The following is a 57,671-nucleotide window of genomic DNA, read 5'->3' on the forward strand; positions in this document are numbered from 1 at the left end:
GACCACCTTTAGCGCGGCGCGGTTAAGCAGGGCGCGATCGTAGAGATGAAGGATAAAAACCGGGGTGTCCGGTGCAGCCTCGTTGATTTCATCCAGCGTCGGCATGCGTCGCTCGGCAAACTGAAACTCTGTCCAGCCGCCCACCACGCGCACCCACTGCGGCGAGGGGGTACGCAGCGCCTGTTCTTTCAGCATACGCAGCGCATCCGCCAGTGAAGGCACGCCTTCCCAGCGCAGTTCCAGGTTGTAGTTCAGCCCGCCGCGAATCAGGTGCAAGTGGGAGTCATTAAGACCCGGGATCGCGGTCTGACCCTGCAAATCGATAACCTTGGTGCGCTCGCCCTGCCAGGCCATCACCTCTGCGGCAGTGCCGACGTTGACAAACTTTCCGTCACGGATGGCAACCGCGTCGGCAAACGGGTTTTCGCGATCGACCGTGTGAAACTGGCCATTAAGCAATATCAGTTCTGCGTGTGTGAGCGAATCCATCATTCCTCCAGTCTGAGTCGGCGCATAGCGGCCGGTAAGCATTGGGAGGGATTATGGCGACGGGAATAAAGCGCAGGATAGTTGTACCAAAGTATAGGTATACCAAAGGATAGTTATACGATCAGATAATGGTTTTGCCGGGGCGGGGTACCTACCATGCAGCCAACGATAGCGATGACCCGTCGTTTGCTGTCTGAACATAGCGTTCTTCACTTTAACCTCTATGGGTACTGATATGACAACCTCGAAGCTTGAAGTCCTGACCCCGGCTAACTGTCAGTTAATCTTTATCGATCACCAGCCGCAGATGGCGTTCGGCGTGCAGTCCATTGACCGCCAGGTGCTGAAAAACAATACCGTCGCGCTGGCGAAAGCCGCGAAGGTCTTCAATATCCCGACAATCATTACCACCGTGGAAACCGAAAGCTTCTCCGGCAACACCTATCCTGAACTGCTGGATGTGTTCCCGGAGCAGGATATTCTGGAACGCACCTCAATGAACTCCTGGGACGACCAGAAGGTGCGCGAAGCGCTGGCTGCTAACGGCAAACGCAAAGTGGTGGTTTCCGGTCTGTGGACAGAAGTGTGCAACAACACCTTCTCGCTGTGCGCCATGCTGGAAGGCGACTACGAAATCTATATGGTGGCCGACGCTTCTGGCGGCACCTCAAAAGAGGCACATGACTACGCCATGCAGCGCATGATTCAGGCGGGCGTGATCCCGGTGACCTGGCAGCAGGTGATGCTGGAGTGGCAGCGCGACTGGGCGCACCGCGAAACCTACGACGCGGTCATGGCGATTGTAAAAGAGCACTCTGGCGCGTATGGCATGGGCGTTGATTACGCCTACACCATGGTGCACAAAGCGCCATCCAGAGCCAAAGCCGGTCACCGCACGCTGGCACCGGTTCCGGCGCGTTAAGCGCCTCGCTGACCGGTACCGACCGGTCAGCACACTTCCTTCATTTATCCCCGGCAGGAGAAAGCCATGAATATCGGCCTGATATCGTTCGCCACCGGCGTGCTGATCGGCGTGATCTACGCGCTGCTGAAAGTACGCTCTCCCGCGCCGCCCGCCATTGCACTGGTCGGTTTGCTTGGCATGTTGCTGGGCGAACAGCTGATGACCACCCTGATAACACACTCAAGCGCAGGGTAAGCCTATGAAATCCTGGATTGTCTCACTCCTTGTCGGTGTTCTGGCAGGGGGGATTTATGCTTTACTAAAGGTTCACTCGCCCGCACCGCCGGTGGTCGCGCTGTTCGGCTTGTTTGGCATGCTGGTGGGGGAACAACTGGTTCCGGCCATTCGCAGGCTGATCGCCCGCGAACCGTTAACCCTGGCGTGGTTTCGCCATGAGTGCGTGCCCAAAATCAGCGGCGCGCCGCAGCCTGAACGTTCAGACTCGCCGCCGCATTAGCGATGCCCGATGCCCGAGGATAACGAATGACGCTTACACAGCGTGTTGCCATTGTTGATGATGAACCCTCCGTGCGCAGCGGTTTGAGCAATTTGCTGCAATCCGATGGCTACGCCACGCTGACATTCGCTTCCGCCGAGGCATTTCTTAACGACATCCCGGCGCGCAACGACACTGCGCTGGTGATTGTCGACATAAAACTCAAAGGTATGAGCGGGGCGGCGCTGTTCGAGGCATTGCAGCAAAGCCCGACACCGCCACCGGTGATTTTTATCTCCGGTCATGATGATGAGACCTGGCCGCGATATGCGGGACGCGCGGGTGCCGTTGCTTTTTTGCGCAAACCCATCGATATCGATATCCTGCTGGAACATATTCAGCGCGTGCTGACGCCGGGCGAGGATAAACCATGAGCGGGAATGATCGGCTGCACCAGCAACCCACGGAGGACGAATCAGAAGAGAGTCAGCCGTTTACGCTTCAGGATGACGCCATCTACACGCCGCTGGCGCAGGAGGGATGCATTGTCTGGATGAACGTGCGCCAGCCCCGGGCAGATGAGACATTTATTCTTGCCACTGCCGTGAGCGACGAGACGGAACCCCGCGCCAGCCAGCTACTGAAAAATGAATTTGCCCTACGCCCGTACCTCGACAGCCGCTGGGCGGTCAAACCCATCGCCAGTGCGCAATACCATGGCCGTTATGCACTGGTGTATCCCGCTTTCCCGTTTAAGCCGTTAAGTCGCCTGGCAACCCAGCCAGTAGCCTCTGTTGCCGACTGGCTGGCGCTGGCGCTACAGCTTTGCGGACCGCTGCGCCAGATGCACCAACGCCACCTGATCCACGGCGATATTAAACCCGGTAACTTTTTTCTTGACGACGACGGCTGCCGGTTAGGCGGCTTCGGTCTGACCACGAGTACTGCGGGTGAACTGGCCCAGAGCTGGTTGCCGCTTTCCGGCGGAACGCTGGCTTATATGTCGCCGGAGCACACCACCCGCACGCACCGCGCGGTGGACAGCCGCAGCGATCTCTACAGTCTCGGCATTGTCTTTTATGCGCTGCTAACCGGCGCGCTGCCCTTTGATCTCAGTGAAGGCGGGCAGGCGGAGTGGACATTGCACCATATCGCCTCTGAGCCCTCGCCGCCGCATACCGTACGCGATGGCGTTCCAGAGATGTTGTCGCTGATTGTATTGAAGTTACTCGCCAAATCGCCGGAAAAACGCTACCAAAGTGTCGACGGGCTGATTGCCGACCTGCGCCGTTGCCAGGCAACGCTCACGGCTGATCACGACATCGCGTTGTTTACGCCCGGTTTACAGGATCGCTCCCCGGCGTTGCATTTCGCCGACACGCTGTACCGTGAACATCCGCAGGCGGGGGAGCTGGTCGCCGCACTGGAAGAGGTGAATCAGCGCGGCGCACAAATGCTGGCGATCATTAGCGGCCCATCGGGCATGGGAAAATCCTCACTGATGGCGTCGGCGCTAAAGGCATTTCAGTGTCGTCCCACGTTGATTGCGCTCGGTAAAGCTGAACAGTCATCACAAGTTGTGCCGCTGGGCGTACTGACAGCGGCGTTTCGCTCACTGGCGCTGCATTTGCTGGGGTTACCGGCGGAAGAGGTGGCACAATGGCGATCGCGGCTCTCCCGGGCGCTCCACGGTTACGAAGCCCTCGCGGCCAGCCTGGCACCGGAACTCGGTTTACTGATAGGCAGCCCGCCGGGATCGTATGTGGACACCTTCTCACTGGATTCCCGCGCACGTTTCAACCATATGGTACTGAGTCTGGTGAATGTGTTTGCCACGCCAGGCCGTCCGCTGGTGCTGCTGATCGACAATCTGCACTGGCTTGATGAGACCAGTTTGCAGTTACTGGAATACCTGTTGCAAAACAGCAGCGGGTTACCGCTGTTGCTGGTGGTCTCACACCGGGATTTGCCATCGTTACAGGACAAAAGTTTTGAGTCTGCGTTAACCCGACTGCGCCATGCCGCCCGACAAACGGTGGAAAGCGTGCCGCAGCCGCTCTCCGGCAAAGCGGTCTCGCGCTGGCTGGCGACCATCTTTCAGACACGTCCGGCGGCCACGACGGAACTTGCGAAATTGATTCATGAAAAAACAGGGGGTAATCCGCTGTTTGTCCATGAGTTTTTTAAGCGCATTGTCGAAGACGGGTTGGTCAGCCATAGCCCTTATCAGGGGAAATGGCAGTACGATCTCGAGGCTATCCGTGCCCGGCATTACAGTGAAAACGTGATAGGGCTGGTGCTACAACAACTGGCGTATATACCGGAAGAAACCCGCCTGTTGCTGGGCAGCATGGCCTGTCTGGGCGCGACCGGGGAATTATCGCTGATTGGCCAGATCATCGGGATTTCACCCACCGAAGTACGCTACCGACTGCACCCGGCCGTGTCGGTTCAGTTGATTACCCTCGGCGCGGAAGAGTATGCGTTCCCCCATGAACGCATTCAGGAGGCTGCCGTCGCGTTGCTGGATCCGACAGCACGCAGTCAGTTGCATCTGACTGCTGCCACACTGTTGGCAGAGAGATCACTGTTGGCGTCCGGGAATGATGTGTTATTCCGCGCCATTCACCATATAACAGCGGCCATTGACAGTATTCAGCCACCGCCGCAACGGCGGATGTTCAGTGAGCTGAGTGAACTCGCCGCACGCCGGGCAAAACGCACCGGCGATTACAGCTCAGCACTGGGGTATTTACACACCGCGCGTCTTCTCAGCACCGACAGCACGGCGCGGTTTGCCCTCGATCTGCAACAGGCGGAGTGCGAGTTTCTGCTGGGGCATCTCGCCACCGCCCGCAGTCTGTGTGAGAAGCTACTGGCGGCGCCTGGTGAACTGGCGGAAAAAGCGCTGGCGGCAAATCTGCTGGCGGAAGTGCATATCCGCCAGTCCAGTTATCCACTGGCGCTGGAGACCACGCTGTGCTGGCTGTCGGTATTCGGTATTCACCTGAACCGCTGGCCTGATGCAGAAGAGTGCGACGATGCCTGGCAGAGTATGCATGCGCGGGTCGGGGAACAGCCTGCCAGTCTGTTTATGGCGTTGCCGCGCATGAACCACCGCGAAACCGATGCGTTAATGAACCTGCTGGCGAGTGCCAGCCTGTACGCCAGTTTTATCTGCCCGCGACTGCATTTTTTGCTGCTCTGCCAGATGCTGCAATTGACGCTGGAGCGCGGTCTGACGGGGGCTTCCACTTCCGCACTGGCGTGGTTTGGTGTCCTGATTGGCGAGCGTTATGGTGAGTATTCACTGGGACTGAAATACGGCACCCTGGCGCACGATCTGGTGACGCGACACGCTTTACACGACTACGCCGCCAAAACATTGCTGCCGCTGGGTCGGATCAGCGTCTGGACACAGCCCTTATCACGCAGCGTGGAGTATGCAAAAGCCTGTTTCCGCGCAGCCGTGGCGAATGGCGATCTCACCATTGCCTGTTTTGCCACCTTCCGCCAGGTGAGCAATAGCCTGAGTCGCGGTGATCACCTCGACAGCGTCTTGAGCACCATTGAGCGTGGGCTGTCGTTCGTGCGGGAAACCCGTTATCAGGATATGGATACGGTTCTTGAGTTACAACGTCACTTCGTTGAATTTATGCGACAACCAGAAGGTGTGTTTAGCGGTAAAGCGATGCTTCCCCCCTCGTTACTGCCGCCGTCACCGCCCGCAACCATGCAGTTCTGGTTCTGGCTCTATCGCGGGATGGCACACTTCGCTGCCGGCGAGTATGCCCAGGCCGAGCAGGCGCTGCTCGAAGCGGCGAAACATGCCTGGTCCGCACCAGGGCATATCAATCTCCTGGATCTCCATCTGTACAGCGCATTGTCGCTGTCAATGCAACTGACGCCGGATACCTTTTCAGCCGAACACCGTCTGCGCCTGAACACGCACTACAACAAAATAGCCCTCTGGGCACGGGTGAATCCCGGCACGTTCAGCGATAAAGAAGCGCTGTTATATGCCGAGATTGTGCGTCTCGATGGCATGAACAGCATCGCACTGGCACAGTACGAAAAAGCCATCAAGCTCTCGCGCGAAGCGGGGTTTGACCCCAGCAATGCGCTCGCTCATGAGCTGGCCGGGCGTTTCGCGCTGGCCAGCGGTTACCACACCGCGGCAGACGCGCACTTCCGTGGCGCGATAACCGCCTGGGCCCGGGTCGGGGCGCGGGCGAAAGTCCGCCAGCTTGAGCAGGAACATCCGCATCTGGTGGCACCAGCAGAAAGCACGCCTTATGACACCATTGCCTTTGCGCAGAATGAAGAGATTCGCGATCTGCAAAGCATTATTAATGCCTCCCGTGCGCTGTCGGAAGAGATTAACCTGGAGCGGTTAATGCACATTCTGCTGACCATGCTGCTGGAACGCGCGGGCGCGCAGCGGGGATTGCTGATCCGCGTACTCAACGACAATATCCCGGAAATCGAAGCCAGCGCACACACCAGCAACGACGGCGTGCGCGTCCGGGTGATGAAAGAGGTGCCGATGGCGACCGATATGCCGTTGTCGGTGCTGGCCGCAGTGATCCGCACCGGGCAGGAGATCCGTACCGGCAGGCCGGAAGAGTACAGCCCGTTCAGTCAGGATCCTTATCTGCTGACTTCCGGCGCGGCAGTGATGTGCGTGCCGATGTTCAAGCAGGCGCGGCTGGTGGGGGTGTTATATCTGGAAAATCGCCTGATGCCGGAGGTGTTTACCGCGGAACACTCCCGCGTGGTCAATCTGCTGGGCGCGCATGCCGCCGTTTCGCTGGAAACTGCGCGTTTGTATGCCGAACTGCTGGAAGAGAACGTTCAGCGCCGTCGGGTAGAGAAAGAGTTGCGTGCCAGCCAGACGTCGCTGATGCTCGGCGAGCAAATCAGTCATACCGGGACGTGGCGCTGGGAGCTGGAACAGGATCTGATGCATATGTCTGAAGAGTATGCTCGCATCCTCGGTCTGCCGGAGAAACAAAAACTGATTTCGATGGCGGAGTTTCTCACTTTTGTGCACCCGGACGATCATCCGCATATCAGCGAACTGGTCACCCGCAGTGTGGCGGATGGCCTGACGATGCAGGCGGAGTTCCGTATTATCCGCGCGGACGGTGAGTGTCGGTACATTCTGGGTATCGGCGATCCGGTGGGTGCGGGTGACGCGGTGTATGAGTATTTCGGCACCATCACCGACATTACCGCGCAGCGGCAAAACGAGGACGCCGTGCGCGTTGCACAGGCGGAACTGGCGCGGGTTTCACGCGCTACCACGGTCGGGCAACTGACGTCCTCCATTGCCCATGAAATCAACCAGCCGCTGATGTCAATTGTCGCCAATGCGGGCGCCAGCCTGCGCTGGCTGAATCGCGACCCGATTCCGGTAGAGAATGTGCGCGCCGGGCTGACGGAGATCATCAGTGAAGGTCAACGCGCAGGCGAGGTGATCCGCAGTCTGCAATCCCTGACGCGGCGGCAGGCCCCTGTCCTGGAACGCGTCGATTTACACGTGTTGATCCGCCATATTATGACCCTGTCGCGCAGCGAACTGGAGCGCAGGCGTATTACCGTTGAATACATTCTACAGGCGGGTGGCAGCGTCGTTTATGGCGACAGCGTGCAGATCCAGCAGGTGTTGCTGAACCTGGTGATGAACGCTGTTGAAGCGATGAGCGATGTGGATTCACGCCCCCGGATCTTGACGCTGGATACGCAAAACCCACAGCCGAGGACCATCCGTTGCCAGATTGCCGACACCGGGAGCGGAATGGATGCGGATGTGCAGGCGCGGCTGTTTGAATCGTTCTATACGACCAAACCGCAGGGAATGGGGATGGGGTTAACCATCAGCCATGCGATCATTGAACGTCATCAGGGCAAACTTTACGCTCAGGCAAGGCAACCTTTCGGCAGCCTGTTTACCTTCGAATTGCCCGTGGCGGGGGATTAGCGGCTACGGGATTTGGCAATCTGCAATGTGCCCGCAGCGTGAACCAAATCGGCGAGAGAGCGGGCCTGCATTTTCTCCATTACCCGGCGGCGATGCACTTTGACGGTGATTTCACTCACACCAAGCTCAGCGGCGATCTGCTTATTCAGCAGGCCGCTAATGGCCAGCTCAAACACTTCCTGCTCACGCGGTGTCAGCGAGAGGTGGCGCTGCCGGAGAGCAAAGAGCTCCTGTTGTTGTGCAAATTCTTTCTCCGCCACGTTCAGCGCCTCGGCTACCGCAGACAATAGCCGTTCCGGCTCCACCGGCTTGGTCAAAAATTCCCGCGCGCCGGCTTTCATCGCCCGTACCGTCAGCGGAATTGTGCCATACCCGGTGAGAAAGATTATGGGCAGATCGCGCCCGCGATCTTTCAGTACGCCCGCCACGTCAAAACCGTCGACAACCGGCATATTCAGATCGAGGATCAGGCATGAAGGCACAGAGGGGGCGGAAACCAGAGGATCGGCAAAAAAGGACTCGGCGGAAGGAAAATCGACAGCGGGGTAACCCTCCGACGCCAGCAACCGGACAAGCGATTGCCTGACAGCATGATCATCATCGACAACATAAACGATAGATTCCATTATCGACCTCTGTATAGGTTGGAATGCGAATAAAGCCCCCTGTCCAGGATGAGGGGATACTGTTAACACAAAAACTAACCTGATGAAATATCTTCCTTTTCTCTCAATAGCCGTGCGCTTTTTGCCTTAGTTCAGGTACACCGGGCACCGAGCGGGAGTGACCCACCAGTCACGTCTGGCTTTCGAATGAAATTTACCTTAAAAGGGTGAATGTTGCATGAAATTTAATTAATCATTTCTTATTTGTTATTTTGCTAACCCTTTTCTGGCCGACAAGGTTGACCGTTTTTAGTGGAAAAAATCAGAAGAGTTGCAGGTTGGAAGCAGAACGGTTGATGATAAAACAGGGATAGCAGGGTGAAAGGTAAAAAATGGCGACGCCAGGAGAATAATGATGACCGGAATCAAAACGCTGACCACCACGGAAATTTACCGCAATAAATGGATGCGTCTGCGTGAAGACCGGATCCTGCGGGCTGATGGCAACGAAGGGATCTACTCGGTGGTTGAGAAAGCCGATTTTGTGGTGATTATCGCCAGAGAGGGCGACTCACTTTATGTTGTGGAGCAGTTCCGCTATCCGCTGAAGCGGCAGACGATCGAGCTGCCGCAAGGTGCCTGGGAGTGCAATCCTGATGCCGATCCCGGCGAGGTTGCCGCCGGGGAGTTACGGGAAGAAACCGGGCTGGTGGCAGGGACAATGCGCCGGGTTGGTTACCAGAAACTGGCTCAGGGATACTCAAGCCAGGGCTACCATATTTTCCTCGCAGACGATCTGCGCTATGACCAGCCGTCGCTGGATCCGGAAGAGGTTGGGCTGACCGCCCGCAAAATGCCCATCCGTGAGTTTGAAGCGCTGATCCGCGATGGCCTTATTAGCGATGCCACATCAGTAGCGGCTTTTCTGCTGGCTAAACTCAAAGGGATGATTGACTGATCATCCCTCAAAATATCAGTGAGTTACCCGGATTTAACCTGGACAAAACGAATGCGACTCAGGCTGAAAAAAAGAGCGAGCAGCGTCGCTGCGGTGGCGAGCCATAGCCCCAGGCGAATGGCGTAAGCATCCTGAACTGGCGCGCCTGGTCGTGAGCAGACGGCAAAAATCACGCCGACAAGGGCTGCGCCAAGACACTGGCCGAAGGTGCGCATGATCGCCAGGATACCGGAAGCGTAACCACTCTGTTCCCGTGGGGCATTGGCCATGATTTCACGGTTATTTGGGCTTTGAAAACAGCCAAAACCGATACCACAGACCAGCCCACGCCAGCTGATATCCCACATCTGCGCCTGATTGGGCAGCAGGGCCAGCAGCATCAGCCCGATGGCGAATACGCATAAACCCACCGTCGAGATGACCGCTGGCGCATAATGATCTGCCAGCCGCCCGGCATGCGGTGCAATGAGGATGATCCCGAGCGGCCAGGTCGTGAACAGCAATGCGGCGGTAAACGCACTGTAGCCATACACGTTCTGGAACAAAAAAGGCAGTGCGACAAAGGTGATCCCCTGGCTGATAAACGATGCCAGGGAGGTCAGCGCCGCCAGGGAAAAGCGTGGTGCAGCAAACAAGGTCAGTGGCAGAAGTGGGTGTGACGCGCGCTGTTGACGGCGGATAAACGCCAGCCCGGCAAACACGGCGATAGCGGCATACGCCACAGCATCGTGTAGCGCATCCGGCCGCGAAAAGGCGTCTGCCGCCATGATCACCGCCCCCAGCATGACAGCGGACATTACCGCGCCCGCCACATCAAAAGGTCCAGCCGTGAGGCGCGGTTTACCGGGGAGCACACGCAGCGTCAACATGATGGCGATGAACCCCAGCGGGATATTTATCGCGAATAGCCATTGCCAGCCCACCGTCGCCAGTAACGCACCACCTGCCACCGGCGAAAGCGCTGTCGCTGTGGCAATCAACAATGCGTTCATGCCGAGAATGCGCCCCAGCAGCCGGGTGGGGAAGACAGAACGCAAGATTGCAGGGGCAATGCTCAGTGTCGCCGCACCGCCCATTCCCTGCAAAACGCGCAGAGTCACCAGCATCTCCAGCGACGTGGACATTGCACACCCCAGCGAGGCCAGCGTAAACAGCCCCAGACCGGCAGCAAACAGCGCGCGAAAGCCTGTTCTCACCGCCAGGGCCGCAAAGATTGCCAGCGTCATGGCGGTGGAGAGCAAATATGCGTTAACCACCCACACCGCATTGCCCGCCGTCACATTAAGCAGCCGGGCTATCTGTGGCAGGGCAATATTGACCATCGCGCCATCAAAGACCGCCATGGTGGTGCTCGTCATCACTGCGATCATCGCCAGCGCGCGTTGACGCCCCGGTAAGCCTTCATCGCCAGGTTTATCGGTAAATAACTCCATCTTGACCTCTCTGAATTTGTGCTTGCGATAACCTTAAATGCGCGCAAGATAAGGCGGAAGACGCAGCAGTTGCATTAATACCATGCAGCAAACGCCACATATGATAATGACCCATGAGAAACAAACCGTTATGAGCGAACCCGACCTCAATTTGCTGTTTGCACTGGATGTTCTGCTCGCTGAGCGAAGCGTTGCATCCGCCGCGCATCGCCTGGGGCTGAGCGCTTCGGCCATGAGCCGTACCTTAAGCCGTTTGCGTGAGACGACCGGCGACCCGTTACTGGTGCGGGCAGGGCGCAACATGGTGCTCACGCCTTACGCGGAAGGGATCCGTGAGCGGACACAAAATGCGGTGTTTGAAGCGCGATCGGTATTGCGTCCGGCGTTACCCGGCATGAATGTGGCGCATCTGGAACAGATATTTACGCTGCGCGCCAACGACGGCTTTGTGGAAGCCTTCGGCCCGGCGCTGATTGCGGAAGCGGCCGCCATCGCACCGGGTGTGCTACTGCGCTTTCTGCCAAAAGCGGAAAAGAGTGACAGACCGCTGCGCGAAGGGCTGGTCGATCTGGAAATTGGCGTACTGGGAGAGATGGGGCCGGAAATCCGCGTCCAGGCGTTATTTCGGGATCGGTTTGTGGGAGTTGTGCGTAAATCGCACCCGCTGGCACAGCTTAAGTCCGTCACCCCCCAAGCGTATGTGGACTGGGGTCATGTTGTCGCGTCACGGCGTGGTTTGCTGAGTGGCCCGGTGGATGACGGACTGGCAGAACACGGATTAACGCGCAACATTGCTGCCGTCGTACCGGGCTTTCCTGCTGCGCTGGCCGTCGCGCGCTCAAGCGATCTGGTGGCGTTGATCCCGGCTTCATTCCTGATTAGCCCGGCGACAGAAGATATCTTTCATGTGTTCGAGCTGCCGGTAAAAACCCACCGGATCACGGTATCACAGTTGTGGCATCCGCGTTCGGAAGTGGATCCGGCGCAGCGCTGGTTGCGCCAGTTTGTGCGCGAGGTATGCCAGCGATTAATGCCGGAATAAGCGTTATCCCTGTTTTCGCGTAACGCTCTGCCGCTCTTTTTGTTGCGCACGTTTGAGCTGCCCGCGCCATAAATGGTTATGCAGGCAGTACGCCGTAGTGCGGTAAAACATCATGCTGTTGAGGCATATAAAAGCGCAACCACTGAATATCACTGCCAGCACCGCGGTAACGAGATGGGTAGTATGGATCGCTATTCCTGTCAGCCCGGGAAAAATGGCCGCGATGAAATTTATCAGCGTGCCCAATGCGGTCAGTGAAATAAAGATGAGAAAAAATCGAAACGCGCGCAGATAACCCTTGGCGGTAAACAGCGCCGCAGCATAGAGGAGCAGGATATATACTATTGCCGCAGGCAAGATCCCGGCAAATAGTTTAAATTCCGGCCAGCCAAACCAGCGAAATAGCGCCATCCATAACGGAACCTGCCACATCATATAACTGAACAGCGTCAGGAGGGTGCAGCCGGACAGTGGCAGCGCCATCGTCTGCAAACCTACCGGCCCGCCGGCTCTGTCCAGCAGACGATCCCGCAAAGAATCGAGTTTATCCTCATTGTGAGCCTGCTTTTTCTTGTCGACTATCATGCTGAGCACGAGGCTTCTTTTGATATGTTTCATCATTGCGGTAGGGGTTACGTCCTGTGATAGTGAATAAATCAGTGCAAATAAACCTGCGCCATTTTACCGTGTTCGGGACACGCTTTTTACGCTTTTCAATAGTAACTTCCCCACCGTTTTTAGGGATCGGAGAAATACAACGGTGGCCTTCATTGCAGCAGAAACAACGTTAAGAATAATCTGAATAGAGCCTGTTTTTATATTTCCCCAACAGATACTTTTATCACTGAATTAACAGATACGCGTATTATCAGCGCAACGGCTAAATGAGTGTGTTCGTTACTTTTTTCAAGAATAAATGGAGTGAAAAATGGGACTACCCGTATCCGGGCTGGCATCAACCTATTCAGATTTCTTTATTAATAAAATGACGGCGAGCGGAGATATTTACACACACGCAGGCTTTACCGCTGCGTTATTGCCGCGTGAAAGGTGGCGTGAGGTTCCGCTTGGGACCAAACTCAAGCTGACGTATCAAGGACGTTCCGTTATCGTCAAGGTAAACGATCGGGGCGCTGGTGATGGCTCAATGGCGCGCGTTCTCGACCTGAGCCGCGCTGCCTACGCCAGTCTGACCGGAATACCGCTTAGCGCAATCACGGATAAAACAGCGGGTATCATCAACCTGCAATCGATTGTTATTGTGCCGCCAAATTCAGCACTGGGACCTGTATCAAAATGAATAAAAAGAATACGTTACGTCTTGCAGGTGCACTCGCCAGCCAGCTGATATTTTCTTGCCCGGCGGCGGAAAACATCCCGGATGCGGTAAATCAGTTGATGGCGTCACCTGTGCGTAATCTCAGCCAGGCAGACAACGATGCAGAGGGCACGGCGCGTTGGGTTGCCTGGGAAGAGGGCACGCCGGATGCCCGCACTTCACATTTGGCGCTGTTTGAAAAACAGAATAACGGCAACATTCAGCCTGTATGGTCAACGGCATGGCCGGACGCCTGGGCTCCGTCACTGTTAGTGCTCCAGGAGTGGCGCTGGCACAATCAGCCGCTGCTTGCTGTCACGGTGCAATTCGGTGCTGCGGCTGAACAAATCGATATTTACGGGCTGAATGAAAATAACCGCCCGCAGCGCCTGACAGGAAAAACCGCCGCCAGCATCAGTTGGAAGGTTAATACAGCCGGGCAACGGTTACTGGTTGTGTATGAGGCGAAACCGACAGTGCTGAAAGCAACCTGTTACGGCTGGCAGGATAACAAACTGGCGGTGAAATCCTGCGACGACTAATGCAATAAAGGGGAGGGTGCATAATGCGGCTGGCTTCTTATAACGTTGAGAACTTGTTTGATCGTGCGAAAGCCATGAATCAGAGTGATTGGGCCGAGGGCAAACCGATTCTGGAGAAGTTTGCCGCGTTAAATGCACTGCTTGGAGAGTTAACGTATACCGCCGAAATAAAGAAAAAAATGGTGGTCTTGATGAACGATCTGGGATTGAGGAAGTCCGATACCGGCCCGTTCGTTATTCTGCGTCGTAACCGTGGAAAACTGTTAACCCGCCCCCAGGATGGCGGTGAAATCAGCATTACCGCTGAAGGCCGTGCAGACTGGGTTGGTTCGCTGGAACTGCGATCCGCCCCCGTAGATGAAACCGCCATGCTCCTTACCGCGCAGGTCATGATCGATCTGCGCGCCGATATTTTGGCCGTTGTGGAGGCAGAAAGCCGACCCGCGTTACAGGCATTCAACAGCGAAATTCTGCCAGCGCGCAAAGGCACGCCTTTCGAACATGTGATGGTTATCGACGGTAACGATGAGCGTGGCATTGACGTCGGTTTGATGACCGCCAACGCCTTTCCGATCGATACCATTCGCAGCCATGTTGATGATAAAGACCGCGCAGGCGCCCCCATTTTCTCCCGCGACTGCCCGGAATTTGCCATTCCCTTAAGCAACGGCGAAACGCTGCTTGTATTAGTTAATCATCTGAAAAGTAAAGGTTATGGCAGTAAAGGGAGTTCTGATGCCCGCCGTAAAGCACAGGCAGAACGGGTGAAGGCGATTTATCAGCAGCGGGTAAAAGAAGGTGAAACGTTTATCGCCATTATGGGGGATTTTAACGACACGCCAGACAGCCAGACGCTGGCACCGTTGCTTAAAGAAACGGATTTGCGTGACATCTTTACCCATGAAAAATTTGATAAGGGCGGTTACCCCGGCACCTGGGGAAGTTGTACCGCCAGCAACAAGATCGACTATATTTTGTTGTCGCCCGCCTTGTGGGAAAAAGTGAAACAGGGCGGCGTATACCGCAAAGGAATGTGGCCTGGTGTGCGTCCAGCAAAGTGGGAAACCTATGCTGAACTGAAAAAACCGGTCAACGCCGGCTCCGATCATGCCGCTGTTTGGGTTGAGCTGGATATCTGACAGATTAACAGAAGCCAGGCTAATCCCTGGCTTCTGTGTTCGCGGGCGTTTCCGTTACAACCTGGTATGGTTGCCCGGTGCATTGCGTCAGCCGCGTATTGCGCATGCCCGACAGGTCTTATTGCAACGGTTGGGCATTGAGAGAAACACCGGGCCTGGCTCTAAGGCAATATCACGACCAGCACAATCATGACCGTAAACAGCCGGATTCCATCTGAATGCATGTGAGTACGCATAATGTATATTATGTTAAATAGCATGAAGTAATGAACGGCACCGTTATTGGGCATTGATTCTCGCTCAATCAGCACGTTATCGGGTTTGCCTCTCCTGCCGTTCTTGCCTTTCCGTGTTCGGTACACGTTCTGCAAGGCAATCTCTATGGACAATGGATTCTGGTCTTACTGTGACCGGCGGCGTCCCTTCCGCCTGGATCGCAATCAACATATCAATGCCCGCGTTAGGATGCAGAACGCAATACCCATTCAATCGTATCTTTAAGCGGCCCGGTAATTTGCCCCTGATCAAACCGTTGATAAGCATCATTCAGGAGATTGATATTGATATCCCAATTAATTCCAATCGTCTGATTAACACCAGGGCCAACACTCAGGTTTGTTTTCCCATTTGAAAATATATGAATATGGGGATATTTTGTCGCATCAGGAGGATTTCCGATAAAAGTCCCCTTATCGTTATCCGCTTTAACACAGCCATTTTGTTTTGCCGCCTTTGCAAAATCAGCAGTGCTTATATCCTCATCGGGTTTGCACATAATTCACCTTTACGATTTAAAAATGAAGATGCCCGAAGACAGAATATTACTGTTATCACTTCTGCCTTTCGGACATGGATTAACAGCAAGACGCATAAAAAATACTGCCTCTATTTAACAACTCGGATTAACAGTCCATGTTCCATCGATGTTATACGAGACATCAAAGGTGGTTTCACCCCCTGTGGCATCACATAACGCCGCGGTCAATGATGAACTGGTGAAATTCATCACGGTCCCGGCCTGATATGACCCGGTTTGAATGTAATATTTAAGGATCGGCTGACAGTCCAGATTCTGGTTGGGAAGCACAGTGGTAAAGTTAGATAACACCACCGAACCATCCGCCAGCTGTACCGCCGATCCCGCGTTGATATTTGTTAGATTCGGGTTAAATACCGGCGAAACAATGCGGAATGACCCTGCCTGCGCAGTGGTGTCAGCCACCGGAGCGCTGAGTCCAAATGGGCTCAACGAAAGCGTTGTTGAGTTATTTTGCGCATTGCTGGTTGTCGCTGGTGTCAGATCGACTGCACGAATAGCAGATAAAAATCCAGATTGTTGCCCTACCACCGGCGGGGTATTACTTTGCTGAGCGCCAGCATAAAACTGCATATTAATCAGAAAAGTATAAGTACTACTGCTGGAAGAATAAGGTGCCAGAGAAATATTCTGGATACTATTTGAATACACATGACTTCCGCCGATATATACAGCGGGCTCCTGGAAAAAGAAAAAATCCAGCAGGGTGTTACTCTGATTTGTCAGATTAAATCTAATTAAAGTACTCATGATGTAATTCCTTATTGCTTAGGTAGTGTAATTTACAAATATCTTGAATATTATATATAAAATATATTTTATTTTTTTTATTCCATAGGCTTACCCCCTTATTATGAAAAGGATATATCTTTGCTAAGTTAAAAATAAAATACGAGCGGCTATTTTGCAGTCAATTTAAATTAATAGTCACATTAGAATACAACACAAACTAATTTCCAGATCGTTACGATCAATTGTGCTAATGGGTAATGTATACCCACACCGAGACAGGCCTCCCCTGCCCCGCATGTAAGACCGGAACTTCACAGATTTTATGAAGATAAGAGATTTTGCTCTGGCAGAATAAAATCCAGAACCGATGTGGAGGCTACCACTTGTTATGGATCCCAAGGATCCATTAAATATTTATGACATGCGTAGTGTCACCGTCAAAAAAGCGCACTACGTTATCGAACGCAGCCCTGAAATAGAGTGCGTAACTCTCCTTTTCCACATAGCCTAAATGCGGTGTGCACAACACGTTGGGCAGCTTTAAAAAAGGGTTATTGGGATCGTAAATGGGTTCATGCTCATAGACATCGAGGGCCGCGAAGCCGGGTCGCCCTTGAATCAACGCATCATAAAGCGCACCTTCGCGGACAAGTTCAGCACGGCTGGTATTCACAAATAAGGCATCAGTTTTCATCAATGACAAATCCGCCGGGGTAATGTTGCCCTCGGTCTCCGCCACCAACCGCTGATGAACAGTTAGCACATCGCAGGAAGCAAAAAATTGCTCCCGGCTAACGGGTACGTGTAATCCGGCAGATCGGGCCTCTTCCTGCGCGCGTTTGCTCCCCCACACCTGGACGTTCATACCAAATGCCGTTGCATAGGTAGCAACACGTTTGCCAATTTTTCCGTAGCCCAGAATACCCAGCGTCTGGTTATTCACCGCACTGCCAATATCTGTTTGCCAGCGACCGGCTGCCATGGCGTTTACGGATGGGATTAATTTTCTTCGCGATGCCATGATCAACAACCAGGTCAATTCTGCCGGTGCAATCGGTGACCCCGAGCCCTCAACAATCGCAACCCCCGCTTGTGTGCAGGCGGTAATATCAACATTCCGCGCCAGCTTACCAGTCTGGCTGATCACTTTGAGGTTAGGTGCACGACGCAGAAATGCCGCATCAACCACGGTTCTTTCACGGATCAGGATTAATGCTTCGGCATCCGCTAATTGCTTCTCCGTTTGCGGATCTTTACTCATGTCACCCAACGCAACGCAGTGAAACCGCGCATTCTGGTGTAAAAAATCGAGATGCGCGGTTGCAAATTGATAGTCATCGGGTATTAAAATAGTAATAGCCATCGGGTAAAGATTCTCCTTAAATGTAGGGATAATCAATGTCATCAATTATCGTGCGACAAATAAGGATTTAATTCAATACAAATTAACCAAATACCTCACCTTACCTGCAGTAATAACGCAGAAAGGTGAGGTTAAAAATATGACTTATCGTGCATGAGCTTATTTATTTAACCCCAGAATGGCTATGGTGTTGGTGCATATACTGTTTTCACGTCATGACCATAATCATACTGCTGAAGTGGCGTCCAACCATCAGGCTGAAGATGATAGTCTCCTACGATGACCACGAAATATGTTTGAGATTTCGTCTCCGAAAAACTATTCACAAAGAAGTTAATATTCTCTGCTTGCCCGTCCTGTCTTTTCTTCGAGGTTGGCCCGCCCGCAGCATCAAAACCGTATGCCTTGTAACTGTCATGCCATACGGCATTGAGCGTTGTTGCATCTTTACCGTCGGGTTTATCTTCGAGGATAGTATCCAAATCCTCCGCAGTTATCCCATTTTTAGCGTCAAATGGCACCTCCAGCAGCAGGACAAATGGCGCTTTACCTATGCTTTTCGAAACCGATTCCCAGCCGGTGGTTATCCATCCATCGGTATCATGATCATCGCCTATAAAAAATATTGTCTTTCCCATTATCTTTTCCTTATTTACCTATTACCGACGAGACCTTTAATTTCTCAATAAAGGTCATTTATTTCAGATTGCTTTCTGAAATTCTCAAGTAAAAATTGCTGTCACGACCTGGGAAAATTGCAGAAAAATAATATTCTCCTGAATTAACACACAGGATACGGATAAAGACTTTTGGCAGGTCGGGTATAACACTCATGATAAAAATTAGACTGCCAACTTAAAAATCTCAATTTCATTGCTGATCTTTTTTGTAAAGATCAATTAATCCACGGGCATAGGAAATAATGGAATTATTATTCTTGCTACAGAATATATCAGGAATAAACGGCATAAAAAAAGCCGACAACATCGCTATTGTCGGCTTTGATCATTTACTGGAGCGATCAGGCGTGCAATTGCATCCCGCACGCGGTCACACTTGCCAGCAGAACTTTTACGTCTTCCAGGCAAACCGTCGGGTTCAGCAAGGTCAGTTTCAGGCAAGTGACGCCATCCGCTTCCGTGACACCCACGTTTGCACTGCCTGACGCCAGCAGCGCATCACCGATACGTTGATTCAGTAACGCAACAGCAGAAATATCGAGGTTTTCCGGGCGGAAACGGAACAGAACACTGGCCAGTTGCGGCTGCATAACCAGTTCCAGCAGCGGCTGTTCAGCCACGAACTGCGCAACCTGCTGCGCCAGCGTCACACCGTTATCAATGATTTCGGCATACTGCTTTTTACCCAGTGCTTCGAGACCCATCCACAATTTCAGGGCATCAAAACGACGCGTTGTTTGCAGTGACTTAGACACCAGGTTCGGTACGCCGTGCTCTTCGTCAAAGTCAGAGTTCAGGTACGCGGCCTGGTAGCGCATCAGTTGGTAATGACGGGCATCTTTCAGCAAGAAAGCGCCACAGCTGATGGTCTGGAAGAACTGTTTGTGGAAGTCCAGGGTGACGGAATCCGCTAACTCAAGACCATTCAGGAAGTGACGATACTTCTCAGAGAGCAGTAACGCCCCACCCCATGCTGCATCAACATGCAACCAGATCTGGTGTTCGGCCGCCAGTGCAGCGATCTGCGCTAATGGGTCAATCGCACCTGCGTCTGTGGTCCCGGCGGTAGCAACAATTGCCATCACCTGCTCACCGTTGGCTTTCGCCTCCGCCAGCTTCGCCGCCAGATCGTTAACATCCATGCGCGAGAATGCATCGGTTTTCACCAGCGTAACGGACTGATAACCCAGCCCCATCAGCGCCATGTTCTTCTGCACCGAGAAGTGCGCATGTTCAGAACAGAGTACTTTGATTTTGCTGAGATTACCGGTCAGACCGTTCTGCTGAACCGAGTGCCCCTGGCGCGCAAAAAACGCATCGCGCGCCAGCATCAGCCCCATCAGGTTGCTCTGCGTACCACCGCTGGTGAAGACCCCGGCATCGCCCGCCTGATATCCGACCTGCTCACGCAGCCATTCAATCAGTTTGATCTCAATGATCGTAGCTGAAGGACTTTGATCCCATGAATCCATGCTCTGGTTGGTGGCGTTGATCAACACTTCCGCCGCCTGGCTGATCACCAGGCTCGGACAGTGCAGGTGCGCCACGCATTGCGGATGGTGAACAGACAGGCTGTCTTTGAGGAAATACTCAACGGCGCGCTCAATGGCGGCCTGGTTACCCAGGCCCTCAGAGGTAAACGCTAAATTGATACGCTCACGCAGTTGCTCAACGCTCTTGCCCTGATACATCTCAGGTTGTTGCAACCACTGAACCACCGCTTTGGTGCTTTGCTCAATGGCGTCCTGATAGGCGGCAATACTCTGCGCAGAACCGGACAGAATCGGATTTAAATCAGACATGCACTCTCCGATTAAACAGGCTTAACGCCAGCGCCCAGCAGTGCGCTTTCAAATTTATCGAGGAACACTTCCAGCTCTGCATTGGTGATCAGCAGGGATGGCAGCAGACGCAGTACGCAACCGTTACGGCCACCGCGTTCCAGAATCAGGCCCGCTTCGAAGCATTTTTTCTGCAACAGTGCAGAAAGTTCGCCATCAGCCGGGTAGCAACCCAAGTGATCCTTCGCTTCGTTCGGTTTAACGATCTCAATACCAATCATTAAACCCAGACCGCGCACGTGACCAATCACCGGGAAACGTTTTTGCAGTTCCGCCAGTTTGCCTTTCAGCCACTCGCCCTGAATGGCGACTTTATCGGCAATGCACTCTTCTTTCAGGATTTTCAGCGTGGTCAGACCGGTAGCCATCGCCAGCTGGTTGCCACGGAACGTACCGGTGTGGTGACCCGGGGCCCAGGCATCGAACTGTTTTTTGATACCGAGGACAGCCAGCGGTAAACCACCACCAACGGCTTTGGACATCACGATGATGTCCGGCTCAATGCCTGCGTGCTCAAAGGCAAACAGTTTACCAGTACGCGCGAAACCAGCCTGCACTTCGTCGAGGATCAGCATAATGCCGTGCTCTTGCGTCACCTTACGGATACGCTGCAGCCACTCAGCCGGTGCCGGGTTCACACCGCCTTCGCCCTGCACTGCTTCAAGGATCACTGCCGCCGGTTTACGTACACCGCTTTCAACGTCGTTGATCAGGTTTTCGAAGTAGTAAGTTAATGCTTTAACGCCAGCTTCGCCGCCAATGCCCAGCGGGCAACGGTACTGATGCGGATAAGGCATAAACTGCACTTCCGGCATCATGCCGTTTACTGCTTCTTTCGGCGACAGGTTGCCGGTAACGGAAAGCGCGCCGTGCGTCATCCCGTGATAGCCACCAGAGAAGCTGATCACGCCAGAACGGCCTGTCACTTTCTTCGCCAGCTTCAGCGCTGCTTCAACAGCGTCCGCACCGGACGGACCGGTAAACTGCAGGCAGTACTCTTTGCCCTGACCCGGCAACAAGGACAGCAGATAAGAGGAGAACTCATCTTTCAGTGGGGTAGTCAGATCGAGCGTATGTAACGGTAAGCCACTGGTAATGACACTTTGAATGCTTTGAAGCACCTCAGGATGATTATGACCAAGCGCCAGAGTCCCTGCGCCCGCCAGGCAGTCAAGATACTGCTTATTCTCAACATCGGTGATCCAGACGCCCTGCGCTTTGGCTATAGCCAGCGGCAGCTTGCGTGGATAGCTCCTGACGTTAGATTCAAACTCAGCTTGTCTTGCTAAAAAGGTTTCATTGCTCTGCGGTAATGAATTAGCACTCAAAGTATCAATACGGACTTTATCCGTCATCATATCACTCCTACAACCGGGAGTATGTTTAACACCGGGTTGAATAAAAGGTTTAAGGGGGGCCTACAAAAAACGCGGCTAATATATGTTGTTTTAGCAGCGGACTCAATATTTTATTTTTATAAAATCCTTCACAAAATTTGCGTTTAAAATCAACAAATAACAACAATAACGATCACCTGAAATATTTTTTTTCATTGGTTACAGGCAAATCGTAAGGAAAATATCGATTCAGCGGGTTAAATCACTTACTATGCCCCGCGGTAAATTCTCCGCACGGTGAAACAAAAGGAAACAAACAATTTAAGTTAAGCCACTCATACGCATCATCCCGGTAACTTGTCACAGGCCAGACAGGTTATTGACAACAGGAGCCAGGCTCCTGGGTTGTAATCAGAAATGTTCGCGGGCGGACATTTCATAAGGCGTAAGTTGCTGTATCAATGGGGTTTCCCATCCAAACAGTCAACTACCCTTATGCCGAAATGAAAATTTTCATGCCATTAATTGATGGCGCCCTGATATGAGATTGTTATGACACGCATTTATCCACACATCGTCGTTGCCAAATTTGGCGGCACCAGCGTAGCCGACTTTGACGCGATGAACCGCAGTGCCGCCATTATTCTTGCCGATCACCATGTCCGTCTGGTTGTGTTATCTGCTTCTGCAGGTGTGACCAACCTGTTAGTCGAGCTTGCCGCAGGCCTCGAAAGCCGCGACCGCCAGGATAAAATTGACACCCTGCGCGCTATCCAGCACAACATTATTTCTCGCCTGAAACAGCCTGAGGCTATCGGCCAGGAAATCGATCACCTCCTTGAGAACATTAGCCGCCTTGCGGAAACGGCCGCGAGCGCGCCGTCCGCTGCACTCAGTGATGCGCTGGTGAGCCATGGGGAGCTGATGTCTTCTCTGCTGTTTGTTGAGGTCCTGCGTGAACGCGGTGTTGAAACAGAGTGGTTCGACGCACGCAAAGTCATCCGCACCAATGATCATTTCGGCTGCGCCGAACCGGTGATTAGTGCTATTGCGGAACTGGCAGAGAAGCAGTTGCGCCCGCGCCTTGAACAGGCATTAATCATCACTCAAGGGTTTATTGGCAGTGATGCGGCAGGACACACGACGACACTGGGCCGTGGCGGCAGCGATTACACCGCATCGTTACTTGGTGAAGCCTTGCAGGCGAACCGTGTGGATATCTGGACCGACGTTGCAGGGATCTATACCACTGACCCGAGAATTGTTCCTCAGGCGCAGCGTATCGATGAAATTTCATTTTCCGAAGCCAGCGAAATGGCGACATTTGGCGCCAAAGTTCTGCACCCGGCAACCTTACTGCCGGCAATGCGTAAGAACATCCCGGTGTTTGTCGGTTCCAGCAAAGACCCATCCGCAGGAGGAACCCGCGTCTGCTGCAATGCTGAGAATCCGCCGCATTATCGTGCCCTTGCCGTTCGCCGCAAGCAGACACTGTTGAAATTACACAGCGTAAATGCACAACCTGCCCACGCTTTTTTGGCCGACATGTTTGCGATTTTATCGCGCCATCATGTGGCGATGGATTTAGTGACCACCTCCGAGACGAGTATCGCACTGATCCTGAACGCAACCGGCGCCACATCCGGCGAAGCAGACACGCTAACCACCTCGTTGCTGACTGAACTGTCATCCCATTGCCGCGTCGAAGTGGAAGCCGACCTGGCATTAGTCACCCTGATTGGCAACGCGCTCTCGCGCGCCGCAGGGATCTGTCAGCAGGTCTTCGCCGGCATGGAAAACCACCCGGTGCGGATGATTTGTCATGGCGCGTCCAGCCACAATCTCTGTTTCCTGCTTCCGGCAGACTCCGCAGACAGTGCGATAAAGACGCTGCACCGCAGTCTGTTTGAATAACACCCCACGGCAACGGGCGGGTTGATTAACCGCCCGTTGCCGGGCCTTCTGCTTTCTTGTAACCTTCCGGCGATAAGCCTGTTATCACAATCTGACATGACCGGACTCCACATGGCAGCTCACGCTTCAAAAGATCCTTTGCATGGCATTACGCTTGAAATGCAAGTCAATGCGCTGGTGGCCCGTTTCGGCTGGCTCGCCTTGAGTAAACGGATCAATATCAATTGCTTTAAGAACGAACCCAGCGTTAAATCCAGTTTGAAGTTTTTGCGTCGGACTCCCTGGGCACGCGCCGAAGTTGAAGCGCTGTATCTTGAATCCCTGGAAGATATCGTCCCTGAAAAAGCGGATGAGCCCACCTTTAACCCGTGGGCCAACAGTCGCATAAAGAAGAGTTAATACTCAGATGTTGCTACAAAAATCAGGCGTACTGATTGCCACCGCGCTGTTACTGGCCAGTTGCGCTTCCCGTCCTCCCAAGTCGCTCATTACCCCGCTTCCTCCGGTGGCAAAACAACCGCTACCGACCCAAACGAAAAAAAGCCACGAAACGGTACGCGGCGTCTGGTTGACGACCGTGTCGCGTCTCGACTGGCCACCATTAACCTCGGTTAATGGCAGCAGCGCTTCCGTGCGCATCCGCCAGCAGCAGGACGCCCTGCGACAGAAGCTGGACAAACTGAAAGCGCTTGGCATCAACACGGTGTTCTTCCAGGTCAAACCGGATGGTACTGCCTTGTGGCCCTCAAAAATCTTGCCCTGGTCAGATATGCTGACCGGCAGTATTGGCGCAGACCCCGGTTACGATCCACTGCAATTCATGCTGGACGAAGCCCACAAACGCGGCATGAAAGTGCATGCGTGGTTTAACCCTTATCGTGTGTCGGTGAACACCAAACCAAGCACCATCGCCGAACTCAACCGCACATTGCCGCTGCACCCCGCCAGCGTTTTTGTTTTGCACCGTGACTGGATCCGCACGGCGGGCGATCGCTTAGTACTCGATCCTGGCATACCGGAGGCGCGAGATTGGATCACCAGTATCGTGGCCGAAGTGGTGTCGCATTATCCGGTAGACGGTGTGCAGTTCGATGACTATTTCTATACAGAAACCCCGGGATCTCCCCTGAATGACAATGACACCTTCAGGAAATATGGTCAGGGATTTGCCTCAAAAGCGGACTGGCGACGGAACAATACGCAGCAGTTAATTGAGCAGGTTTCGCGCACCATCAAACAACTAAACCCCAATGTCGAATTTGGTGTGAGTCCTGCTGGCGTATGGCGCAACCGCTCGTTCGACCCGGCCGGTTCAGATACACGAGGCGCCGCCGCGTACGACGAATCGTTTGCCGATACGCGCCGCTGGGTGCAACTGGGCCTGCTGGATTATATTGCTCCACAGTTGTACTGGCCTTTCTCGCGTGATGCCGCCCGTTATGACGTGCTGGCAAAATGGTGGGCAGAGGTGGTGAAACCGACCAACACGCGTCTTTATATCGGCGTGGCGCTGTATAAAGTCGGCGAACCATCGGCAAAAGAGCCTGACTGGACGGTACAAGGTGGCGTGCCGGAGCTGAAAAAACAGCTCGATTTGAACGAAACCGTGCCGCAAATTAACGGCACGATCCTGTTCCGGGAAGATTTTCTTAATCAGCCGCAAACCCAGCAAGCCGTCAATTACATCAAAAGCCGCTGGGGGGGTTAAGGTGTTAATTAGATTAGCTTTCCATTAGTTCATCATAGAGATTACGTAGCCGTGTTCGCAAATAGAGCACGGCTTTATGTTTGCGGGATAACAGTGTCTGGACGCTAACACCGGTCTCTTCTGCCAGCGCTTTATAGCTGTAGCCCTGCAATTCCGTTTGTTCAAAGACATCCCGCTGTTCCGGTGTTAACTCTCCCAACGCTGTGTTCAACTCTGCCCATAACACGGTTTTGAGGTACTCCTCTTCCGGCGTTTGCGCCACGCCAAACAGGGTTTCCGCAATTTCATCTTCCGGAAAATCGTTCTCCTCGTCGTCACTCAAAAAACCGGATAACGGAAGCTCACGTTTTTTCCGCGCGCGATCGGTCATCTCGTTGCGCGCTGCACGGAACAGCCAGGCGGCAACGTTCTCCACCGGCTGTTCAACGTTGATTAATTGCAGGGTAATTTCCTGCAAAATATCTTCAGCATCATCACGCCCGGAGGTCCGTCCGCGGATGAACGCGCTCAGCCGCGCACGGCAGGCACTGAGCGCCGACATCAGCAACGACTCCCTCGCTATGCCGCTTTTCATCAGGTTCACTCAGCATCCGGCGTGTTGGGATTGGCGGTTTGGTTTTTTTCAGCCTCCTCTTCACGCCCGCGCCAGCCACAATGACCACGATGACCATGACGGCCAAATCCTTCATGACGGGCACGAATAAATTCTTCACGTTGTTCCGGCGTCATTTGCATCCAGCGTTCATGCATGCGACGGTGCCGGCCAAACATTCCCGGACGGAAACCCAGACCACCAAACAGAATGCGGCACAGCACCAGTAACCCGAGCGCCTGCCAGAAGCCTATCGTTTTCACGCCGACAATCGCCGGAAGAACGGCATTCCAGAGCGACATCACCACCAGGCCGAGAACGACCAGCAACACGACGCCAATCACCAGTGGTTTCGCAAATCGGTGACCGCCAAACCGGCGACCGCAATGATGCCCATGCATACCAAACTCTCTCATTGTGTGTTTACCTCATAACAGTAGCGAAAAATGACTTGTGATGAAGTAGACGAATGAGCCACGAAAATATTGCCGAAAAAAATAAAAAACATTCATGAAACGCTTCCCGTCCCTCCCAAATATTTATCCAACAGGTCTGCGGAAAAAGCGCTCAGGGTGAGGATATCCATGCAGCGTTCGGCAAACGCTTCCGCACTGTTGATCTCATCACTACATAACGCTCTGAACTGTTCCAGGGTGACATAGAGTCCGCTCTGATACTCAGGATATTCATCCAGAAATACCCGCTCATCAAAAACGCCATTAACGAAATCCGCGACGTTGTTAATCAGATCCGTAAACAGATCGGCTTCGCGCCGGGTTCTCGTCGTTTTCACACTTTTGTACAGCCCCAATAATCGATTCCAGAAATCATGGTTGCGACTGCTCTGGTTGATGATTTTGGTCCGTTCCGCAGGGGATAAATCGGCAGGAACATATGTTCTGAAGCGGTTAAAAACAGACGGGTTATTGTGTATTCTGGCACTGAAACGAAGCGGATATGCCACCACTTTTTTATCCAACAAATAGGCCAGTGCTTTGCCTGTGGGGACAAGACCAAATGCGCCATAGCAGGATTCCAGCTTAATTTCTCGTATGCTGCCCAGATTCAGCGGCGGGGTTTCCCGCAGCGCCAATCCTTTGATCACCTCCGACAGTTCGTACGCATCCATATAGTTAACGTTAGACGCTGCGCCATGAAGCCTCACCGTTAATATCGGACCGTCAGCAAAGAAGCGGGCATCCCGCCCCAGCAATGATGTCAGGCGCAGGTTAGTTAATGAGATGTCGCCCGCCTGCACGCCATATTTGCTGAAAAGCTCTTCCGGAAACTGACTCGCTTTCACCACCGCATTGTTACTGGTCAGCCGCGGATCCAAACGGGCGGGATTCACCATCATGAACTCCCCCTCTCCCAGGCTGTACATCAGGTGATGTGCGGAGAAAGAGTCAGCGCCAGAATCACCGAATATCACCAGCTTACCTTTTGGCAGGGCCCCCAGTGCCGTACTGTTGGGCACCTTTTGAGGCGTAACGAAAAATTGTTTTACCGAACGGTTGATCTCAGTACCCGCCTGCTGAGTCCCGGACTTAAACAGAGGCGTTAATATGGCTTGCAACGCCAGCGCCTGCTCTGGTGCCAGTTCACCTGACTGTCGTAAAAGGTCAGTAGATTTGGTGAGCACCGCCTGGGCATCAGCAACCGTCTCTGTTGCCTGCTCTGCCAGCGTTTTCAGCGTTAGGCTTTCTTCTCTGATAATCTCTTTCGGTTCCGCCGCAATAAGGTGTATATCACGAGTGTCACCGCCCCGGCGTCGAAAGGTGGTCCCAGTAAATTCACCCAACTGTTCGGCGGTGATGATCTGCTTACCCTCTCCTAACGCAGGATCAAGCACATTATTCTTCACCCCGGCAAACCGGCCATTACCCAGACTGACCATTATATGGACTGGCCTGGCCTCCATAGCCGATAAAGCAGGATCGGTCGCCGTAAAGAGCAGCACATCACCCTGCCGCACCCGCAACAGGCTTTCCATACTGTCAACAGTCTGCGTACGCGCAAACAGTGATTTCACATTCACAAACTCCGGTTCACCTGTCGCCTGTTTCAGCCCTTTACGTAAAGCATCCCCGGGCCCACGACTAAGAAGTTCTGCATTTTCCAGTAAATCAACGGCATAGTCCCAACTAACATCAGAGACAACGTCTGTCAGCCTGCTGCGCCTCGCGGCTTCTCGTACCGGATTGGAAAAACCGAGCCCTATCACCGGCATTTTTTTTTGTGTACCCGCGACTGTGTCGGCAACCTGGGTAGCAGGGTAATACCAGCTCGGCCGCAACAGTACTTTGGCATTCGGAATAAGCGAATTCGGGCCATAGAAAAAATACTTGCTGAACGGCCCGAAATCGGTAGTTGCCGCCGCACGGGTCGGGTAGTCGCCGTATTTAATCAAACTCCGACTGGTGAGATTGGCATATTTTTGCGCCCATAATGCTTCTGGTAAAATGATCGGTCCATTTAATTCAGCATATATGCCACCAAATTGAGCGGCAGTAATGTCGAAAACATAGTCACCGCCCTTTTCACCTCTACGCGCAACAATAACGTAATGATTTACCGGTTTTCTATCGGTTCCATGAATGAAAAATGCCATGGCACGGTAACGAATTTCTTCAAAACCATTCCTGGCAAGATAAGCGGCGACATAAGAAGAGACATATTCACATTTCTCTTTTGGGTAATTGATCGACTGTGATATTTCACCAACCTCTCTCATTTTTGTCAGATATTCTTGTGCATCAAATTCATTCCCACCATTCAAATTTTCCAGAACCTTTTCTTTTTTTAAATCTTCGCGCATCTGTTGGATTCCCATCACCACGTCATCACGGCTTGATGCTCGTTTTCCTCCACCACGCAAGCCTCCGTACGCAATGTTTATTTTCCATTTTCCATTTTCAAAAACAATAGGTTCACCGTAGGCGAAACGCCCCGGATTTTTCGGGTCGACTGTGCGCCATGTATAGGATGCATCATCCCAGCGTATCTGGTAGGTGTTGTCGTCTACACTAATGTAATATTCTTTATTCTGATTATTGATAGTGGAAGGAACATAAACCTCAGCATCTTTCACTTTACTTTTATACATTTTCCATATATCCACATCCGTGCGTGCGTATTTTTTATTAATCCCACGAGTCTGGGCAATCGGAACGTCCTCGGGCACCAGGACACGAAGATTTTTTGTTTTACTGATACGATGGATGGTGAAGCGGGTGATCTCTTTAATTGCTAATGGATCAATCATATCAATCAATGCCATCATGCTAATTTTTGTTATTTTTAAGGCACTAAATGCAGCGTCCTTCACCATTTCCTTAAGGACATACAGTTGCAGTGATTTACCAGCAAGACCGTTTTTTAATCCCTGCTGCAAAAAAGTGGAAATCCCTTTCATCCGGCTAATGACAGATGCTATCTGTACACCTGCACTGACGGCAATAAATACTACACCGATGGTATCAAGCAGTACGGATTCCATATCAACTTCGTATTCTTCATTTGTCGCGTAGTGGTAAATCTCACGATAAAAAGGAATCATAACAAAAGCGATTTTTTGCAATATGGATGGTGTATATAGCTCTCTTCTTTTAACCTCAGCAGAATTATTCAGCACCGCACGAATACTGGTATTTAGCAAAGAAATGACATTATTACCAGGCTGTGTGGCATTAATATTTCGATGATAAATAATGCCATAGTCACTATTTTCTGAAAACGGTGAAGGATACTCTATGCCGTTATCAGAATTGTACAGAAACGCTTTTATCAAATTTTTCTTAATGATCTCCCAGCGCTCTCTGAAAAGACCTATTCCCATTCCGCCATGTTGTTTAAGAAAAGTATTAGAGTACAGCTCAAGATATTCATCAAAGCTAAATTTTGCGTCAGGGTTTATTTTTGTTATTTCATTCAAAAAAACATTAGCATTCATCTGATTAGCGCTAAAAACCCGGCTAAACATGGCACCTGGAAATAGCGAAAAGAAGATCCAGCGATTGTCATGCAATTGGATAAAAAGCATTTCACCGGGCATGCGGTTAGCATCTGTATCGGTAACCTTCACTTCAAAACGTAATCTTTTTTTGGTTTTTTTGAGGAGATCGGCTAACGATACCCCAGAAAATAACAAAAGAGTTTTAGCCAGCTCACTGGCATCGTAAGTGCTGTATTTTTCTTTATAAACCCTGAATTGTTCATTATAATCTGATTGATTTTCAAAATACTCACTACTGAGTACACCTGAAAGTGAAGTATAACCTTCCGGTATTTTAGTAATCTCGGTTAAAGGATTAAGATGATAAACATCAGTATAGTAATCATCGACTATTTGGGTAATATCCTGACCTTGTAGATTACTGATTTTTTTGTTATTTTTTAAAAGCCAATAAAGAATTGGCGCAAGAAAAAAGGAGTCCTCTGTATTTTCATTAAACTGAAAGTTATTTTTATTTATTTTTTCTGCTTGCTCATTGACCCAAACGATATCTGTATAATCATTTGCCAGAGAATGTTTTTCAATACCAATGGCAGTTAAGCGATTCACCAGGGAATTGAAAATGCTTTGTTGTTCTGACATTCTGATCACTAAATCTCTGGCAATCCGTATCGTTTTCAACTCATGAAGTTCTTTCTCGCTGTATGCTTCTCTCTCTTTTACCAACATTTTGACTTCCTGGAGGGCAAGCGTAATAATTGCTTCTTCTGTAGCCAGCGACGTGCTGTTTTGATCTGTGGAGTGTCTCAGATTGGTACCGAGTGTATTTTTTGCCAGGATAACACCCTGATCATAACCCGAATATTTTTCACTATGCAATTGTATCTGCTTATCATATTGAGTGGTTTTCTCCCGGATGTTATCAGCAATTTTCTGGAGTTGTTTTTTTTCAGATTCTAATATTTTTATTTTTTCTTGTTCTTCCTTGGCGCGAGTGATTTCCTTATTACCGTCCGGTGCATTAAACTGTTCCTTAATGTTGCGCATATGAATCTGTCTTCGATTATCCGCTTCGGCTATTTTTCTGCTTACCTCTGCAATCTTAAGATCAACATTATAGCTCTCCAACAATTTTTTCTTTTTTTTAATATCCTGTACGACCAGGCGAGAATGCCAGGCAGCATAGATTTCTGTCGTATCGACAAGTCCGGTCGAGAAAGCATGATAGTAGGTATTCAGTAACGGCTCATTCCATTCATTTTTTTTCGCAGCAGGAAGCAACTGTTCTGTATAATGCATTTGTTGTTGCCTGCGTACCAGTTTATTTTTCAATATTAAAAGCTTACGCAGTTTTTCATTATCTGGTTCTGTATAAAGACGATAGAACTCCTGGTCAATAATCTGTAACAGTAATTGCAAAAGTGTATTCCAGCTAACATAATCATGCCCTGATAAGGCATGAAACAGAGCATGACGTATTTCTCTGGCAAGATCAGTATTAATCAATAAACTGCTAATCGCATCACTAATAACCTGTGGTGCTTCCACTGCAGTTTCCCCGGCGTATTCCCACATGCCTTTGTAATTATGAACAATCACATTAACCGTTTCGTCTTTTTTCTTAACAGAAATAACACCCACATTGCCGCCAAGGAAAACAAACGGCCACCAGGCTTTATTCAGAAAAATATAGAGATCGCCATTAGGCTGACGGTAAATACCCCCATCGCCCTCCAAAGAGGCCGGAAAACCCGCCGTGCGGGTATCATAATCCCAGAGCCTGGCCTCTTCTGTTAACCACGCCGACGCGGTGGTATTTTTAGGCCTTTTTCTGGTTCCGGTGGACGGCGTTTGATCCTTATCTCCCCACTGTTGGCTCTGACGGTCTTTAAAGATATTGACGGTTTTTGCCGTACTATCATTACGTTTTTCATAAATCGTTGCGTTGTCATATACCGTAGACGAAGCGGTTGTTTTGGTGAGTGTAACTGGCCAGAAATTAGTGGCCGCGTAAATAAACGTTTCACCGGATGCCGACTCGTAAATTCCCCGTTCTTTCTGGGTCTTAAAATCGCCCGATGAGGGTTGCATGGCATTACGTGGGTCAAACTCTTTTTCAATCCTCTCATCAATATCCCGCGAGACAACAGACACGCCGGGCATAACCATCGGCCTGATCGTGGTTGCCGTATCCCATGTATTTTCTTTGCGCAGGACATAAACGCATTTCGCACCTGTGATAATCACCCCTACGCTGTCGCTGACAAAGATAAACGGCCAGTATTTCCCCTGCAGACAGATATAAAATTTATCATCCTGATAAATTGCTCCCTCCTGACCCGTCGCCATTTCAATATACTGAAAAGTGTTACCCGTGCCCCAACTTCCGGCAAGCTGAATCAGTGATGAAGAGGCTGTCGTTAGTCCTGCTTTGTTCTTCACTTTAGGCGGTAACGTTGTTACTCCCTCTTGCGGTGATTCCTCCTGAGAGGAATCAAGAAACCATTTATGGGTGTCATGTTTATAAATAACTGGCAGCGAAACATTATCTGTATCAAGTAATGACGGTTTGGCATAAACCCGCGCGGTGATACCCGCCGGAGTATTCGAATAGATATCAATATAGCGGTAGCTGTCAGCAACGAACAGGAAGTCCAGTCCACGCAGGGTATAGATTGTTTCGTCCAGAAGATCCATTTTGTAATCAGCGACAGTACCGTCGGACTTACCCGCTGGCGGAAATGCCTCACGCACGGCCTTTTCCAGCGCAGCATCAACACGTGTGCTACGTGGTAACGGCGGCCATATTTTTTCCTCCGCTTCCGGCGCGGGTGTCGTACTCTCTTCCGCCAACAGTCTTCGCCCCACGGCCCGGCGGACCCGGTCATGTCTTTCCGGCTGCGGAAGGTCAATGACTATCTGGTAATCCCTCTGCGCCAGCACGGCCTGCAACGCTGTCAAATCCTCTTCGCTCAGAACGTCCTGCTCCGGGTTTCGCAACAGCCACTGTAAATACGCCGCACTGGAGATGGCCCCCAGCGCGGTCATACCCAGCGGTACGCGATAGCGCCTGCCCAGCGCGGCAGCACGCTGCCAGCGGCCCGGCGTTGTATCGGTGTTTTGGGGCTCGCCCATCTCCACCACGGTCTCTGTTACCGGCGGGTTCAGCAGACGTGCGGCGGCCTCATGCGACGGAGGTTGCGCTGGCGCAGCTTCCTGTGGCGCTGCGCGGTAAGAGGCTGGTGCCGGCTGATGGTAGCTGCGCCAGAACGCATACAATGTGCCCAGCCACCAGATCCCCAGTCCCACGCCTGTCGCGACTTTTGCCACCCGCTGTGTCTCTTCTGAAGCCAGCCAGTCCATGTCATCCTGGCCCAGGCGAATAATACCTCCGCTAATGTCCATACCGGCTACCGGGCTGCCGCCTGGCAGACCAGCGGCTGGACGGAGGTCAAGCCGCCAGCGTCCGTCTTCACGCAGCACGCGCGGCGATGCCCCACTGGCGTGTGTCTCTCCGGGTTTTATCAGTCGCAGCACGCCGTGTTCTGCATCCGGCTCCACGCGATACATGCGTCCCTGCTCGCGAATGAACATCTCGCCGCCGCTGAGCCAGATATCCCCCTCTTCCCGCATGCCTTCAGACGAGATACCCGCCATGCTCCAGCGCTCCGGCAGCCGCCGTGAGGTGAGCAGCCTTCTCCTGGCGTCGCCGGTCATTCCCTGCAGCAGGGTATCGCTTATCCATGCCTCAATGTTCTGCTCCAGTTGCCGGCGTACCTGCTGCAGCGCCGGGTGCTCGCTGGCAGCAAGGATATCGGCAACCGCGGCGCTCCATTCCAGCCACGAATTCCCCGTGGGCAGGGTCCGTTCACCCAGCTCTTCGCGGATCGCCGGCAGCAGTGGCAGTAACGGCAGCAAAGCGGAAAGCTGCGCCACGCCAGGCCAGAGCTGCCATTCCGGCTCCGATAACCGCGCCTGCAGATGTGCCACCTCTTGTTGTTGCGTGCGCACATCTCTGCTTTCGAGGATCTTTTTCACCGACCAGGCAAGCATCAGGTTAAGGTAGTTCTGGTACCAGGGTTTCAGTTCGGGATAGTGCACCGCACCAGCCAGTACCCAGCGCAGCGTATCATCCGGCGTGGTGAGATCGCGTTGTAGCTGGAACGCGTGAATGGTCTGCAGTGTGCGCATGGCCTCCGCCGCCGACGGCGGCATGACGCCGGTCAGACGGGCCACCAGGTCCATCACCAGCACATTGCCGGAGAGGTCTTCCTGCACAACCCGTAAAAAATTACCGAGCGTCGCGGCCCATGTCGGCGCCAGAAGGGTGCGCTGATACCAGTGCATACCGAGCCGGAACAGCGGCTCCAGCACCTGGCCACCGGGCATCCAGCGTAACCCCGCACTCACCGCCCCCGTCAGTACGCTACCGCGAAAAATACCGGCGATAAGATTTCCCAGCCGTTGGGCCACGGTCTGGTTCGGGTTAATTAGTTGCAGAAACAGACTGAACAACTCTGACGCCGCATCGCCACTCAGTTGCTCCCTCAGGGCGGTGAGATATGTTTCCAGTCCGGCCTGTGCCATCAGTTGTCGCAAATCCGGATTATGGATCTGTGTAAGCAGCCACTGTAATTGTTCATGGGTTGTGCCCTGCACCGGAAACGTACCCGCCTGCTGACTCAAGTGCAGTGCGCTGGTCAGTGCCTGACGGTATTCCTCCGGCAACCTGGGTAGCACGGTTTCGCGAAACAGCGGGTGCATTAACACACTCTGCAACCACCCCAGCATGGCCGCAGGCGTCGCCGGTTCTGGCCACGTCGGGAATGTGGCATCCTGCCACGGCGCAACGATGTGGCGGATTTGTGTCGCCAGTGTCCGCAATGGGGTTAAGAGTTCCGGCGCAATGGCATCACCCAGCGCCAGCACCTGCGCCAGATAATCCTCGAACGACAAGGAATGACCGCCAGAGAGCAGGCTGTTTAACGCCCCCACGATCAGCCTTCCCTGGTTGAGCAACGCGTCCAGGTGCTCACGGATAAGACCCGGCAACCATGCTGCCACCACTGGCGAGTTCACCAACGAACTCAGTGACTGCAACACCCGCTGCGTGCGTTCCAGCATAGAACTCTCACTGCCTTCCGGCTGTGCCAGCAGTGCAGCCACCTGCCGTTGCACAGCGCTGATAACCCCCACTGCCTCCTGCCATTCTGCGGGGAGGTAGGGTTGTTGACGCAGCAACAGCGCAGCAACCTGCTGCATTTTTTCTGTTACGGATCCCGCGCTGGCATTGATCTGCTGTGTCTCTTCCCAGAGCGTTTCTGCCATCTGCCAGTAACCTGATGCGGTGATAATTGCCGCAATATTCACACGCAGTTGCGCTGCAAAGGGCAATGAATGCAGTAAGTCGGAGCCGAGCATGTCATGCACCGACTGCAACCTCTGTGGCAGTGTTCCCTGAGAAACACGCCGGGCATGTTGCAAAATAAACAGCAAGTCCTGTACCGCCTTAACCCCACCCTCCGGGAAAATATCGCTATAGCGCGTCATGAGCGTGGCGAGTTCGCCCCTGTCTGCCACGTCGTTCTGTTCCTGATAAAACGCGACGAAGCGCAGCACAAATTGGGCGCTTTCACGTACTTGCTCACGAATGCCGGGGGGAAGCAATGTCTCATGTTGCAGCATCGCCTCGGCGGCCTGGCGCAGCAGTTCCTCCCAGTCAAGACTCTGTGTGTCCAGACGTACCAGGCCCTGCCAGGCTTCAGCGGCCCTGGCGTAACTGTCGAGGAGTTCATCGAAGGTATTACGGGCAATATTTGCCGTCATCTGCCATAACATTCCGCGAAAGGCGCTACCGGCACTGCGCGTGGCAGGAAGATCATCCTCCTCCGGGTGCCACTGCGGCGATGCCATGTCCCGGACGGCATCAGACACATGTTCAGCAGTTACTGATTGGGAGACACGGGCATATGCAGGCACGACGCCTCCTGTTATTGAATTGAAACAGCACGCTAATGTTTTAAGAATAAATAACTGGGTGACAATTGATACCAACGAACGGACAAAATCAGATATTTCATCTGAGAATTGATAATAGGTAACACCGCTAGCCCGGAAGATAAAAATAATGAAAAGCGTAACTTAATAAATTAAATAACAACGTTCTTATAATTACTTATTTTATTAATTTTAATGCAGGGGAATATTGAGTGTGTTTTATAAAAATGAATAATAAAACACCCTGTACCGTGATGAAAAAACGCGCTAAGGAGACGATCCCAGGCGATAAAGCAAACATGCAAACAAAATATCATTTATAATGCCTGCGGTTTCAATACAGGTTCCATTTCCTCAGGAGTAAGGTGATGAAAAAATCACCCCTAAATCTGCCCGCCGGTTATTTCGGTATCGTGCTGGGTATTATCGGACTGGGTTTTTCCTGGCGCTTTGCCGCCACAATCTGGCCTGTCAGTATCATCCCCGCCACCACGCTTATCCTCCTCGCCATCGTGATCTGGGCGGTACTGATGACGGCCTTTCTTGTCCGGTTAGTGCGCCATCGTCACACCCTGCTGGAAGAGATAACCCATCCACTGAAAAGCAGCTTTGTGAGCCTGGCCCCGGCAACGTCTATGCTGGTGGCCATCGGCATAGTTCCGTGGAATTATCCCCTCGCCTTCGCGCTTTTTATCGTGGCCGTGACGGTGCAGCTCGCCTACTCCGCCTGGCAAACTGCCGTGTTGTGGCGCGGTAAACACCCGAAAGAAGCCACCACACCGGGCCTCTATTTGCCCACTGTCGCCAATAATTTTATCAGCGCCATGGCTTGCGGTGCGCTGGGCTTCAACGATGTTGGGATCCTGTTTCTTGGCGCGGGGTTGTTTTCCTGGCTGAGCCTGGAACCTGCTATTTTGAGCCGGATGCGCAACCTGGATGAGATGCCCCCGGCTGTCCGTACGTCGCTGGGTATTCAGATGGCTCCAGCCTTTGTCGCCTGTAGCGCCTGGTTAAGCGTCAACGGTGGCGAGGCGGATGTCTTCGCCAAACTGTTGTTCGGCTATGGCCTGTTGCAAATGCTGTTTATGATCCGCCTGCTTCCCTGGTACAGTGCACAGACATTTAACCCGTCATTCTGGAGCTTCTCGTTCGGCGTCGCGTCGCTGGCCACCACCGCCATTAAGATTGGTCATGCCGCACCCGGCGGTGCGCTTTACTGGATGGCGTTCCCACTGTTTATCGGCGCCAACCTGGTGATCGCGTTATTGATGGTGAAAACCTTTCTTTTGCTGATTCGCGGAAAGTTACTAGTTCGGGGATAAGAAGAGCGCGCCAGGCTTGTTCCACCCAGCGCGCGTTTATTAAGGGCGCCGGAACAGCGCAAGGCTGCGCCCTTCCAGTTCAAAATCGTGCTCGCCGGTGATGACGAACCCGTGTTTTTCCGTATCCGCCGTGGATAACTCCAGCACCCAGCCCCCTTCACCGATCTGTGGAATGCAAAACGGCACCGTCCCTTCAAAGGGATTAAAGAGCATCAGCACATCGTGCCAGATACCCGGCGTCGTTTGCAGGTCCGGGCGGCTGATATAGACACCCAGCGTCGAGCCTTCATCCCACTGTTCGGGAAGCTGTTCACCGCCGCCTGCGTTGTACCACTGTATAACCATACCATCGCGCCAGTTTTCACGGCGCAGTAGCGGTTGCGATGCGCGCAGCGCAATCACCTGCCGGGTAAATTCCAGCAGCAGCTCGCCGTTCCCTTGCTGGGCATCCCAGTGGATCCAGGAAATTTCGCTATCCTGACAGTAGCCGTTATTGTTCCCCTGCTGGCTGCGACCAAACTCATCCCCGGCCAGCAGCATCGGTGTCCCGTGGGAAAAGAACAACGTTGCCAGGAAGTTGCGTTTTTGCTGCTCACGCACAGCATTGATGCCGTCATCCTCCGTTACCCCTTCTGCACCGTAGTTGTACGAACGGTTGTCATTGTGCCCGTCCTTATTCTCCTCACCGTTGGCCTCATTATGTTTTTCGTTGTATGACACCAGGTCGTTTAACGTAAAACCATCATGCGCAGTAATGAAGTTGACACTCGCCCACGGGCGACGTCCGCGCTGATCGTATAAATCACCGGAGCCCAGCAAACGAGCGGCGAAATCCGTCGATACATTGTCGCCTTTCCAGTATTCCCGCAACGTGTCACGGTATTTGTCATTCCACTCCGCCCAGCCCGGCGGGAAGCCCCCCACCTGGTAACCGCCCGGACCAATATCCCAGGGCTCACCGATCAGCTTCAGTTTCGACAACAGCGGATCCTGCGTCATGGCATCAAAAAAGCCGCCGCGCTGGTCAAACCCTTCCGGCTCACGCCCAAGGATCGTGCCCAGATCAAAACGAAAGCCGTCGATATGCATTGATTCAGCCCAGTAACGCAGCGAATCCATGACCATTTGCAACACTCTGGGGTGAGACGTATTGACCGTGTTACCCGTACCGGTGTCATTAATGTAATAACGGTGTTGATCGGGCAGCGTACGGTAATAGGAGAAGTTGTCGATGCCTTTAAAGGAGAGCGTTGGCCCCAGTTCATTACCTTCTGCCGTATGGTTGTAAACCACGTCGAGGATCACTTCGATACCCGCGTCATGAAATGCCCGCACCATATCGCGTACCCCCTGAATACCCCGCGGTCCGTAATAACGCGTCGCCGGGGCGAAGAAACCGAGCGTGTTATAACCCCAGAAGTTGCGCAGACCTTTGTCCAGTAAATGCTGATCATCCGGAAACCAGTGCACCGGCAACAACTCGACAGCGGTAATGCCAAGGCTTTTGATGTAATCCACCGATGCCGGATGCCCCATACCTTCGAAGGTGCCGCGAAGCTCCGCTGGCAGTAAGGGATTTAGCTGTGTAAACCCTTTGACATGGGTCTCGTATATCACAGTCTGCGGCCAGGCAATGGCGGGTCGAGCCTGATCCTGCCAGTCAAAAGCAAAGGGATCGATAACCCGACAGCGGGGCGTAAACGGCGCGCTGTCTTGCGTATCAAATGTGAGGTCTTTATCTTCATGCCCCAGTTCGTAGGCATAATGTGCAGCATTCCACTGAATGTCGCCGACAATCTCACGGGCATAGGGGTCAATCAACAATTTGTGCGGGTTAAAGCGATGCCCATTTTCCGGGTCGAACGGACCATGCACCCGGTAGCCGTAAAGCGCGCCAGGTTGCAAGCCAGGAACATAGCCGTGCCAGATCTCATGGGTATTTTCCGGGAGATCCAGCCGGGCTATCTCAGTCTTACCGCTGGGATCATACAAACAGAGTTCCACACGTTGCGCATGCGCTGAAAACAGGGCGAAATTGACGCCCTCGCCGTCGAAGTTTGCACCGAGTTGTTGGCCATGCCCTGCCGTGATGTAAAAGCGTTTACCATCAGACATAGATTCCTCTTTATCGCCTGTAAACTCTCACCTGAGATAACGAGTGCGACTTGCACTCTTTTCTTTTATGCACTTACCAGCACGGCGAACGTAAACCCGCCGACCGATCGCAGTGTCACGCTGTTGGTCAAAAAAATCGCTTCACCGCTGAGAATGTCCCGATACTGCCGGTTCGCCAGTTGTGGGGGTAACACAATGCTGGCACCCGCCAGGCTGCCGTCCAGCGCGCCAAAAAGCAGACGCGGCGCCAGGACGATCAACGCCTGCTGGTTTTCAACACGGGCGAACGCGATCAGATTGTCGGACTGCTCACCTGAAACGGTGAGCGGCAGATAATCGCCACGGCGGAACAGCCGTGGCATCTGCTGGCGTAAATGCAGCAGCCGATAGATAAAAAACTGCTTCAGTTGGCCGCTCGACCAGCTTTCCTGTGAATGAGGGTCGGCCTGCTCTTCGGCCATCAACAACTGTTCCAGTTCTGCGTAATCCGGCATCAGCCGGTTATCCGGATCCACCAGACTGAAATTGAGCGCTTCACTGCCCTGGTAGATATCCGGCACACCGGGCGCGGTTAACTTAATCACGGTTTGCGTCAGACTATTCACCAGCCCGGCACGAATAAACGGCTGGAGTGAGGTGACAAAGTCCTGCAAAAACGCACGGTTGTCCGGTGACAACAAGTGGCGTGCATAGTCGAGTACCGCCTGCTCATAAGCATCGTTTGTCTCGATCCAGTCGGTACGCTGTTTCGCTTCACGTAGCGCTTTCTCAACAAATGTCGCAAACCGCTCTTCCAGTGCCTGTAAACCTGCGGCGTCATCGGCTTGCAGATCAACCGGCCAGACGCCCGCCAGCGCCTGATAAATCATCCACGCCACCGCCGGGCGCGGCGCGGGGCCGTCGTCAAGTTGCACCACGTTCGCCTGATTCATCTGTCGCCAGCGCGCCACACACTCAGCCCAGTATTCGGGGGCTTCCGTCAGCGTATAGAGCCGCGCCCTGGCATCCTCCCCGCGTTTTGTGTCGTGCGTCGAGGTCGCAGAGAGCGCATCCGGTTGCTGCGCGAGCCGGGTCTTCATCTCCGCATGGAAACGCGCCAGTGAGAAAGTGCGCGGCAAGGGCTCCGCCCCCACCTCGTTGAGCGCCAGATCCATGTTCTGGCGAAAAAACAGCGTATCTTCGACAGATTTGGCCATCAGCGGCCCGGTCAGTTGTTGAAAACGGGTGCGAAAACGCGTCGCCTCACTCGCCACGCTTTCCGCCACGCGGCCCGCTAAAACAGCGGCGAGAAAGTCGAGAGCCTGCGGATCCACTGCATGCGGACCGCGCTGAATGTTGTCCATCATCTTATGGAGCAGCGCCGCGTCTGCTGCGGGCAGACCTTGCGCCGTGCCATACGTGCGATAGACAGGAAATGCGATCAGTAATTCGCGAAGCGCCTGGCGCACCGCGCTCTCTGGCAGCGGCGGGGCTTCGCGACGTCCCATCGCCAGGGCAAGCGACAGCAGCGCAGTGAATTCTCCGTTGAAATTGCGGTCCACCATCAGCAGCTTTGCCGCACGCAGTTCTGACCGCATATCCACTGTTCGACCGAGCTGTGCATGCCAGGCATCGCGTAACCGATCAATATTCGCATCGTCTACCAACACATCCGACAGCGCAGCAATAAACTCATAGCCGGTGGTGCCGGAAACCGGCCAGTCGCCAGGGAGCTGTTCACCCTTGCCGAGGATTTTTTCCACGGTCAGATAACAGTCCGGGCCAACATGCTGGCGTAACCGCGTCAGATAACCTTGCGGATCCGCCAGCCCGTCAATGTGGTCGATGCGTAAACCGTCCACCGCGCCACTACGCACCAGTTCAAGGATCAGCACATGGGTATCGGCAAACACCGTCTCATCTTCCACGCGCACGCCGACCAGCCCGGTGATTTCAAAAAAGCGGCGATAAGAGAGCGAATTGGGCGCATCTCGCCAGCTCATCAAACGCCAGGGCTGGCGGTCATGCAATGCGGCGAGCTGCGCCTTGTCGCGCAGCCCCAGAATGGCGTGCGCTTCGCCCTGCCAGCTTCCTGCCACCAGCGGATAAAAATTGTCGTAGTAAACCAGCGCAGGCTGCCCGGTTACTGGATCGGCCTGCACCGACAACTCACCGTTTTCCAGTACCGTGTCGAAATCATCGCCCAGAAAAGGCAGCGTCAGCCGCTGCGACCAGTCGATATCGAAATGGTGGGCATACGCGCTCTTTTCGCCCCGGGCAATGACGTCGCGCCACCAGGCATTGTCCAGCGAAGCTGCCATATGGTTGGGCACAATATCCAGAATCAGTCCCATTCCCGCGGCTTTTAAGGCGCTGACCATGCGGTCAAACCCTTCACGCCCGCCAAGTGTCGGATCGAGTTCATTTGCATCCGTCACATCATAACCGTGCGTTGAACCGGGTGTGGCGGTAAATACCGGAGAGGCGTAGAGATGGCTGATGCCCAGCCGCTTCAGATACGGAATCAACGCGGTTGCCCCCCCGAACGTCATGCCATTGCGAAACTGCAAACGGTAGGTCGCGGTCGGTATATTCACAGGTGGTCTCCCTGATCCAGACGAACAATGAAGGCATCCGGCGGCAGATCATCGTGCTCAGCAGGCCAGGCGGCCAGCGTGTTACCGGGTAAATGCGGCAGTGGCTGCGGTGTCGCACCCACATTGAACGCCAGCGATAATGTGCCCTGGGGCAAACGCCAACAGACGGCCACAAAACCCGGCGCGGTCGCTAACACCTCGCCACAGTGGCCTTGTGCACGGCTCAGCAACGGCACCACATGTTTTTGCCGCAACGCCAGCCAGTCACGGGTTTGTGTTAACCACCTCTGCGCGGCCTGCTGCTCTAATGCTCCCCAGTCAAGCTGCGAGCGGGTAAACGTCTCGACGGCGTTTGGGTCGGGAACCGTTTCTCCATCGTGCCCGGCATGGCCTTTAAATTCCTGTGCTCGCCCTTCCCGTACAGCATGCGCCAGATCGCCCTGAAAATCGGTAAAAAACAGAAAAGGATGCGTCTCGCCATACTCTTCGCCCATAAACAACAGCGGGATGTGTGGTGAAAACAGCAGTGCGGCGAGCAGGACGCGCGCACGTGCCACACCCGCGAGGGTAATCAGCCTTTCCCCCTGGGCGCGGTTGCCCGTCTGATCATGGTTCTGCATAAAATCGACAAACGCCACGGGCGGCTGGGCACGGCTATCCACACCGCGCGGTTTTCCCGTCGACGGCGCGATGTCACCCTGAAAGGCAAATCCCTCGCTCAGCGCACGCGCCAGCCAGTTTTGCGGTTTGTCGGCAAAATCCTGGTAATAGGCGTGCGTTTCGCCCGTCGCAAGAACGTGGGCGGCATTGTGCACATCATCGTTCCATTCGGCGGTAAACAGTGGCACCGCCCCGTCTGGCGCGCGCGGGTGCAGCGCGATGATATTGCGGCTATCTTCGGTGGTCAGGTGGACAGGACGGTCAGTGATTTCCTCGCGAATGCGGCGGGCGATCTCCACCAGCACGGGCGGTTGCGCACTGTCCTCAATCTGATCGATAGCATCAAACCGCAACCCGTCGAGATGGAACTCGTTGAGCCAGTAAAGGGGAACATCAACGATATAACGCCGCACTGCGTCAACGTCATAGGCGATCCCCGCCCCCCAAGGGGTGTGGCGCTCCTGATGGAAAAAGTCCGGCGACAACAGAGGTAAATAATTCCCTTCGGGTCCGAAATGATTGAGCACAATATCCAGCACCACCGACAGACCGTAACCGTGAGCGGCATCGATAAAGGCTTTGAAATCATCCGGCGTGCCGTAGGCCGCATGCGGCGCATACAGCAACACACCGTCATACCCCCAACCACGGTTACCGCCAAACTGGGCAACCGGCATCACTTCAATCAGGGTGATGCCAAGCTGTGCAAGGTACGGCAGTTTTTCCATCGCTGCACGAAATGTTCCCTGTGGTGTAAACGTCCCTATATGCAGTTCGTAAATTACCGTCTCTTCCCACGGACGGCCCGCCCAGTGTGGGTGTTGCCAGCGGTAACGAGTGGGGTCGATGACGACAGAGGGGCCGTTAACCCCGGAGGATTGCGCGCGGGAAGCGGGATCGGGGATCGCCATCCCATCAGCAAGCACAAACTGGTACGCCGTACCCGGCGGCACATTAGCGACAGTGATATCAAACCAGCCATCGTCATGCCGCTGCATGTCCCGATCGCCGGTGGGTAGCCGCAGGGCAACGCGCTGCTGCCCGGTTGCCCATACGCGAAAATGCACGCTACCATCGGCAACGTACTCTGCACCCCAACCTTTGCGAAACGCTATCGACGCCATGCAATTACCTCTCCACGTGCCATGAAGAACAATCATAGACGATAATTTGCAAGGCCTGAGGCAAGCCCCCCGACGACACCGGGCGGAAAGTGCGTTACTGCTGCTGTTTTTCTTCCATGATTTCCACTTCACAATACCTGCGTGGACGGTGTTTTTTCGCCCAACGGCGACTGACGTTGCCTGCCATCATCCCGTTGATTGAGGTTTTCACCCACAGTTGCGAAATCATGCCAAAAATAATCCTGTTATTTCACGCCTCTTTTACGTTAACGCGTGGGTGAGGATATGTATGCGGCTTAACCATTATCCATGGCGTGTTATTTTTTGCGGGTCATTCGGGGGAGAATATTATTTAACGTCAGGTAGCGGCAGAGGTTATCCTCTGCCGATTTATTAATGCGTTGCAGTAAATATTGCCGTGCCGATTCGGGCAATGGCGTCATTACTTTGCGCCATCGTTGCGTTGGTTTCCGTTATATAAATGGATACGATCTGGGGTTTATTTTTTTGCGGCCAGACGATGCTGATAATGGAACGCGAACCATTGGCACCGGCGCCGGTTTTATCGCCAATATCCCAGCCTGCTGGCAACACCGAACGCAACAGCGGATTAGCCACTTTATCGTCGCGCATCCACTGCACCAGTTGCGCGCGGGAGCGCGGCGTTAACACATCACCCAGCGCCAATTTTTGCAGGGTCTTGCTCACAGCAAGTGGCGTGGTGGTATCGCGTAAATCGCCCGGAATGGCGCTATTCAGCTCAGGTTCATAGCGATCCAGTCGCGTGACACTGTCACCCGAAAAGGCAATAAACTGCGTTATCGCCGCCGGCCCCCCGAGCTTTTTCGTCACCTGGTTGGCCGCCGTGTTGTCACTTTCACTGACGGCCGCGCTGCACAGTTGTTGCCAGCTCATGGTCGCTGGCGCAACGAATTTGCTGGTGACAGGCGAATACTCCACCAGTTCGCTTTGGCTGAACTGCGTGGTGTCATTCAGCGACAATTCACCTTTGTCGGCTTTACTCAACAACGCTCCGCACAGCAGCGCTTTATAGGTGCTGTTCAGCGGAAAGCGTTCATTACCGCGATAACTCACCGTTTCTCCGCTGGCGATATCCACCACGGCAATACCAATACGCGCGCCTAAATGCGCTTCCTGCAAGCGGGCAACTGCTGTCAACGTCGCGTTATCAATGGTGGCGGCATTTGCGGCGCAGACGCCGGAAAGCAGCAGAGAGCAGAGGGATTTCTTCGGGAAAAACATAGGTATAATCCTTTACAGTGTTTAACGTTAGCGACCGGCATAACAGAGTGCAAAGCATGTACAACACCGCAATAGTGTACCGAAATTTTGGCGACCCATTGGTGCGTTTACAAAGTGAAAAGCGCGAAACGGGGCCACTGGCGGCAGAGAATATGCGTGTCAAAATGACGTTTGCCCCGGTGAATGCCTCGGATTTGATCCCGGTAACGGGCGCGTACCGCCACCGCATCACCCTGCCTGCGGTCGCAGGCTATGAAGGCGTGGGCGTGGTGACTCAGGCGCCCGCCACTGCTGCACATCTGGTGGGAAGACGGGTGTTGCCTTTACGCGGCGAAGGAACATGGCAGCACTATGTTGATTGCCCGGCGGCCTTCGCCATTCCCGTGCCGGAGGAGATTGACGATACACTTGCCGCCAGAGCCTATATCAACCCGCTGGCGGCATTATTGATGCTGCAACACTACCCGCCCGTCGGCAGGCATGTCATCGTCACGGCAGCAGGGTCGGACTGCGCGGGTTTTCTCGCGCAATGGGCCTTACAGCAAGGCGCACTGAGCGTGACCGGTATTTATCGCTCGGCGATCCATGCCGACAGACTCGCGGCCAGCGGCATCAAACCCCTGTTGGAAACCGAAAGCGCGGCCATTGCGCAGGCGGCCGGTAATGCGGAAAGGGTGTATGACGCCACCGGCGGCGCGCTGGCACAACATCTGTTGGACACCATGCCGCATAGCGGGCAATTTATCAGCTACGGCCTGCTTTCCGGACAGCCATTCTCTCTTCGCCAGCATTTGCCTGTGGTGCACTGGTTTCATGTTCGTCATTATCTCAAGACCCTGCCCGCCGCAAAGTGGCAGGAGACATTCCGCATGCTCTGGGCGTACCTGCGCCGCAGCCGCATCAGTGATGCAGAACGGTTCGATCTGCACCAGTGGCAGGCGGCCGTGCGGTTCTACCAGACACCAGGCAGAACCGCCAAACCGCTGCTGGAGATGCGCTAATCCCGATCGGCAGAACAGGCAACTTCACGCTGGCGTTCAATCTCCTGTAGCCGTGCGGAAAGCGACGCCGTCAGGTGGTGGTAAGCGATGCTGCCAAGCGGCACCCTGAACGGTGGCTGTGGCATTTCCACCACCTTGATCAAGGCATCAACCGTGCGTTCAGCGTCACCTTTAATGTCAAACGCACCGCTGGCAATCGCCCGTCGCACTTCACCAGCCGGTGTTTCATCGTAGACGGCCAGCGGGGTTGCATGATCCAGCCCCTGACCAAACCCGGTCGCCGTCGGGCCGGGTTCCGCAATCACAATATCGATGCCAAAAGGTTTCACTTCCTGCGCAACCGACTCCATAAACCCTTCAATACCCCATTTGCTGGCGTGATAAAGGCTGAAATTCGGGTAGGCCACCTGCCCGCCTTCCGAGGAGATCTGAACAATCCGCCCGCCGTTCTGCGCCCGCAACCACGGCAGCACCGCGCGCACCAGTTGAATCGATCCGGTCATATTGGTGGCAATCTGCCGTTCGATTTGCGCATCACTTATCTCTTCCGCCGCGCCAAACAGGCCATAACCGGCGTTGCTCACCACATAATCGATACGGCCACAGGCGGTAAAGGCGACCGTCAGTGCATCGCGCATCGCAGGGGTGTCCGTCATATCAAAACAGCATACGATTAATCGTTCCCCATAGTGTGCATACAGTTCGTCCAGCGACGCTGGGCGGCGAACACACGCCACAACCTTGTCACCCCGCGCTAACAGCTTACGCGTCATCAACAATCCAAGACCGGAGGAGGCCCCGGTAATCAGCCAGTTTTTCATCACATACCTCGTCGTCAACTCAACGTCTGTTAGCGTAAGTCGTCGCCAGTGCTATGATAAGTCACAACAATGCGCATGATATGGTGAGACATTTTCAACAATGAAACCGCCCGCTCTGAGTGATTTAAACGCCTTTGTGCTGGTTGCCCGGCATCGTAGTTTTCAGCGTGCCGCCAATGAACTGGGAGTTTCCCGTTCCGCGCTCAGTCACGCGATGCGTTCACTGGAAAGCCAGCTAAACGCCCGACTACTGCACCGCACCACCCGCAGCGTCTCGCTCACACAGCATGGCGCGGCGCTGTTGCAACGGTTACAACCGCTGTTGAACGAACTGGACGACGTACTCGATGCCACGCGTCTTGGTGCGCAGACGCTGAGCGGAACGTTGCGGATCAATGCCAACGAAGGCGGCGCACGTTGGTTGTTGCAGCATGTCGTGGAAGGATTTCTGCATACGCATCCGCATGTGACGCTGGATCTGGTCACCGAAGGCCGGTTGGTGGACATTGTGGCAGAAGGGTTCGATGCGGGGGTGCGCCTGGCAGAATCTGTGCCCCAGGATATGATTGCTGCGCCGTTTGGTGGCCCGATCCGTTTTATCGCTATTGCCTCGCCGGGCTATCTCAGCCAGGCCGGAACGCCGCAAACACCGCAGGATCTGCATCAGCACCGCTGCATTTGCCAGCGCCTTCCTGGCGGCAAGCGCTACCGCTGGGAATTGATGGACCATCACAAACCGCTGTTAGTGGATGTGCCCGGAAATCTGTGTCTCGATAACAGTGCGCTGATGGTTGAAGCGGCGGTAAAAGGCCTCGGCATTGCGTTTGTACCGGAGCCTTACGCCCGCCAGGCCATTGCGCAGGGAGACGCCGTGTTGGTGCTGGAGTCCTGGTGCCCGCCCATTGAAGGGCTGTGCCTTTACTACTCCAGCCACCGCCAGATCCCGGCGACGTTGCAGGCGTTTATTACAGCCATCCGCGAAACAGAGCAAAAACCATAACCGCCAAGAGAAGATTCAGCCCGGCACTGACGCAGAACCAGCCTGTGTTTCTTTTCGCCGAACGTTGCAAGGTGTCGGTACGCGCAGCATTCTCAGCCAGTGTTGCGATGATGTCGGTTAACGTTTTCGCCGTTTGCTCGGTGGACATTCGTTGCTGCTCATCTTGCTGAACAACGGCAAGTTTCAGTTGTTCAATCGCGTCAAGCAATAGCGCAGCCTCGCTGGCGCTGGCCTGTTGCCCCCTGGCTATAGCCTGACTGATTCTGTCAACGTGAGGAACAAGCCTGCCCGTCATAGTGTCAGGTAGCGCGTTGGTGTTTTGCTTAATGCCCTGGATTTCCTGAAGAAGGTCGTCCTGACGCTGTACGTTGTTCTCTTCCTGTTCCCTTTGCAGATCTGAATGCTTTTTGCTGAGTTTTTTCAGCAACTCAGCAGCATTGAACCCGATATTATCGTTGATCTCTTGTGTAATTTTACCCGCATGCGCCGTCAATTCCCGCGTCAGCATTTGCAGAAAAAGATCCTGCACCAGTTCATCAACAAGCAGTTCTTCTTCCCTCACCGCGCCGCCATGAGAACTCATTCACCCTCTCCTAACATTTTGATGTAGCGATAATCTTTTTCCAGCATTTTGGCAGCCAGTATCAGAGCGACCCGTTCATCACGCGAAGCCTGCGCCTGAGTAAATTGCGCTTTAAGCTGTTGCGCGCGTTCTGTTTTTGCCATTTCAATCACTTCCTTAAACCGCCTGCTCGACGTCAACTGGCTTACACACAAGGCGTGCTGTGCTGCGTATTCATCCGTAAGCGTGTCGATTTGGCACTGCAGGCGTTCAACCTCTTTGCGCCAGTATTCAATGATCCGGTTAAGACGGTGCTCAGCACGTTGCAGACGTCTTACTCGCCGCAAAATGCCCTGCTCATAATGCTCTGTGGCGACCATGATGTGTTTCTGCGCCGATGTCATAAGAATGCCAATGTCAGACCTGATAGCCTCACTCACTCTGGTTTTATCTTTAGCGTAATTTTCCTTACTCCAGTATCTGTTCAAATAATAGCCAGCTAGCTGACTGTGCAGACGATCGATGTTATCGGTGCGAAATAACCCCGGCTGAATATCCGTTGTCAGGGCATTATCTATTGCCCACTTACGCCAGGCATCGCGCAAATGCTCACTGGTCTGCTCAAGGCATGTTTTTAAAACATCCACCGTTTGATCCGACTTATCGGGAATAATCGGTATGGTGGGAAAAGAGAAATCCGTAAAACGCGAGGACAGGGTTTCTGTTTGCAGGCCAGATCGCAATCTTTCCTGGATCTTAGTCAGGCGATCATTGGCAGCTTTTATCTGCCCTAGTTTTCGTTCCTGGCTGGCATCCAGTGCACATTTATCCGCATAAAAGATCCCTTGCAGGTGCTCCATTTGCTTCCCAAGAAAATAAGGAAGCGTAAAGCCAGAGCGTAAACGCGCAAGCGGGTTTGTCGCCTGCGTCAGTTGCGCCTGTAATTCAGCTAAAAAATCGTCGCGCAGTTGCCTGCACAATTGGGCGTATCCCGCGTCCCCTTTTTGAATATGTAGCCAGGAGTGACCACATTCCACCGGGAATAGCTGTGTTTTAAATGCATCCGGAAGCATCACATCGAGGGTATTAATTTGCTGGAGTAAGTAATTGCGGATATCCAGCGGGGTTTTCAATTCACCCTTTTGTAGCAACGCGTGTACTGACGCATTGGAATAGCTGCGCGTCAGCATAATTTTGTAACGATGAGGTTGCCATAGCCAGTCTCGCGCCACATCGTGCTCCTGGGCTTCGGGTTTCAGAAACCCCAGCGAATCCACCGTTCCGGCCAACAAAATGACATCAGCAGAACTGAGATACTGACCCATTAATACGCTAACATATTCACGCTCAACCTCGTTTGCAGCGTGAATACCTGGCAGGTCGCGAATAATATACTGCGTTGCTTGCGTGTTATTCGTTGGGAAAAAACGGGCCGGAATAAAAATATCAATACTGGAAAAATGGCCGTGAGAATGCTCCATCTGCTGGCGTATTTCGCTAAATACAGCCGTGGCTTGTTCGTCAGAGTAACGCTGCAGTCCGTGGGCAAGATGGCTAAAATACCAGCTATCATCTTCAGCAATACGATAGCGATAGGTACAGGCAGTTGCGCTATTTCCCAACGTCTGCCCGCCACGAAGAATTCGGCTAACTTCCTCAAAACAGGACTCTTTAACACCTAACAGTGTCAGAATGAGCGAAGTTTTTCCTACCTGTGTTGGCCCATACACAATGATCGACACCTGCCGGGCGACTTCACCGCGGGTCTGAATAAGGCGATCGGCGTCGCACTGGCGCAGAAAAGTGGCATAACACTTTTCTGCCCAGTGATAACGCTCCGCGTTGAGATCATGCCAGAATTTGTTGGAAATGGGCTTCATAACGTCTGGCATCTTTTTGCACGGCGGACAGTTTTTTTATCGCGAGAATAATTTCGCTTTTTTGACTTAACACGTCGACTGCGCCAAAGCGCCGGTTGAGGTTGAACTCAATCACATTGCGCATTCCGGCCATAATATCCCGATACTGGCCGATAACAGACTCTATATGGCTAAATGCCAGTTCATCCAACATCCGTTTAATAAAATAGATCTGCGCCCGGTCGCTGTCGCGAATGATACCGGTTAACTGATACGCACCATAGGCAACAGATGCCACCACCGCCGCTTTGCCTAACAGAGCAATCGCCGCCGCCCCGCCCGGCGCGTTCGGATTGTATTCACCATTAAGGCTGCCATCTGCCGCATCCAGGCCAATCAACGCGCCCAACGCGGTACGAATGGGGTAATAATTTTCCCCCTTGACAAACAGTGCATCGAAAATTTGTTTTGGCAACACTTCTTCCGCCAGCGCAGTCTGGCCTGGCACTGAGATATCCATTGCTGAACCCGCGCGGGCGAACTCCATCACCAGAGCAGGCAGCACTTTCATCGTCTGCCCAAGCGCAGGCGGTGTACCTGCCTCTTCACCCTTTTGAGGTTTGTATAACAATGCTCTCAGCGTCTCTTCAACCTGCTGTCGATCGTCATTGGTCCGCAACGAGGCAGGATGTTTTTCAATCACTGATTGTTCGCTGTGGGTATAGCCCATTTTGTCAGCAATCCTGCTTGTTGCCGTCATCAGCGAGGTGTGATTATCATTCTCTGGCAACAGTCCCTGCGCTACCAGCGTTTCACGGTTAACCGTATCAAACACCAAAAAGTTGCGATCGCTGAGGCTCAGATTATTGTAACTGCGCTTCCAGGCATCCAGCACCCGCTCTTTTCGTTCGCGTTCTATTTGCATCCCTTCAAACATAAAACGCCGGCCAAGGGTTTTAAGGTTGTTCCGTAACCCTTCTTCTTTCTGCTGATAGTCAAGCTCACAGTACCTAAAAACGGCCTCTTTATGCGCCGACAATTGTTTTTCCAGGTGACGACGCAGCGTCTTCTCATACTTATCGACACAGTTGTCAAACGCCTCAAGGGTCTCCTCGACAGACTGTTCGCCATCATCCATTTTGCTGTGCAAGACTTTCAGGAGGTCAATAATGTCCCCCACATCGTTATGGAAAATATCCATAATGCGTTCAAGCGCAGCCGCTTCAGACGCGGCGCTATTCAACAGGTTGTTTCTGATAGCCTCACGCAGCGGGTCAATCCATCTCTCGCGGTTACCTATGCCGATAGTCACGATATTGCTGCTATCAGCCCGTTCCGGGTTGAACAACTTCGCCGCCGTAGCGCGAACTTCTTCACACTGATCTTCGGTAAGCGCTTCGGTTCGGGAAATCGCTACGACCGGGGAACGACCAGCGAAGTTGCCTTGCAAATCTTTTTGCACCATATTCTGGTTGCTATTCGCCAGAATTGTCTGATCGGTTACCACGATCACACCCCGCGCGTTAAGCAGGACATGGCGCATCATGTTCTGCCACCGGTGGTTGCGCTGGTTGGTAATTTCATAGCCCGGTAACAGTACCCAGCTTAATTCGTCATCAATAAAGGAATCCTGCGTGCTGATGCGTAATTTGGGATAAAGAATACGCCACCCTTCCTGCGGTTCTTTACTGGTCAGCCCATTCCAGTCCTGAAGCAATGCCACAAATTCTGCGTCATCCTTGCAGGCAACATTGCGATCAATTTCACCCGTTTTGTAATTAACACAGACATAAAACGCAGCTTGCTCACCCGATTTAAGCTCACGGCTTTGTTCAATAAACAGGGGGATTTGTTCACCACGACCGGGATTCGGTTTTAACCAACGCTCACTTATGCCAAGTGTCTCTTTTGCCAGCGTGGTTTTCCCTGCACCCTGAGTGCCAGCTATTGCGTACATTGACTCATTATTTAATACGATCGTCAGTTCAACCTGGCGCAATGTAGCAATAATTTTATTGATATTTTCGTTATCATCGCCTTGCTTAATGCAGATTTCGAGAGTCGACCGCAAAGCATCCCGCAAAGTCCTTAGTGTTTGAATATTGATGGACATGAAAAATGATCCCTTATTATTTATTTGTGACCACAGGTTGTCAGAGCATTAAATCAGCCTCTGCTTTGATAGTATCGGACGTGAGTGACAAACCATGACAGGGCAGCGGGTTATTTAACTGCTATTTATCACTCCGCAGAAAATGCATCAGCTTACATGACTGATCCGCACAATACAGCTATCCGTATCAGTCATCAATTCCGAGCAATTTTTAGTCTTCCCCCTCCCAGTAATCCACACCTTCGCCGTTAAAATCCACCCGGCGGAAGGTGTCGCGCCCGTCAACCCGGGCGCGGGCGAGAAATTTATCCGCATCGGGGTACTCGCAGATTTCCGGGCTTTCCAGGGTACTGATAGAGAGGTAACGCAGAAGCTGATCGGACGTATTAATAATCTGATGCGGCCAGTTTTTACCCGGCGGAATGCAGATAACGTCGCCCTCTTTAATGGCGCGTAACTCATCGCCAATGCGCAAGGTGCCGCTACCGTTGAGCACGATAAACATCTCCTCCTGCGCATGGTGTAAATGGAACGGGCAGGCGCGTTTACCCGGCGGCAAAATATCTATTGATGCGCCAAGCTTAGTGGCAGCGGTGCCGTTGGTCAGCGATCCCCCGCGCGACTCGTACAACGGCGGGCGGACAAAGGTCTCCATCTCAATCTCGTTGAAATTGCGGATAACAAAGGGTGGCAGCGTTTTGTCATTCATAGAGGATTCCTGAAAAAAGCGTTCCCTTCAGTATTGAAACACCCCATTCTGCCTGTCAATGTTCTCCGCCAGCATCGCATCGTAGAGGTTGGTCGCCGGATGGCAGCAATGCCATCCGGCAAGCGGTCTATTCCCCCGCCCGTCGCTGGTACTGCGCAAAGCGCAGCTTCGCATCCTGTTCGGTTTGCTCAAACAGTTGCCCGGCAAGCTCAGGCGATGTCCGCGCCAGCGCGGCATAGCGTACTTCGCCCATCAGGAACTCACGGAAATCCTCTTCCGGCTCTTCAGAGTCGAGCATAAACGGATTCTTGCCCTTTGCTGCCAGTTGCGGATTGTAACGCCATAAGTGCCAGTAACCGGACTCCACCGCCCGTTTGGCTTCACGCATGCTGCACCCCATCCCGGCTTTCAGTCCATGATTAATGCAGGCGGCATACGCGATCACCAGCGACGGCCCGGGCCAGGCTTCCGCTTCGGCAAGCGCCCGTAAGGTTTGCGCTTTATCCGCTCCCATCGCGATCTGTGCGACATACACATTGCCGTAGCTCACCGCCATCATGCCAAGATCCTTTTTACGTGTGCGTTTGCCTTCTGCAGCAAATTTGGCAATCGCCGCCACCGGCGTCGACTTCGAGGACTGACCGCCGGTATTGGAGTAAACCTCGGTATCAAACACCAGAATATTCACATCCTCGCCTGACGCGAGTACATGATCCAGCCCACCAAACCCAATGTCATACGCCCACCCGTCACCGCCGAGGATCCACTGGGAACGGCGGGTAAAATAGTCGCGGTTTTGATACAGACGGTTAAGCAAAACATCCTCGCCTTTTTCCTGCGCCAGCAGCGCGCTCAGTTGCTCGCTACGCTCGCGACTGCCCTCCGCACTCTCTTTATGCTCCAGCCACGCGCGTAACGCCTGTTGCAACGCGGAACTGACCGGCGCGACCAGCGCTGCGGTCACGTCGCTGGCGATTTGCTCACGTATCGCCCGCCCACCGAGCATCATCCCTAAGCCAAATTCAGCATTATCTTCAAACAACGAGTTAGCCCAGGCGGGCCCCTGACCTTTGTGGTTGGTGGTCCACGGGATCGATGGCGCACTGGCGCCCCAGATGGAAGAACAGCCGGTGGCATTGGCAATCATCATCCGATCGCCAAACAACTGCGTGATCAGCCGGGCATACGGCGTCTCGCCGCAACCAGCGCACGCGCCGGAGAACTCCAGCAGCGGCGTTTCAAATTGGCTGCCTTTAACCGTGGTTTTGTTAAACGGATTGGCTTTTGGCGACAGTCCCAGCGCATGATCCCAGATAGCCGCCATATGCCGCTGGCTCTCCAGCGGCTGCATACTCAGCGCTTTGCCCTTCGCCGGGCAGATATCCGCGCAGTTGCCGCAGCCGGAGCAATCCAGCGGTGAAATCGCCAGATGGTATTCATACCCTTTCGCCCCCTGCGCTGGCTTACTCAGCAGCGCCGTCGGTGCGGATTCGCGTTCGTCCGTATCGAGCAAGGCGGGGCGCACGGCGGCATGCGGGCAGATAAACGCGCACTGATTACACTGCGTACAGCCCTCCGGTTGCCAGACCGGCACTTGCAGGGCGATGCCGCGTTTTTCCCAGGCGGCGGTGCCGGTTGGAAAGGTGCCATCTTCCATGCCGATAAACGCGCTGACCGGCAGTGTGTCGCCATTCTGCCGGTTCATCGGCTCAAGGATGTCGCGGATGAAATCCGGCAGCAGCCGGGTATCCGCAGGCCGTTCCTCCTCCAGCGTTGCCCAACGTTCCGGCACCATCACTTCGTGAATCGCTTCCATCCCCAGATCGATGGCGGCGTTGTTCATCTCAACGATCTTTTGCCCTTTACGCCCGTACGATTTTTCTACCGCCTGTTTTAAATACTGTGAGGCGGTTTGCGGGTCGATAATGCCCGCCAGCTTAAAAAATGCCGACTGCATCAGCATATTGAAACGCCCACCCAGCCCCAGTTTGCGCGCGATATCCACCGCATTCAGGGTGTAAAAACGGATGCCCTGGCGGGCAATATAACGCTTCATGTTGTTGGGCAGGTTCGCCTCCAGATCCTCGCCGAACCAGGTGCAGTTCAGCAGAAAGGTTCCTCCGGGGTTTAACCCCTCCAGCAGATCATATTTATCGACATAGGATTGCTGTGAACAGGCGATAAAATCAGCCTTGTGGATCAGATACGGCGAGGTGATGGGACGCTCGCCAAAGCGCAAATGGGAGACGGTAATGCCGCCGGATTTTTTCGAATCGTAAGCAAAATAGGCCTGCGCATACATCGGCGTGTTATCGCCAATAATTTTGATGGCGCTTTTGTTGGCACTGACCGTGCCGTCTGAGCCCAGTCCCCAGAATTTACAGGCGGTGATCCCTTCGCGGGAGACCTGTACATCCTGCATGGGCAACGGCAATGAGGTGTGAGTGACGTCGTCGAAAATCCCCACCGTAAAGCCATCCTTCGGTAACGGTTTTTTCAGGTTTTCAAATACCGCCACAATATGTCCCGGCAACACATCTTTGCCCCCCAGCGCATAACGCCCCCCCACAATCAGCGGCGCGTTGTCGTGGTGGTAAAAGGCGTTTTTTACATCCAGACATAAGGGTTCGGCCTGCGCACCCGGCTCTTTTGTGCGATCGAGCACAGCAATACGCTTCACGCTCTGCGGGATACTGGCAAAAAAGTGCGCCAGTGAAAACGGGCGAAACAGATGGACCGTCACCAGCCCGACTTTCTCCCCGCTATCGATCAGCGCATCCACCACTTCGGAAACGGTGTCACACACCGACCCCATAGCAATGATGATTTGTTCCGCGTCTTCCGCGCCGTAATAATCAAACAGGTGATATTCGCGCCCGGTGATAGCGGCGATCTCCGCCATATAACCTTCAACAATATCCGGCAACGCAGCATAGTAGCGGTTGGCCGCTTCGCGCTCCTGAAAATAGATATCGGGGTTCTGTGCCGTACCGCGGATCACCGGGTGATCGGGGTTAAGGGCGTTGCGGCGAAAACGGTCCAGCGCGTCGGTATCCAGCAGTGGGGCCAGCTCGTCATACTCCAGAACGTCAATTTTCTGGATCTCATGGGAGGTGCGAAAACCGTCAAAGAAGTTGATAAACGGCACGCGACCTTTAATGGCCGCCAGATGGGCCACCGCCGAAAGATCCATCACCTGCTGCACATTGCTCTCTACCAACATGGCGCAGCCCGTCTGGCGAACGGCCATCACATCCTGGTGGTCACCAAAAATGTTCAGCGAATTGGCCGCCAATGCCCGGGCGCTCACATGAAACACCCCCGGCAACAGCTCTCCGGCGATTTTATACAGATTGGGGATCATCAACAGCAGCCCCTGCGAGGCGGTATAGGTGCTGGTCAGCGCCCCGGCCTGTAACGCACCGTGCACCGCCCCGGCAGCACCAGCTTCGGACTGCATCTCCATTAACCGCACCGGCTGACCAAACAGGTTTTTCTTACCGGCGGCGGCCCACTCATCCACGTATTCCGCCATTGGCGTGGAGGGGGTGATGGGGTAAATCGCCGCGACATCAGTAAAGGCATAGGCGATCCATGCCGCCGCCGCGTTGCCATCCATTGTTTTCATCTTTCCGGACATTGCTCGTTCCTCGAATGTGAGAGGCCTGGTCCGTGGGCTATTGCACAGCCTGTGCCAGCTCATTTATTCGTGGAAATACAAGCGATTACTAAGCATCTCACAAAAAACATTGCATGGAATAAGACAGTGAAAGCGACATCCTGTTGAACAGCCGACAAAGTGTCGTGCACCAGGCACACGCCGCCGCCGACAAACACGATTGTCCGGTTTCATACAAATGGTCTGGTGATTGTTTACTCTTTGCCCTTCCCGCTCAGGCAGCGAAAATATAAAAACCAATATAATCAATTAATTAATAAATATGGCATGGCTGGTATGTTCCCTGCACAAGGGTATGTGGCAAACACACAACCCACAGGAGAAACACCATGACCATGCGTCAATGTGCGATTTACGGTAAAGGCGGTATTGGTAAATCCACCACCACACAAAACCTCGTTGCGGCCCTCGCCGAGATGGGCAAAAAAGTGATGATCGTTGGCTGCGATCCGAAAGCCGACTCCACCCGTTTGATCCTTCACGCCAAAGCACAAAACACCATTATGGAGATGGCGGCGGAAGTCGGCTCCGTGGAAGACCTGGAGCTGGAAGACGTGCTGCAAATCGGTTACGGCGGTGTGCGCTGCGCGGAATCCGGCGGCCCGGAGCCAGGCGTGGGCTGCGCGGGGCGCGGGGTGATCACCGCCATCAACTTCCTTGAAGAAGAAGGCGCGTATGTTCCCGACCTCGATTTCGTGTTTTACGACGTGCTCGGTGACGTGGTGTGCGGTGGTTTCGCCATGCCGATCCGTGAAAACAAAGCGCAGGAGATCTATATCGTCTGCTCCGGCGAAATGATGGCGATGTACGCTGCCAATAACATCTCCAAAGGCATTGTTAAATATGCCAAATCCGGCAAGGTGCGCCTCGGCGGGCTGATTTGTAACTCCCGTCAGACCGACCGCGAAGACGAGCTGATCATCGCACTGGCGGAAAAACTCGGCACGCAAATGATCCACTTCGTGCCGCGCGACAACATCGTGCAGCGCGCCGAAATCCGTCGTATGACGGTGATCGAGTAT

At 53.5% G+C, this 57,671-nt stretch carries 40 protein-coding genes and 1 pseudogene (2 of these 41 only partly in view); 17 read left to right on the plus strand and 24 right to left on the minus strand.

Annotated features, from left to right (window positions below):
• Positions 1-489: the 5' portion of an amidohydrolase gene (locus ABGA49_RS01035; protein WP_061495834.1), read on the minus strand. The gene continues 1,386 nt to the left of window position 1, outside the view; the window shows 489 of its 1,875 coding nt (coding positions 1-489); it begins with the start codon at positions 487-489; its stop codon lies beyond the left edge, outside the window.
• Between the two features lie 235 nt (positions 490-724).
• Here ABGA49_RS01035 and ABGA49_RS01040 point away from each other — a divergent pair, with 235 nt between their 5' ends.
• From ABGA49_RS01040 to ABGA49_RS01060, 5 genes are all read left to right on the plus strand, one after another.
• Complete coding sequence (locus ABGA49_RS01040; protein ID WP_347664990.1) at positions 725-1,411, plus strand: hydrolase; 687 nt, start codon at positions 725-727, stop codon at positions 1,409-1,411.
• Between the two features lie 66 nt (positions 1,412-1,477).
• A complete protein-coding gene (locus tag ABGA49_RS01045; protein ID WP_071890019.1) occupies positions 1,478-1,648 on the plus strand; it encodes a DUF1427 family protein in 171 nt (56 codons plus the stop codon).
• Between the two features lie 4 nt (positions 1,649-1,652).
• Complete coding sequence (locus ABGA49_RS01050) at positions 1,653-1,910, plus strand: DUF1427 family protein (RefSeq protein WP_061495830.1); 258 nt, start codon at positions 1,653-1,655, stop codon at positions 1,908-1,910.
• 26 nt (positions 1,911-1,936) lie between these two features.
• The gene (locus tag ABGA49_RS01055) at positions 1,937-2,323 is read left to right on the plus strand and encodes a response regulator (protein WP_061495828.1); all 387 of its coding nucleotides are present in this window, start codon (positions 1,937-1,939) and stop codon (positions 2,321-2,323) included.
• Positions 2,320-7,872: an AAA family ATPase gene (locus ABGA49_RS01060; RefSeq protein ID WP_347664991.1), complete on the plus strand. Its 5,553-nt coding sequence runs from the start codon at positions 2,320-2,322 to the stop codon at positions 7,870-7,872. Before ABGA49_RS01055 ends, ABGA49_RS01060 begins: the two co-directional genes overlap by 4 nt.
• On the opposite strand, the gene ABGA49_RS01065 is transcribed toward ABGA49_RS01060, so the two are convergent.
• Positions 7,869-8,498, minus strand: coding sequence for a response regulator (locus ABGA49_RS01065; protein WP_088237541.1), 630 nt, complete (start codon positions 8,496-8,498; stop codon positions 7,869-7,871). The two genes, ABGA49_RS01060 and ABGA49_RS01065, sit on opposite strands and share 4 nt — an antisense overlap.
• A 394-nt stretch (positions 8,499-8,892) precedes the next feature.
• Here ABGA49_RS01065 and ABGA49_RS01070 point away from each other — a divergent pair, with 394 nt between their 5' ends.
• Positions 8,893-9,435, plus strand: a complete 543-nt coding sequence (locus ABGA49_RS01070; protein WP_170933839.1) for an NUDIX hydrolase — start codon at positions 8,893-8,895, stop codon at positions 9,433-9,435.
• 23 nt (positions 9,436-9,458) lie between these two features.
• On the opposite strand, the gene ABGA49_RS01075 is transcribed toward ABGA49_RS01070, so the two are convergent.
• The gene (locus tag ABGA49_RS01075) at positions 9,459-10,868 is read right to left on the minus strand and encodes an MFS transporter (protein ID WP_088237540.1); all 1,410 of its coding nucleotides are present in this window, start codon (positions 10,866-10,868) and stop codon (positions 9,459-9,461) included.
• 130 nt (positions 10,869-10,998) lie between these two features.
• Between ABGA49_RS01075 and ABGA49_RS01080 the strand changes: the two genes are divergently transcribed.
• Positions 10,999-11,910 (plus strand): LysR family transcriptional regulator, encoded by a 912-nt coding sequence (locus tag ABGA49_RS01080; protein ID WP_347664992.1) that lies wholly within the window; start codon positions 10,999-11,001, stop codon positions 11,908-11,910.
• A 3-nt stretch (positions 11,911-11,913) separates the two neighbouring features.
• Here the strand turns inward: ABGA49_RS01080 and ABGA49_RS01085 are convergent, their stop codons facing one another.
• Positions 11,914-12,504, minus strand: coding sequence for a hypothetical protein (locus ABGA49_RS01085; RefSeq protein WP_347664993.1), 591 nt, complete (start codon positions 12,502-12,504; stop codon positions 11,914-11,916).
• A gap of 334 nt (positions 12,505-12,838) precedes the next feature.
• Between ABGA49_RS01085 and ABGA49_RS01090 the strand changes: the two genes are divergently transcribed.
• From ABGA49_RS01090 to ABGA49_RS01100, 3 genes are read left to right on the plus strand one after another with little or no spacing between them, the layout of a single operon-like run.
• Positions 12,839-13,210, plus strand: coding sequence for a septal ring lytic transglycosylase RlpA family protein (locus tag ABGA49_RS01090; protein ID WP_061495816.1), 372 nt, complete (start codon positions 12,839-12,841; stop codon positions 13,208-13,210).
• A complete protein-coding gene (locus ABGA49_RS01095) occupies positions 13,207-13,770 on the plus strand; it encodes a hypothetical protein (RefSeq protein WP_347664994.1) in 564 nt (187 codons plus the stop codon). The genes ABGA49_RS01090 and ABGA49_RS01095 overlap by 4 nt, the downstream gene beginning before the upstream one ends.
• A gap of 23 nt (positions 13,771-13,793) precedes the next feature.
• Positions 13,794-14,909, plus strand: coding sequence for an endonuclease/exonuclease/phosphatase family protein (locus ABGA49_RS01100; RefSeq protein ID WP_347664995.1), 1,116 nt, complete (start codon positions 13,794-13,796; stop codon positions 14,907-14,909).
• 460 nt (positions 14,910-15,369) lie between these two features.
• On the opposite strand, the gene ABGA49_RS01105 is transcribed toward ABGA49_RS01100, so the two are convergent.
• From ABGA49_RS01105 to ABGA49_RS01130, 6 genes are all read right to left on the minus strand, one after another.
• Positions 15,370-15,684 (minus strand): hypothetical protein, encoded by a 315-nt coding sequence (locus ABGA49_RS01105; protein ID WP_061495779.1) that lies wholly within the window; start codon positions 15,682-15,684, stop codon positions 15,370-15,372.
• Between the two features lie 114 nt (positions 15,685-15,798).
• Complete coding sequence (locus tag ABGA49_RS01110; protein WP_061495778.1) at positions 15,799-16,476, minus strand: hypothetical protein; 678 nt, start codon at positions 16,474-16,476, stop codon at positions 15,799-15,801.
• A gap of 388 nt (positions 16,477-16,864) precedes the next feature.
• The gene (locus ABGA49_RS01115; protein ID WP_134318194.1) at positions 16,865-17,821 is read right to left on the minus strand and encodes a D-2-hydroxyacid dehydrogenase family protein; all 957 of its coding nucleotides are present in this window, start codon (positions 17,819-17,821) and stop codon (positions 16,865-16,867) included.
• A gap of 182 nt (positions 17,822-18,003) precedes the next feature.
• Positions 18,004-18,459: a hypothetical protein gene (locus ABGA49_RS01120; protein ID WP_061495774.1), complete on the minus strand. Its 456-nt coding sequence runs from the start codon at positions 18,457-18,459 to the stop codon at positions 18,004-18,006.
• Positions 18,460-18,842: 383 nt separating this feature from the next.
• Positions 18,843-20,303, minus strand: coding sequence for an aspartate aminotransferase family protein (locus ABGA49_RS01125; protein WP_347664996.1), 1,461 nt, complete (start codon positions 20,301-20,303; stop codon positions 18,843-18,845).
• Between the two features lie 11 nt (positions 20,304-20,314).
• Positions 20,315-21,700 (minus strand): diaminobutyrate--2-oxoglutarate transaminase, encoded by a 1,386-nt coding sequence (locus ABGA49_RS01130; protein WP_347664997.1) that lies wholly within the window; start codon positions 21,698-21,700, stop codon positions 20,315-20,317.
• Positions 21,701-22,231: 531 nt separating this feature from the next.
• On the opposite strand from ABGA49_RS01130, the gene lysC reads away from it, so the two are divergent.
• The 3 genes from lysC to ABGA49_RS01145 all read left to right on the plus strand — a co-directional run bounded on the left by lysC (position 22,232) and on the right by ABGA49_RS01145 (position 25,301).
• Positions 22,232-23,593 (plus strand): lysine-sensitive aspartokinase 3, encoded by a 1,362-nt coding sequence (gene lysC, locus ABGA49_RS01135; RefSeq protein ID WP_061495768.1) that lies wholly within the window; start codon positions 22,232-22,234, stop codon positions 23,591-23,593.
• 111 nt (positions 23,594-23,704) lie between these two features.
• Positions 23,705-23,992: a VF530 family protein gene (locus tag ABGA49_RS01140; protein WP_347664998.1), complete on the plus strand. Its 288-nt coding sequence runs from the start codon at positions 23,705-23,707 to the stop codon at positions 23,990-23,992.
• A gap of 7 nt (positions 23,993-23,999) precedes the next feature.
• Positions 24,000-25,301, plus strand: a complete 1,302-nt coding sequence (locus ABGA49_RS01145) for a glycoside hydrolase family 10 protein (RefSeq protein ID WP_347664999.1) — start codon at positions 24,000-24,002, stop codon at positions 25,299-25,301.
• A gap of 13 nt (positions 25,302-25,314) precedes the next feature.
• Here ABGA49_RS01145 and ABGA49_RS01150 read toward each other — a convergent pair whose 3' ends face one another.
• From ABGA49_RS01150 to ABGA49_RS01160, 3 genes are all read right to left on the minus strand, one after another.
• Complete coding sequence (locus ABGA49_RS01150) at positions 25,315-25,875, minus strand: sigma-70 family RNA polymerase sigma factor (protein WP_061500019.1); 561 nt, start codon at positions 25,873-25,875, stop codon at positions 25,315-25,317.
• Positions 25,876-25,880: 5 nt separating this feature from the next.
• The gene (locus ABGA49_RS01155) at positions 25,881-26,309 is read right to left on the minus strand and encodes a hypothetical protein (RefSeq protein WP_347665000.1); all 429 of its coding nucleotides are present in this window, start codon (positions 26,307-26,309) and stop codon (positions 25,881-25,883) included.
• A gap of 92 nt (positions 26,310-26,401) precedes the next feature.
• Positions 26,402-35,827: a hypothetical protein gene (locus ABGA49_RS01160; protein WP_347665001.1), complete on the minus strand. Its 9,426-nt coding sequence runs from the start codon at positions 35,825-35,827 to the stop codon at positions 26,402-26,404.
• Between the two features lie 386 nt (positions 35,828-36,213).
• Here ABGA49_RS01160 and tehA point away from each other — a divergent pair, with 386 nt between their 5' ends.
• The gene (tehA, locus tag ABGA49_RS01165; RefSeq protein WP_347665002.1) at positions 36,214-37,167 is read left to right on the plus strand and encodes a dicarboxylate transporter/tellurite-resistance protein TehA; all 954 of its coding nucleotides are present in this window, start codon (positions 36,214-36,216) and stop codon (positions 37,165-37,167) included.
• A gap of 39 nt (positions 37,168-37,206) precedes the next feature.
• On the opposite strand, the gene glgX is transcribed toward tehA, so the two are convergent.
• From glgX to bla, 5 genes and pseudogenes are all read right to left on the minus strand, one after another.
• Positions 37,207-39,282, minus strand: a complete 2,076-nt coding sequence (gene glgX / locus ABGA49_RS01170; protein WP_061495756.1) for a glycogen debranching protein GlgX — start codon at positions 39,280-39,282, stop codon at positions 37,207-37,209.
• Between the two features lie 65 nt (positions 39,283-39,347).
• Positions 39,348-41,858 (minus strand): malto-oligosyltrehalose synthase, encoded by a 2,511-nt coding sequence (gene treY, locus ABGA49_RS01175; protein WP_347665003.1) that lies wholly within the window; start codon positions 41,856-41,858, stop codon positions 39,348-39,350.
• On the minus strand, positions 41,855-43,642 hold the full coding sequence (gene treZ, locus ABGA49_RS01180) for a malto-oligosyltrehalose trehalohydrolase (protein WP_347665004.1): 1,788 nt from the start codon (positions 43,640-43,642) through the stop codon (positions 41,855-41,857). The genes treY and treZ overlap by 4 nt, the downstream gene beginning before the upstream one ends.
• Positions 43,643-43,736: 94 nt before the next feature.
• A pseudogene (locus ABGA49_RS01185) lies at positions 43,737-43,856 on the minus strand (formate dehydrogenase cytochrome b556 subunit); the annotation flags it as partial.
• Between the two features lie 179 nt (positions 43,857-44,035).
• Complete coding sequence (gene bla, locus ABGA49_RS01190) at positions 44,036-44,905, minus strand: class A beta-lactamase (RefSeq protein ID WP_347665005.1); 870 nt, start codon at positions 44,903-44,905, stop codon at positions 44,036-44,038.
• A 56-nt stretch (positions 44,906-44,961) separates the two neighbouring features.
• Here bla and ABGA49_RS01195 point away from each other — a divergent pair, with 56 nt between their 5' ends.
• Positions 44,962-45,906 (plus strand): zinc-dependent alcohol dehydrogenase family protein, encoded by a 945-nt coding sequence (locus ABGA49_RS01195; RefSeq protein WP_347665006.1) that lies wholly within the window; start codon positions 44,962-44,964, stop codon positions 45,904-45,906.
• Here the strand turns inward: ABGA49_RS01195 and ABGA49_RS01200 are convergent.
• The gene (locus ABGA49_RS01200; protein ID WP_347665007.1) at positions 45,903-46,727 is read right to left on the minus strand and encodes an SDR family oxidoreductase; all 825 of its coding nucleotides are present in this window, start codon (positions 46,725-46,727) and stop codon (positions 45,903-45,905) included. The genes ABGA49_RS01195 and ABGA49_RS01200 overlap by 4 nt on opposite strands.
• 100 nt (positions 46,728-46,827) lie before the next feature.
• On the opposite strand from ABGA49_RS01200, the gene ABGA49_RS01205 reads away from it, so the two are divergent.
• Positions 46,828-47,727, plus strand: coding sequence for a LysR family transcriptional regulator (locus ABGA49_RS01205; protein ID WP_347665008.1), 900 nt, complete (start codon positions 46,828-46,830; stop codon positions 47,725-47,727).
• Here the strand turns inward: ABGA49_RS01205 and ABGA49_RS01210 are convergent.
• From ABGA49_RS01210 to nifJ, 5 genes are all read right to left on the minus strand, one after another.
• Positions 47,693-48,310: a hypothetical protein gene (locus tag ABGA49_RS01210; protein WP_061495742.1), complete on the minus strand. Its 618-nt coding sequence runs from the start codon at positions 48,308-48,310 to the stop codon at positions 47,693-47,695. The genes ABGA49_RS01205 and ABGA49_RS01210 overlap by 35 nt on opposite strands.
• Entirely contained in the window at positions 48,307-50,169 is a 1,863-nt protein-coding gene (locus ABGA49_RS01215; protein WP_061495740.1) for a hypothetical protein, read from the minus strand. Before ABGA49_RS01215 ends, ABGA49_RS01210 begins: the two co-directional genes overlap by 4 nt.
• On the minus strand, positions 50,138-52,261 hold the full coding sequence (locus tag ABGA49_RS01220) for a hypothetical protein (RefSeq protein WP_061495738.1): 2,124 nt from the start codon (positions 52,259-52,261) through the stop codon (positions 50,138-50,140). Before ABGA49_RS01220 ends, ABGA49_RS01215 begins: the two co-directional genes overlap by 32 nt.
• A 211-nt stretch (positions 52,262-52,472) precedes the next feature.
• Positions 52,473-52,970 carry a cupin domain-containing protein gene (locus tag ABGA49_RS01225; protein WP_061495736.1) on the minus strand — a complete coding sequence of 166 codons (498 nt, stop codon included), beginning with the start codon at positions 52,968-52,970 and terminating at the stop codon, positions 52,473-52,475.
• Between the two features lie 127 nt (positions 52,971-53,097).
• Entirely contained in the window at positions 53,098-56,610 is a 3,513-nt protein-coding gene (gene nifJ / locus ABGA49_RS01230) for a pyruvate:ferredoxin (flavodoxin) oxidoreductase (RefSeq protein ID WP_347665009.1), read from the minus strand.
• Between the two features lie 368 nt (positions 56,611-56,978).
• Here nifJ and nifH point away from each other — a divergent pair, with 368 nt between their 5' ends.
• A protein-coding gene (gene nifH, locus ABGA49_RS01235) for a nitrogenase iron protein (protein ID WP_061495732.1) crosses the window boundary here: on the plus strand, positions 56,979-57,671 show its 5' portion. It continues 189 nt past the right edge of the window; the window shows 693 of its 882 coding nt (coding positions 1-693); it begins with the start codon at positions 56,979-56,981; its stop codon lies beyond the right edge, outside the window.

This window comes from Kosakonia sp. WA-90, assembly GCF_039871955.1.
Classification (GTDB): Bacteria; Pseudomonadota; Gammaproteobacteria; order Enterobacterales; family Enterobacteriaceae; genus Kosakonia; species Kosakonia oryzendophytica.

What these genes read in the sequence shown, in the direction of transcription:
- ABGA49_RS01040 (WP_347664990.1), top strand. Translation starts at nt 725, where the DNA reads ATGACAACCTCGAAGCTTGAAGTCCTGACCCCGGCTAACTGTCAGTTA.
- ABGA49_RS01045 (WP_071890019.1), top strand. Translation starts at nt 1,478, where the DNA reads ATGAATATCGGCCTGATATCGTTCGCCACCGGCGTGCTGATCGGCGTG.
- ABGA49_RS01050 (WP_061495830.1), top strand. Translation starts at nt 1,653, where the DNA reads ATGAAATCCTGGATTGTCTCACTCCTTGTCGGTGTTCTGGCAGGGGGG.
- ABGA49_RS01055 (WP_061495828.1), top strand. Translation starts at nt 1,937, where the DNA reads ATGACGCTTACACAGCGTGTTGCCATTGTTGATGATGAACCCTCCGTG.
- ABGA49_RS01060 (WP_347664991.1), top strand. Translation starts at nt 2,320, where the DNA reads ATGAGCGGGAATGATCGGCTGCACCAGCAACCCACGGAGGACGAATCA.
- ABGA49_RS01065 (WP_088237541.1), bottom strand. Translation starts at nt 8,498, where the DNA reads ATGGAATCTATCGTTTATGTTGTCGATGATGATCATGCTGTCAGGCAA.
- ABGA49_RS01070 (WP_170933839.1), top strand. Translation starts at nt 8,893, where the DNA reads ATGACCGGAATCAAAACGCTGACCACCACGGAAATTTACCGCAATAAA.
- ABGA49_RS01075 (WP_088237540.1), bottom strand. Translation starts at nt 10,868, where the DNA reads ATGGAGTTATTTACCGATAAACCTGGCGATGAAGGCTTACCGGGGCGT.
- ABGA49_RS01080 (WP_347664992.1), top strand. Translation starts at nt 10,999, where the DNA reads ATGAGCGAACCCGACCTCAATTTGCTGTTTGCACTGGATGTTCTGCTC.
- ABGA49_RS01090 (WP_061495816.1), top strand. Translation starts at nt 12,839, where the DNA reads ATGGGACTACCCGTATCCGGGCTGGCATCAACCTATTCAGATTTCTTT.
- ABGA49_RS01095 (WP_347664994.1), top strand. Translation starts at nt 13,207, where the DNA reads ATGAATAAAAAGAATACGTTACGTCTTGCAGGTGCACTCGCCAGCCAG.
- ABGA49_RS01100 (WP_347664995.1), top strand. Translation starts at nt 13,794, where the DNA reads ATGCGGCTGGCTTCTTATAACGTTGAGAACTTGTTTGATCGTGCGAAA.
- ABGA49_RS01105 (WP_061495779.1), bottom strand. Translation starts at nt 15,684, where the DNA reads ATGTGCAAACCCGATGAGGATATAAGCACTGCTGATTTTGCAAAGGCG.
- ABGA49_RS01110 (WP_061495778.1), bottom strand. Translation starts at nt 16,476, where the DNA reads ATGAGTACTTTAATTAGATTTAATCTGACAAATCAGAGTAACACCCTG.
- ABGA49_RS01115 (WP_134318194.1), bottom strand. Translation starts at nt 17,821, where the DNA reads ATGGCTATTACTATTTTAATACCCGATGACTATCAATTTGCAACCGCG.
- ABGA49_RS01120 (WP_061495774.1), bottom strand. Translation starts at nt 18,459, where the DNA reads ATGGGAAAGACAATATTTTTTATAGGCGATGATCATGATACCGATGGA.
- ABGA49_RS01125 (WP_347664996.1), bottom strand. Translation starts at nt 20,303, where the DNA reads ATGTCTGATTTAAATCCGATTCTGTCCGGTTCTGCGCAGAGTATTGCC.
- ABGA49_RS01130 (WP_347664997.1), bottom strand. Translation starts at nt 21,700, where the DNA reads ATGATGACGGATAAAGTCCGTATTGATACTTTGAGTGCTAATTCATTA.
- lysC (WP_061495768.1), top strand. Translation starts at nt 22,232, where the DNA reads ATGACACGCATTTATCCACACATCGTCGTTGCCAAATTTGGCGGCACC.
- ABGA49_RS01140 (WP_347664998.1), top strand. Translation starts at nt 23,705, where the DNA reads ATGGCAGCTCACGCTTCAAAAGATCCTTTGCATGGCATTACGCTTGAA.
- ABGA49_RS01145 (WP_347664999.1), top strand. Translation starts at nt 24,000, where the DNA reads ATGTTGCTACAAAAATCAGGCGTACTGATTGCCACCGCGCTGTTACTG.
- ABGA49_RS01150 (WP_061500019.1), bottom strand. Translation starts at nt 25,875, where the DNA reads ATGAAAAGCGGCATAGCGAGGGAGTCGTTGCTGATGTCGGCGCTCAGT.
- ABGA49_RS01155 (WP_347665000.1), bottom strand. Translation starts at nt 26,309, where the DNA reads ATGAGAGAGTTTGGTATGCATGGGCATCATTGCGGTCGCCGGTTTGGC.
- tehA (WP_347665002.1), top strand. Translation starts at nt 36,214, where the DNA reads ATGAAAAAATCACCCCTAAATCTGCCCGCCGGTTATTTCGGTATCGTG.
- glgX (WP_061495756.1), bottom strand. Translation starts at nt 39,282, where the DNA reads ATGTCTGATGGTAAACGCTTTTACATCACGGCAGGGCATGGCCAACAA.
- treZ (WP_347665004.1), bottom strand. Translation starts at nt 43,642, where the DNA reads ATGGCGTCGATAGCGTTTCGCAAAGGTTGGGGTGCAGAGTACGTTGCC.
- bla (WP_347665005.1), bottom strand. Translation starts at nt 44,905, where the DNA reads ATGTTTTTCCCGAAGAAATCCCTCTGCTCTCTGCTGCTTTCCGGCGTC.
- ABGA49_RS01195 (WP_347665006.1), top strand. Translation starts at nt 44,962, where the DNA reads ATGTACAACACCGCAATAGTGTACCGAAATTTTGGCGACCCATTGGTG.
- ABGA49_RS01200 (WP_347665007.1), bottom strand. Translation starts at nt 46,727, where the DNA reads ATGAAAAACTGGCTGATTACCGGGGCCTCCTCCGGTCTTGGATTGTTG.
- ABGA49_RS01205 (WP_347665008.1), top strand. Translation starts at nt 46,828, where the DNA reads ATGAAACCGCCCGCTCTGAGTGATTTAAACGCCTTTGTGCTGGTTGCC.
- ABGA49_RS01210 (WP_061495742.1), bottom strand. Translation starts at nt 48,310, where the DNA reads ATGAGTTCTCATGGCGGCGCGGTGAGGGAAGAAGAACTGCTTGTTGAT.
- ABGA49_RS01215 (WP_061495740.1), bottom strand. Translation starts at nt 50,169, where the DNA reads ATGAAGCCCATTTCCAACAAATTCTGGCATGATCTCAACGCGGAGCGT.
- ABGA49_RS01220 (WP_061495738.1), bottom strand. Translation starts at nt 52,261, where the DNA reads ATGTCCATCAATATTCAAACACTAAGGACTTTGCGGGATGCTTTGCGG.
- ABGA49_RS01225 (WP_061495736.1), bottom strand. Translation starts at nt 52,970, where the DNA reads ATGAATGACAAAACGCTGCCACCCTTTGTTATCCGCAATTTCAACGAG.
- nifJ (WP_347665009.1), bottom strand. Translation starts at nt 56,610, where the DNA reads ATGTCCGGAAAGATGAAAACAATGGATGGCAACGCGGCGGCGGCATGG.